At 41.3% G+C, this 57,671-nt stretch carries 55 protein-coding genes and 1 other annotated feature (1 of these 56 running past the window's edge); of the genes, 8 read left to right on the top strand and 47 right to left on the bottom strand.

Features of this window, described 5'->3' with window-relative positions:
• The 27 genes from ACIGG7_RS14615 to ACIGG7_RS14485 form a co-directional block, all read right to left on the bottom strand.
• Positions 1–325 carry the 5' portion of a YdbC family protein gene (locus ACIGG7_RS14615; RefSeq protein ID WP_397550096.1) on the bottom strand. The gene continues 323 nt to the left of window position 1, outside the view, so 325 of the gene's 648 nt are visible here — the first part of the coding sequence; it begins with the start codon at positions 323–325; the stop codon falls past the left edge of the window.
• A 9-nt stretch (positions 326–334) separates the two neighbouring features.
• The gene (locus ACIGG7_RS14610) at positions 335–715 is read right to left on the bottom strand and encodes a VOC family protein (RefSeq protein WP_397550095.1); all 381 of its coding nucleotides are present in this window, start codon (positions 713–715) and stop codon (positions 335–337) included.
• Between the two features lie 15 nt (positions 716–730).
• Positions 731–844 carry a hypothetical protein gene (locus ACIGG7_RS14605; protein ID WP_224940879.1) on the bottom strand — a complete coding sequence of 38 codons (114 nt, stop codon included), beginning with the start codon at positions 842–844 and terminating at the stop codon, positions 731–733.
• A gap of 427 nt (positions 845–1,271) precedes the next feature.
• Entirely contained in the window at positions 1,272–1,454 is a 183-nt protein-coding gene (locus ACIGG7_RS14600; protein ID WP_397550094.1) for a hypothetical protein, read from the bottom strand.
• Positions 1,455–1,676: 222 nt separating this feature from the next.
• The gene (locus ACIGG7_RS14595; RefSeq protein WP_397550093.1) at positions 1,677–2,096 is read right to left on the bottom strand and encodes a GNAT family N-acetyltransferase; all 420 of its coding nucleotides are present in this window, start codon (positions 2,094–2,096) and stop codon (positions 1,677–1,679) included.
• A 131-nt stretch (positions 2,097–2,227) separates the two neighbouring features.
• Positions 2,228–3,157: a sigma-70 family RNA polymerase sigma factor gene (locus ACIGG7_RS14590; protein ID WP_397550092.1), complete on the bottom strand. Its 930-nt coding sequence runs from the start codon at positions 3,155–3,157 to the stop codon at positions 2,228–2,230.
• Between the two features lie 404 nt (positions 3,158–3,561).
• A complete protein-coding gene (locus tag ACIGG7_RS14585; protein ID WP_397550091.1) occupies positions 3,562–3,903 on the bottom strand; it encodes a hypothetical protein in 342 nt (113 codons plus the stop codon).
• 415 nt (positions 3,904–4,318) lie between these two features.
• Entirely contained in the window at positions 4,319–4,735 is a 417-nt protein-coding gene (locus ACIGG7_RS14580; RefSeq protein ID WP_397550090.1) for an NUDIX domain-containing protein, read from the bottom strand.
• A gap of 107 nt (positions 4,736–4,842) precedes the next feature.
• Entirely contained in the window at positions 4,843–5,313 is a 471-nt protein-coding gene (locus ACIGG7_RS14575) for a hypothetical protein (protein WP_397550089.1), read from the bottom strand.
• 4 nt (positions 5,314–5,317) lie between these two features.
• Positions 5,318–5,773 carry a GNAT family N-acetyltransferase gene (locus ACIGG7_RS14570; RefSeq protein ID WP_397550088.1) on the bottom strand — a complete coding sequence of 152 codons (456 nt, stop codon included), beginning with the start codon at positions 5,771–5,773 and terminating at the stop codon, positions 5,318–5,320.
• Between the two features lie 24 nt (positions 5,774–5,797).
• Complete coding sequence (locus tag ACIGG7_RS14565) at positions 5,798–6,394, bottom strand: AAA family ATPase (RefSeq protein ID WP_224940887.1); 597 nt, start codon at positions 6,392–6,394, stop codon at positions 5,798–5,800.
• A gap of 1 nt (position 6,395) precedes the next feature.
• Positions 6,396–6,971, bottom strand: a complete 576-nt coding sequence (locus tag ACIGG7_RS14560) for a GNAT family N-acetyltransferase (protein WP_397550087.1) — start codon at positions 6,969–6,971, stop codon at positions 6,396–6,398.
• A 6-nt stretch (positions 6,972–6,977) separates the two neighbouring features.
• Positions 6,978–7,793: an alpha/beta fold hydrolase gene (locus ACIGG7_RS14555; RefSeq protein ID WP_397550356.1), complete on the bottom strand. Its 816-nt coding sequence runs from the start codon at positions 7,791–7,793 to the stop codon at positions 6,978–6,980.
• Positions 7,794–7,964: 171 nt separating this feature from the next.
• Positions 7,965–9,098 (bottom strand): metallophosphoesterase, encoded by a 1,134-nt coding sequence (locus tag ACIGG7_RS14550; RefSeq protein ID WP_224940889.1) that lies wholly within the window; start codon positions 9,096–9,098, stop codon positions 7,965–7,967.
• Positions 9,099–9,140: 42 nt separating this feature from the next.
• A complete protein-coding gene (locus ACIGG7_RS14545; protein ID WP_224940890.1) occupies positions 9,141–9,527 on the bottom strand; it encodes a nucleoside 2-deoxyribosyltransferase in 387 nt (128 codons plus the stop codon).
• A gap of 22 nt (positions 9,528–9,549) precedes the next feature.
• Positions 9,550–9,834: a hypothetical protein gene (locus tag ACIGG7_RS14540; RefSeq protein ID WP_224941342.1), complete on the bottom strand. Its 285-nt coding sequence runs from the start codon at positions 9,832–9,834 to the stop codon at positions 9,550–9,552.
• A gap of 411 nt (positions 9,835–10,245) precedes the next feature.
• Positions 10,246–10,947, bottom strand: a complete 702-nt coding sequence (locus ACIGG7_RS14535; RefSeq protein ID WP_224940891.1) for a DUF421 domain-containing protein — start codon at positions 10,945–10,947, stop codon at positions 10,246–10,248.
• Positions 10,948–11,050: 103 nt separating this feature from the next.
• Positions 11,051–11,644 carry a kinase gene (locus tag ACIGG7_RS14530; RefSeq protein ID WP_397550355.1) on the bottom strand — a complete coding sequence of 198 codons (594 nt, stop codon included), beginning with the start codon at positions 11,642–11,644 and terminating at the stop codon, positions 11,051–11,053.
• Between the two features lie 109 nt (positions 11,645–11,753).
• Positions 11,754–14,048 carry an RNA polymerase recycling motor HelD gene (gene helD, locus ACIGG7_RS14525; RefSeq protein WP_397550086.1) on the bottom strand — a complete coding sequence of 765 codons (2,295 nt, stop codon included), beginning with the start codon at positions 14,046–14,048 and terminating at the stop codon, positions 11,754–11,756.
• Between the two features lie 245 nt (positions 14,049–14,293).
• A complete protein-coding gene (locus ACIGG7_RS14520; protein ID WP_397550354.1) occupies positions 14,294–14,662 on the bottom strand; it encodes a nuclear transport factor 2 family protein in 369 nt (122 codons plus the stop codon).
• Between the two features lie 107 nt (positions 14,663–14,769).
• Entirely contained in the window at positions 14,770–15,477 is a 708-nt protein-coding gene (locus ACIGG7_RS14515; RefSeq protein WP_224940894.1) for a M48 family metallopeptidase, read from the bottom strand.
• Positions 15,478–15,480: 3 nt separating this feature from the next.
• Positions 15,481–15,978 carry a YehS family protein gene (locus ACIGG7_RS14510; protein ID WP_397550085.1) on the bottom strand — a complete coding sequence of 166 codons (498 nt, stop codon included), beginning with the start codon at positions 15,976–15,978 and terminating at the stop codon, positions 15,481–15,483.
• Positions 15,979–16,118: 140 nt separating this feature from the next.
• Positions 16,119–17,315 (bottom strand): ATP-binding protein, encoded by a 1,197-nt coding sequence (locus ACIGG7_RS14505; protein ID WP_397550084.1) that lies wholly within the window; start codon positions 17,313–17,315, stop codon positions 16,119–16,121.
• A 203-nt stretch (positions 17,316–17,518) separates the two neighbouring features.
• Positions 17,519–18,130, bottom strand: a complete 612-nt coding sequence (locus ACIGG7_RS14500) for an HAD family hydrolase (protein WP_397550083.1) — start codon at positions 18,128–18,130, stop codon at positions 17,519–17,521.
• Between the two features lie 53 nt (positions 18,131–18,183).
• Positions 18,184–18,726: a signal peptidase I gene (lepB, locus tag ACIGG7_RS14495; protein WP_397550082.1), complete on the bottom strand. Its 543-nt coding sequence runs from the start codon at positions 18,724–18,726 to the stop codon at positions 18,184–18,186.
• 184 nt (positions 18,727–18,910) lie between these two features.
• A complete protein-coding gene (locus tag ACIGG7_RS14490) occupies positions 18,911–19,813 on the bottom strand; it encodes a cupin domain-containing protein (protein ID WP_397550081.1) in 903 nt (300 codons plus the stop codon).
• Positions 19,814–19,905: 92 nt separating this feature from the next.
• On the bottom strand, positions 19,906–21,204 hold the full coding sequence (locus tag ACIGG7_RS14485; RefSeq protein WP_397550080.1) for a D-serine ammonia-lyase: 1,299 nt from the start codon (positions 21,202–21,204) through the stop codon (positions 19,906–19,908).
• 125 nt (positions 21,205–21,329) lie between these two features.
• Here ACIGG7_RS14485 and ACIGG7_RS14480 point away from each other — a divergent pair, with 125 nt between their 5' ends.
• Positions 21,330–22,103 (top strand): putative hydro-lyase, encoded by a 774-nt coding sequence (locus tag ACIGG7_RS14480; RefSeq protein WP_397550079.1) that lies wholly within the window; start codon positions 21,330–21,332, stop codon positions 22,101–22,103.
• Between the two features lie 99 nt (positions 22,104–22,202).
• Here the strand turns inward: ACIGG7_RS14480 and ACIGG7_RS14475 are convergent, their stop codons facing one another.
• Together ACIGG7_RS14475 and ACIGG7_RS14470 are read right to left on the bottom strand one after the other, a co-directional pair.
• Positions 22,203–29,750 (bottom strand): carboxypeptidase regulatory-like domain-containing protein, encoded by a 7,548-nt coding sequence (locus ACIGG7_RS14475; RefSeq protein ID WP_397550078.1) that lies wholly within the window; start codon positions 29,748–29,750, stop codon positions 22,203–22,205.
• A gap of 140 nt (positions 29,751–29,890) precedes the next feature.
• On the bottom strand, positions 29,891–30,772 hold the full coding sequence (locus ACIGG7_RS14470) for a TetR/AcrR family transcriptional regulator (protein WP_397550077.1): 882 nt from the start codon (positions 30,770–30,772) through the stop codon (positions 29,891–29,893).
• A 215-nt stretch (positions 30,773–30,987) separates the two neighbouring features.
• On the opposite strand from ACIGG7_RS14470, the gene ACIGG7_RS14465 reads away from it, so the two are divergent.
• The 3 genes from ACIGG7_RS14465 to ACIGG7_RS14455 all read left to right on the top strand — a co-directional run bounded on the left by ACIGG7_RS14465 (position 30,988) and on the right by ACIGG7_RS14455 (position 36,348).
• Complete coding sequence (locus ACIGG7_RS14465) at positions 30,988–34,047, top strand: efflux RND transporter permease subunit (RefSeq protein WP_397550076.1); 3,060 nt, start codon at positions 30,988–30,990, stop codon at positions 34,045–34,047.
• A 222-nt stretch (positions 34,048–34,269) separates the two neighbouring features.
• Complete coding sequence (locus ACIGG7_RS14460; protein WP_397550075.1) at positions 34,270–35,709, top strand: MDR family MFS transporter; 1,440 nt, start codon at positions 34,270–34,272, stop codon at positions 35,707–35,709.
• Between the two features lie 144 nt (positions 35,710–35,853).
• Positions 35,854–36,348: a DinB family protein gene (locus ACIGG7_RS14455; RefSeq protein ID WP_397550074.1), complete on the top strand. Its 495-nt coding sequence runs from the start codon at positions 35,854–35,856 to the stop codon at positions 36,346–36,348.
• A 130-nt stretch (positions 36,349–36,478) separates the two neighbouring features.
• Here ACIGG7_RS14455 and ACIGG7_RS14450 read toward each other — a convergent pair whose 3' ends face one another.
• The 4 genes from ACIGG7_RS14450 to ACIGG7_RS14435 are packed head-to-tail and all read right to left on the bottom strand — an operon-like array spanning position 36,479 to position 39,616.
• Positions 36,479–37,273, bottom strand: a complete 795-nt coding sequence (locus ACIGG7_RS14450) for an ABC transporter permease subunit (RefSeq protein ID WP_397550073.1) — start codon at positions 37,271–37,273, stop codon at positions 36,479–36,481.
• A 14-nt stretch (positions 37,274–37,287) separates the two neighbouring features.
• Entirely contained in the window at positions 37,288–38,079 is a 792-nt protein-coding gene (locus ACIGG7_RS14445) for an ABC transporter permease subunit (RefSeq protein ID WP_397550072.1), read from the bottom strand.
• Positions 38,080–38,085: 6 nt separating this feature from the next.
• Complete coding sequence (locus ACIGG7_RS14440) at positions 38,086–38,970, bottom strand: ABC transporter ATP-binding protein (protein WP_397550071.1); 885 nt, start codon at positions 38,968–38,970, stop codon at positions 38,086–38,088.
• A 25-nt stretch (positions 38,971–38,995) separates the two neighbouring features.
• Entirely contained in the window at positions 38,996–39,616 is a 621-nt protein-coding gene (locus ACIGG7_RS14435; protein ID WP_397550070.1) for a TetR/AcrR family transcriptional regulator, read from the bottom strand.
• A gap of 221 nt (positions 39,617–39,837) precedes the next feature.
• Between ACIGG7_RS14435 and ACIGG7_RS14430 the strand changes: the two genes are divergently transcribed.
• Both ACIGG7_RS14430 and ACIGG7_RS14425 read left to right on the top strand, forming a co-directional pair.
• Positions 39,838–40,164, top strand: a complete 327-nt coding sequence (locus ACIGG7_RS14430) for an NIPSNAP family protein (RefSeq protein ID WP_397550069.1) — start codon at positions 39,838–39,840, stop codon at positions 40,162–40,164.
• Positions 40,164–40,799, top strand: coding sequence for a YdcF family protein (locus ACIGG7_RS14425; protein ID WP_397550068.1), 636 nt, complete (start codon positions 40,164–40,166; stop codon positions 40,797–40,799). Before ACIGG7_RS14430 ends, ACIGG7_RS14425 begins: the two co-directional genes overlap by 1 nt.
• 59 nt (positions 40,800–40,858) lie before the next feature.
• Here the strand turns inward: ACIGG7_RS14425 and crcB (ACIGG7_RS14420) are convergent, their stop codons facing one another.
• From crcB (ACIGG7_RS14420) to ACIGG7_RS14400, 5 genes are all read right to left on the bottom strand, one after another.
• Positions 40,859–41,215, bottom strand: coding sequence for a fluoride efflux transporter CrcB (crcB, locus tag ACIGG7_RS14420; RefSeq protein ID WP_224941344.1), 357 nt, complete (start codon positions 41,213–41,215; stop codon positions 40,859–40,861).
• On the bottom strand, positions 41,215–41,616 hold the full coding sequence (gene crcB, locus ACIGG7_RS14415; protein WP_397550067.1) for a fluoride efflux transporter CrcB: 402 nt from the start codon (positions 41,614–41,616) through the stop codon (positions 41,215–41,217). Before crcB (ACIGG7_RS14415) ends, crcB (ACIGG7_RS14420) begins: the two co-directional genes overlap by 1 nt.
• A gap of 268 nt (positions 41,617–41,884) precedes the next feature.
• Positions 41,885–45,049 (bottom strand): SNF2 helicase associated domain-containing protein, encoded by a 3,165-nt coding sequence (locus ACIGG7_RS14410; protein ID WP_397550066.1) that lies wholly within the window; start codon positions 45,047–45,049, stop codon positions 41,885–41,887.
• Between the two features lie 202 nt (positions 45,050–45,251).
• Positions 45,252–45,332 carry a putative holin-like toxin gene (locus ACIGG7_RS14405; RefSeq protein ID WP_224941345.1) on the bottom strand — a complete coding sequence of 27 codons (81 nt, stop codon included), beginning with the start codon at positions 45,330–45,332 and terminating at the stop codon, positions 45,252–45,254.
• Positions 45,333–45,852: 520 nt separating this feature from the next.
• Positions 45,853–47,013, bottom strand: a complete 1,161-nt coding sequence (locus ACIGG7_RS14400; RefSeq protein WP_397550065.1) for an IS256 family transposase — start codon at positions 47,011–47,013, stop codon at positions 45,853–45,855.
• Positions 47,014–47,228: 215 nt separating this feature from the next.
• Here ACIGG7_RS14400 and ACIGG7_RS14395 point away from each other — a divergent pair, with 215 nt between their 5' ends.
• Positions 47,229–47,846 carry an acetate uptake transporter gene (locus tag ACIGG7_RS14395; RefSeq protein ID WP_397550064.1) on the top strand — a complete coding sequence of 206 codons (618 nt, stop codon included), beginning with the start codon at positions 47,229–47,231 and terminating at the stop codon, positions 47,844–47,846.
• A 187-nt stretch (positions 47,847–48,033) separates the two neighbouring features.
• Positions 48,034–48,741, top strand: coding sequence for a DUF421 domain-containing protein (locus tag ACIGG7_RS14390; protein WP_397550063.1), 708 nt, complete (start codon positions 48,034–48,036; stop codon positions 48,739–48,741).
• Between the two features lie 52 nt (positions 48,742–48,793).
• On the opposite strand, the gene ACIGG7_RS14385 is transcribed toward ACIGG7_RS14390, so the two are convergent.
• The 9 genes from ACIGG7_RS14385 to ACIGG7_RS14345 form a co-directional block, all read right to left on the bottom strand.
• Positions 48,794–49,711, bottom strand: a complete 918-nt coding sequence (locus tag ACIGG7_RS14385) for a ferritin family protein (RefSeq protein ID WP_397550062.1) — start codon at positions 49,709–49,711, stop codon at positions 48,794–48,796.
• 74 nt (positions 49,712–49,785) lie between these two features.
• Positions 49,786–50,745 carry a GNAT family N-acetyltransferase gene (locus ACIGG7_RS14380; RefSeq protein ID WP_397550061.1) on the bottom strand — a complete coding sequence of 320 codons (960 nt, stop codon included), beginning with the start codon at positions 50,743–50,745 and terminating at the stop codon, positions 49,786–49,788.
• Positions 50,746–50,748: 3 nt separating this feature from the next.
• The gene (locus ACIGG7_RS14375; RefSeq protein WP_397550060.1) at positions 50,749–51,765 is read right to left on the bottom strand and encodes a serine hydrolase domain-containing protein; all 1,017 of its coding nucleotides are present in this window, start codon (positions 51,763–51,765) and stop codon (positions 50,749–50,751) included.
• A gap of 64 nt (positions 51,766–51,829) precedes the next feature.
• Positions 51,830–53,083 carry a tyrosine--tRNA ligase gene (gene tyrS, locus ACIGG7_RS14370; RefSeq protein WP_397550353.1) on the bottom strand — a complete coding sequence of 418 codons (1,254 nt, stop codon included), beginning with the start codon at positions 53,081–53,083 and terminating at the stop codon, positions 51,830–51,832.
• 537 nt (positions 53,084–53,620) lie between these two features.
• Positions 53,621–53,830: a binding site (T-box leader), on the bottom strand.
• A gap of 58 nt (positions 53,831–53,888) precedes the next feature.
• Entirely contained in the window at positions 53,889–54,545 is a 657-nt protein-coding gene (locus tag ACIGG7_RS14365; RefSeq protein ID WP_397550059.1) for an O-methyltransferase, read from the bottom strand.
• 44 nt (positions 54,546–54,589) lie between these two features.
• Positions 54,590–55,474 (bottom strand): SMP-30/gluconolactonase/LRE family protein, encoded by an 885-nt coding sequence (locus tag ACIGG7_RS14360; protein ID WP_397550058.1) that lies wholly within the window; start codon positions 55,472–55,474, stop codon positions 54,590–54,592.
• A 194-nt stretch (positions 55,475–55,668) separates the two neighbouring features.
• On the bottom strand, positions 55,669–55,965 hold the full coding sequence (locus ACIGG7_RS14355; RefSeq protein ID WP_397550057.1) for a putative quinol monooxygenase: 297 nt from the start codon (positions 55,963–55,965) through the stop codon (positions 55,669–55,671).
• A 24-nt stretch (positions 55,966–55,989) separates the two neighbouring features.
• Positions 55,990–56,625, bottom strand: a complete 636-nt coding sequence (locus tag ACIGG7_RS14350; protein WP_224940923.1) for a nitroreductase family protein — start codon at positions 56,623–56,625, stop codon at positions 55,990–55,992.
• A gap of 30 nt (positions 56,626–56,655) precedes the next feature.
• Entirely contained in the window at positions 56,656–57,090 is a 435-nt protein-coding gene (locus ACIGG7_RS14345; protein WP_224940924.1) for a MarR family winged helix-turn-helix transcriptional regulator, read from the bottom strand.
• Positions 57,091–57,671 lie beyond the last annotated feature (581 nt).

Here is a 57,671-nt window from a genome sequence, read left to right as displayed (position 1 = left end):
GTCTCATTACAGCTCTCATCTCAATAACCGATTTTAACACTGAACCGACTTCCTCGTATAAGTCTACATCAATAGAAGAATAGGTGCTTCCTTGACCGAAAGTAGAAAAAATCACATCATGTACTTCTTCCATAAAGATCTCATAGGCCTTACGTGTTTCCCAAAATGCATACACACAAGCCACAAACGGCTGCTTGTTTTTCCAGCCTCCCAATTGTCCCATGAATCCCTTCACTGAACTGAGTCGACTCCATTGCTGCTGATATTCAGAGAAAGAATCCCTTTGGCCGTCTTTCACTTTACAAATGATTCTCTTGATTAACATGTCATCACCTTACAAATTTTCATAGATTTCTAAAAGAGTACCTTCAGGGTCCCGAAAATGAGCAACCTTCATGCCCCATTCAACTTTTTCCAAGGGTATTGTTAGAAAATCAACTTTATCTTTCAGTTGTTCATATGTTGCTTCCACACTCTCAACTTCAAAAATTATGACTGTTTGGTCAAATTGGTATGATTCCGTAGTGTTATTTGCACCAATTGCCTCCATCATCTGTTTACGTTCAAATATGCCTAAATGCGTATGTCCAACTTTAAATTGTCCATATAAGGAGTTTTCATCCCCCCACGAAACCTCAAAACCCATAATGTCTCTGTAAAATAAAAAACATCTTTTGTAATCATTCACCAGTATCCTTGTATGTGTTAATTCCAAGTAAATATCCTCCTCTCACGACGTAATTAATACCTCAATGATCACAGAAGAACCCTGGATGATTCGACCTCCACCCGCCGGGAGGTCGATGGCTAAAGAACCAGCCCGGGTCGCACCAGGTGGGTACATATAAATCCCTTCCATTTGAAAGGCGCCATTGATATATACGTTCACATAACTGTACTGGCAGCCATTGCAGGAAGAGCTGTTACAGCTGCTTCGGTATCCTAAAAGAAAACAATAGCATCAATGGTCAAGGTGGCACCTGCCTCCGCAACTGCAGTAGTGACATTAATAAACCTTGCTGCTTCTGGTCCTACAAAAATCGTGGACGTAGAAGTTGCTTGAATTTTCATTCGTTGTAGGGCAAAAATAATCCCTCCTTTCATAAATGAAATTCTATTACTCTATTATTTTATATGTTCGTTTTAGTAGATTGATAAGGATTTTACTGGATTGGATAGAAGTGACCAGACTTAAAGCTATTATTCTAATTTAGCTTATTAATAATAGAACACCAACTGAGCACATTTATAAAGTTCCTGTTGTCACAGTATCATTGTCCCGTGCCTCCTCCAGAATCCCGACCTCCACCCATCGTGTAATTCCGGTCTTCTCCCGGCCTAGCACCTGGATCTATCCCTGGGGTGTGCCGATCATTGCCTCTCCGTTTACGCCTAATATCGATGGTTATTGCAAATAGTAATATTCCAACAATCATAACCACAAACCAAGTCATTTCAATCCCTCCCTTCTTGATCTTATGAAAAATCAGGCATTTACATGCAATCCGAATAGAAGCTCCCACTAATCAATTCCAATTATTTCAAATCCAACACCGAAACTCAATAATGGAAAACACACCTCGTAAATGGATACAAGGTGTGTTTTTACAGGATGAAAAATAATCAAAAAACTGAATTATGTTCAACTTAATATTAATTAATTGTGAACCACACATTTAGTTCTCCTGAAATGACTTTCTGTATCCATAAAATGAGCGGTATCCTTTTTGTTCGTAATAAGTATGTGAAGAAGTGTTTGCCAGCATCTCAATCCTAGTATCGGGATAGATATTGTGAACATATTGAAGCAAGGTATCACCTACACCCATTCCCCGAAACTCTTTTTTAACCAATAGTTCACAAATATAAAGGCTGATTGATTGATCTGTAAGTCCTCTGACATACGCGATGATTTCATCTTTATGCATGGCTACAAAGGCTACATTGGAGTTGTTCCAGGCGTTCTTTGTGCTTTCATTCTTCTCTACGAGGGTATTCCATTGTTCGTCAACGTTCAGTTTATGTATATAGATGTAATCTTCGGTTGTATATTTTCTGATCATAATATCCTGATCGTTTGTAAGCCTGATTCGCATTAGATCCCTCCCTTACTGAATACCTATAAATAATGTACACCTCTTTACTTTAACATAATTATCCAAAGATTCTTTATATCTTTTAATAAAAGAAGCTAATTCTCTGAATTAGCTTCTTGAACAATTGCAGATTAACCCCATTCCACAACAGGCTTGTTTGTTTGTGCCGGAATTCCCAATTCTTCAGCAGCAGCAAAAATAAATTCTTTTCTGAAATAGTAGCTTACATGGTGCACGATCTTTCCATTCTCCACTTCCTGGTACTGGATATCATGGATTTCAGGTCCGTTCACGCCCTCTGAAAGCAGTACGATGACGCTTCGTCCCCATAAGTTGTATTCTAAAGCCCTCATACCAGGGAGACCAAATTTCATCGATCCGGAACGCATCTCGTCCTTGCTGAATTCCTGGAAACCGAGGGCGGCCTCATTGTTGGCTTCTTCACTAAACAATGCCATAACAGCTTCTATATCCCCCTCATTTATCGCCTTGAGATAGGCTTTAACAATTGGATCAGTATCATGTACAGGGGTTATGGTGCTACTCTCAAGTACATCTACAGATTGCAGTTTCTCTTTCATACGCCGAACCGTTGCATAAATCGCTCCAGGTGTCGTCCTTACCATACCAGCCACTTCCTTCGCATCGAACCTGAACACTTCTTTTAACAAAAAGACTGCGACCTGTCGGGGGGAAAATAGATCAAATAGGAAGTGTAAGGCTTCCTCTACCTCCAGTCCATTTGATAATTCTTCATAGTGGAGAACGTTTTCTTCCAGAATACCGACATTTCTTTTTTCTCTACGGCACTGGTCAATCCATGTGGTTGTCGCCATTCGATACAAATATGCTTTCGGGTTGGTAGGGTGCCACCTCTGATAGTAACCTCCAAAAGCCTTTAGGATGGTATCTTGAAATAAATCCTCCCCATCCCACGGAGAACCTGTTAAATACCGGCAATACCTCCACAACCCGTTTTTGAAACCTTCGATCATTCGATTAAATTCCTTTGCCAAACCCCTATTATTTTCTGAAAAGGATTCTTTTGTCTTTTCCTGCATGTTTTTCCTCCTTTAAAATTTTTCGTTCGTATGTAAAACGTTTAGGCTATGCTAAATTATACTCAATCTGCAAAAATGTAATGAAAAATTTTAGACATTTCATTTTTTTATTACCCTAATATTCTATTTATTAGCATGATAGAAAGGGAGGACCCACCTTAGGAAATACTTTTATTACTTCAAATTAAGAGTATAATATCAATTCTTCCAATCACTTCTCTGAAGAAGGTTTTCTAGCATTATGCATAAAGAAAAAGAATTCACTGTGAAAATCAAGAATCGAGAAAAACAAAGGAAATATAGAAGAAAGCTCAGAGATACTCTCTGAGCTTTCAAACAATCCTATAGATTCACATATGATGTTTAGAGATGAGTTGATTTTATCTATTTATTGAAACGCTACATTATTTATCAATCTTCATAGGTTCATTCTGAAACTGAAGGCCTTTCTCGATACTATCGATATCGCAAAGCGGTACAAAACTAGTTGTACCTGGAACAAGAAGGTCGTCGATTTCCAGTACACTATGCTTCAAACTTCTAAATCTACCAATGAAGATTCCTGCTGATGCGTCTCCAATTCGAGTTATCCCAATGGTATCCCCACAACGAAATTGCTCCATAATAGTCTTCTCTAATCCAATGACACAACAATTACACGTATCCACTTGTTGATGATCACTATGATCATCCTGCTTGTAAGGATTGTATTTGTTGCAATTACAGTCACTATATTTTCTATTCATATTTCCCCTCCTTTCTATTCAGAGGATACTCTAGTATATGAAATATATAGTAGGAATGTATGGGCATGACTATCAAGTCTACGAAAATGTGTTCAACATTTATGAATTCACAACCGATTCTCTAGCAATCGTAGTGCATGTTTATTATATGTATTAAACACATCCAAACGTTTTCTGGCAATAACAAGTGGGGAATATGATTGTGAACGATTAGAGAGGAGGAACTTCAATGATTGGAGCATCTGGAGTTGTACTGTTTATTATTATTCCACTAATCATTATTGCAGGCATTATTGGAATTACAGTCGGTTACTTTAGAAAAAAAGCGAGGAAAAATAGAAACTTCTAGTATTGAATAGGGCTCAGTATTTATTCTGAGCCTGTTTAATTTTAACTTTCCAGACCAACCATCTTTTTAGAGCTTCTGATGAGCTAATTCTATATTTCTCTTTAAATAATCTGGCAGATCTTGGTGTGATAATATGTCATCTGTAGACAGCCAATGCACATCCTCTACTTCATCCGGACTTTTGGCAAATGGTTCACCTGAATCCGGATAACATAAAAACACGATATCAATGACATAGACTCCAGCATCTGTGACAAATGAAGAACTGTTTACATAAGATATCACGTTCACTTTTAATCCTACCTCTTCAAACACTTCACGTTGTAATGTTCTTTCGAGAATATTCGTAGAGTTGCCTTCAAGTTCACACTTTCCTCCAACAAGAGACAGCGTTCCACTTGCATGTTCTTCTTTTTCACTTCGGCGAATCAATAACCAGTAACCATTTCTGTGAATAGCTCCTTCGACATTGACGATGTACATGTTATTCCTCCTTTAACAAGGTAATATCTCTAAATATCCAGCTTCATAGTTTCAAGTTATGCATGTCATCAGTAGGATAAACATTATACCTCTAGTGAGACGTCTGATTAAAAGTCAATTCCCAATATTCCTTTCAATTTCTTCAACAATTTTCCATGAACTTCCGTCGAAACAAGAGGAGTATTCAATGAAGAAATCTTCCCTTGATGGATGATCATAACCTCTCCGTCTCCCACTATATTGAAGGCAAACAAAATATTTTTCTGATTCATGTCTTCAGCGGCTTCTTTGCTTTCGTAGTAACAAAACATATACGTGTCCTTATTTTTCATAGAATCCATTAATTTATCGCCGTTCATTTCTTTTACTTCTATCCCTTGAAGTAATTTCAGTGTTTCTCTAATGTTTCCTTCATCCGTCACTACTTTTGTTAATTCTTCTTTAGAAGCATTGTGCTCTACTTTTTGAATATATAAATACTTAGCAGGTGGTAATTTTCCCATTTCCAAATGTTTTACGGAAGAAGAACAAGCATTCAAGAGAACGCATACGAACATGATGCATAAGATCTTTTTCATCCTTTTACCGATGCCCTTCCTTACGTGCCTGAATGTAACCATAATAAGCGCAAGTGCCATTTTCAGTTATATTTTTCACTTCGAAACCACACGTTTCATAGAACTTGAAATTGTTTGCCGATGTGTGTGCGAACCAGTCTCCATGGGGCAACTTCTCGATACAGAGTTGTACGAGTTTCTTTCCTATTCCCCTGCCTCTGTATTCAGATAGGACAACGAGATCCATAATGTTGGCTGCCATGATTTTGTCTGAGATCACCCTGACCATCCCGATCATCTTTTCGTTATCCCAAACTGTGAAGGCCCACGCAGAATTCATGAATATCAGGGAAAACTTCTCTTTTTGCCAGGTTGGGGTATTCCTTGCCCAACCGGCATCTTCAAACAATGCTTCTACATAAGGAGCTGGAACACCTTCCGTTCCTTCCCTGATGACCAAGCCATTGAAATATTGATACAATTTCATCGCCTCCTCTGCCTCAATTTAATTGAAAACCCTCAGTTGTTTGATTTGCGTTTTGATTCTACTTAATTTCTTCCTTACTATACTCCTGTCATCTGGCAGTAAGGGAATATCAAATAGTTCGGAGATGGATTCTGCCACCTTTTCAATAGACAATGTGTTTGTTATGATTCGATTTTCAAAGATTTCATCCGATAATCCTTTCAAACATCGATCGGTCTGTCGGTGGGCCCATGAATGCTTTCGTTCTCCCCTACTTCTCAACCTTTTTTCAATAATGTGTTTATCTGCCCATAGGACAACATGCTTCACTTCCACTTTTTCATTTCTTAATTCATGTACAATCTCTTTGAAGTATTGTGCATCAACGACCGTCATAGGTACAATCAAGACGCCATTATAATGTGACTCAATATATTTCAAGATGGAACGGTTGCATTCCCGCCAAGGAGGATAACCTTGAAAATCTGCTTTCGAAGCTTCTTTCGGGATCATTTTCCTCAATAAGTATCCAACTTGTTCAGGATCATATACAAATGAGTCCGGTATTCTTCTATTTAATTCATACGCCGTTTGGGACTTCCCGGAACCAAACGCGCCATTAATCCATAGGATCATTTCATCCACCCCAATCCTTTAAGCCAATGAATGTAATGGGAACATCCTTTATATTTCTTTTCCAGATCATATGACCTGAGCCTTCCCCCCAGTAATCCTTCAGACAATAATCCGGATCCCCTAACTTTCTTGTCCAAACTTTTTGAGACGTCGAGTACCCACTATCCAGGCAAAACTCGTCAATACCTTTGCTTTGAAAAGTAAGGAGCATGATGTTAAACAGCAGCGTACCAATTCCACGCCTTTGATATTCCGGATGGACAAATACCGTTCCGATTTCGAATAGCTCTTTTAATGAGCCGTTTGTTACCGTATTGATCAGGACACTTGACGGCCCATATTCAACCGTCCCGACAATCGTTCCACCAACTTTTGCAATCAAGAAATATCGTTCTCCTCCATTGCTGTCATAGTCAGATTGTAAGTATTGGATCTTGGTTTTGATTTCAGTCTGGATATCTTCTTGAAGAGTAGATAAACCCTCTTTGTCAAAGGTATCTCTGATGACAAGATCGAAAAATAGAATAAGTTCATCTTTATCGACGTCCATGGGTCTACTGATTTCAATCCTGGTCACATAATTTCACTCCCCAATTACTTTTTGAATAGAATCAATGACTATGTCCGGTCGGTCAAGGAATATTGAGTGACCGGACCCCTTTGCAAAGCGTAATTCACCCTTAGTTGAAAGGGTTGCCTGCTGACCGATTAATTCTTCCCATTTTTCTTCAAACTTTTTTGACTCCCACTTTGGAATTCCTACTTCGGTTTCGGAAATGATGGTATATTCTTTATCCCGACCGATCACCACCAGAGGTACATTAGGAAAACCCTTCAATCTTTTAATGATTGAAGCATCCTTCTTCCAGTTCTTAATCTCCGATGCCATCGCTTCATAGAGGGAAGGAGTCGTTTGAAACTCCAGCAGACGTCGCTGAACGGAAGCAGGGAATTGCTTATGTTTTTCCAGTAGGAAAGGTTGGATGATGCTTGTTAGTTGCTCACGATCTTTTGAAGCATATTCCAAACATTTATTTATCCATGTTTCATCCGTTTCTTTATTTATGGTGGGAAGATCCAGTTCGTCCAAATCTTTCAAGTCAACCGAAGTGGAATCAACAAGGACCATTCCAGCCACCCTTTCGGGGTGAACTTTCGCGAAGTGTTGTGCACACAATCCACCATAAGAATGAGCGACTATATAAATTGGCTTTTTTACTTTTAACGAGTTGAGCAGTTCAAACAAGTCCTTGACTGTCGCATATGTATTTCTCACTTCATCTCCCAGTTCACTGCGGCCAAGGCCTGGGCGGTGGAACATAAGGATTTGATTAGTCCTACTTAATTCATTTGTGACTTCATGCCATTCATCAAAGGAGCATCCCATCCCTGTGAGGATAACGATTAACGAACCGGCATGACCTTTTTGGAGTATCTCCAGTTTGTGATGATTGATGATTTGTAACGTGCAAATAGTAGATCACCTTTTCCGTGTTCAATGTTGATGTTGTCTATATTAAGAGGAAAGCAGTCTTCTCGTCATTCGGTTTTGTCTCCAATGATATATCTGTTATATTTTTAAACCTACGGAAGTCAAATGGTGTTCTTTTATTGGAAGAAGAACTTCTTTAGGCACCCATCCCTCTTCCCCATTTTTCTTAATTAAGTCGAACCCTGTGCAGGTATCGTCTACAACAGAAATGACCTCTCCGGTCTTAACGGATATTTGTGCACAGGAAAGGTCAGTCTTTGCCCAAAACGTTCCATCAGCACTTCGGTGAAGATATTCATTTTTCACATATAATTGTTCGTTTGTCTCGACTTGTTTACACAATGTGAAATGCTCAAAATGTTGAAGGGGAACCAATTCATAGTTGGGATAAGAAATGTTCCCCAACATATGGCCAGGTTTAAAGTCTTTCTTCACTTCACAGGTTCCATGATAATCTATATGGGTATGGGAAAAAGTGTCACCGCTTGCTGCTCTATGTATAATAAAAGCATTTAACTGACCTGATGATTTGATGACGTTTCCTCCATCGATGGAAATGATTTTTTTATCCTCACCCACGATTGGATTATTCGATGGGACGTTCTTTGAATAGTTGACGACTGGCCAATGTCCGACAATAACATACTTACCAGAGCAATGAGATTTCTCCAGGAATGCAGGCATCGTGATGGCGGCGAGGCGGTCCGTTTCCCTCCAGTTTTCCTTATCTTCCAAACCAGCATGAACAAAAATATAGTCATCGGTTTCGATCGCAGTCGGTAAATCCAACAGCCACCTAATTTCAGCTGGAACATGGCGGGTAAGAACACGCTTTAGTTCTTGAACCGAGGTATCTTCTTTGATTTCAAACCCCGCTTCATCAGCCCACTCTTTTAGAATGGAATGTTTTCTTGAGCTTAGATAATTCATCAATTTTGGGTTTTCTCCAACCAGATCCTCTACCAGTGTGTCGCAATTCCCTTCCGTTACATAAACGTTATGGTTACACCCACAAAGCTCCATGATATGACGGACAACACCTTTACTATTTTCTCCTTTTTCACAAAGGTCTCCGTTTATTATTAAATAATCCTCTGAATTGAAATTTACTTTTTTCAATAGCTTTGTAAACAAGTTTAGCTCTCCATGGATATCCGAAATTACAATGATTCGTCCTGAAGGGGGTAATTTCAATCTTGTTATTTTATTCAATGGTGATCTCCTTCTACTAGAATTGAGTCTATTTTTTGTGGCTTAATAGAGTGCCAAAACATAGTCAACTAATTTTTCAATATCGCCTGAGCATTTTTCAACTTCAGGCAGGTGATAAAACGTAGTGGTTTCAGCTATGTCATTTAATACATCATCCTGAGAATATAAAATAATTCTCTTCCTAAGACCAAGGGCGATACCCAACTCCACGTGACTCCCTTTTCCGCCGGGCAGTAATATAATGACTACATCGGAGTTGATAATGGCATCCTTTTCGCATTTTCCAATGTGCTGAAGGTCTTCCACTGTCAATGCCCGCTCGTTACGTGTCCAATCATAGGTATGAAGATGACCTAGTCGCTTTAACTTGTCACTTACCGAACGTACAAGATCTTTATTTGCAAAACCTGAAGCAAGATAAAATTTCATGGTTTTCCTCATCGTCAATAAACTACTTTTGAAACAGCTTACGTTGTTTCATGTAGTCGATTGCTTTCGTTTTGTTTTTTTGGTTCGAGACATAGGTTGATTCATTTTTGATTCTCTTATAGGTAGAAAGCCTTTCTGAGGAAAGCAAATCTTTTTCGATGGCTGCCTTCACTGCACAGTTCGGCTCCGTATTGTGGGTGCAGTTTGAGAATTTACACGTCGAGGCTAGTTCTAAAATGTCTTCGAATGTGTCAGGAGAATATTCTCCAGGATTCATTATTTCGGTTATTTTTTGATTGAATGTCATCATAACTCCTTCCTTTACGTTATATACAATAGTTGTATAATCTGTATTACTTCCTTTCATTAAGGTTTATTTCATAGGGTCTGTTTATAAGAAAATTCGTTTCACTACCCCATAGTTAAAAAAACGATTAAGACAAGACCTGTGAACATATACGTTGAATATTTCTTTCTGTCCGTACCGATCCGAAGCTCCCAAAGACCAACGGTAACTAGATATACTCCCAACAAACCCATAACAAAGGGTAAAATGATGAGAATCCCCAATTCTTCTTCCTCCATCCCGAACTACCTTTGAAAATTCACAGGCTGAGTTAACATATATTCCAATTATTCCAAATTATCTCATCTAATACAATCCCTTTTCCTATAGAAAAAAGGTGCCAAACCTTCTATCGCGATTTGGACACCTTCTTTATTCTTTTAACCCATCATTCCTTTGATCGATGTAAAGTGTACCATCCTCCTGCAGTTCAACGTAGAAGGAATCTTGAACCTTAACTTGAAAATGATTTAGCTGAAATTGCAGCCACTCTTCCGATATGCCAGCTTCCTTTAAGTTTTGATATAATATGTTCCCATCGACAATTAATTCCGTTGGTATGTATTTAGGCTGTCCAGTAATGATGTTCTGGTCTCTTTTTGTAAACGGTCGATATGCCGATTTTAAAGATACCGTTAGTTTTCCGTCCGGTTCAAGAATGGCCGTATCAACTTCATTTACAGAAAATACGTTTTTTTCTCTAAGGAGCATGCTTAGGTCATCCATATTCAGATGATGTTTGCCTAACGTGTCCTCGAGTATTTTCCCCTCCTTAATGACAATCACAGGCTGTCCGTCAATGACTACACGAGCTTTAGATGATTTGAGTCCGATATATCCTAATAGGAACGTCAGGAAACTCCACCAAACGAGACTTGTTAGCCCTTCAAAAAAAGGAGTCTTGGATTCCCCAGCAATGTCTGCTGCGATGGAGCCAATGGTAATCCCTGTAATATAGTGAAAAAAAGTCAATTGACTCAGCTGTATTCGCCCCAGTAATCGTGCGAGTAGCAGGAGGACCAGGAAACTCGCTGTGGAACGTATGATCATTTCTAAGTAATCTACATGAAACAAAGGATTCGACCCCTAAACGTTATTTAGTATAGTTCTGTGCGCTTCTATACTATTTTATGCGGGGGTTAAACTAAAAAAAGATCTAGTACTTTGTTTTTCTTCGCTATGAACGAATGACATGATCAGCCATAACTTCAGGGTTGTATTGGTTGATATAATAATCTTCTGCTTTCCAATATCTGTTCTTGAATTTTGTTATATTTTGTTGAGTTTTAAGTGATTCCCGATCAAATCTGGTGGTTCTCGGGCAATCGAGATAAAGGACTTTATCGAAAAAGTTCCTCCACTCCTTCCGCTGGATGAAAACCCCTTCTATAATAATCAACCCATTCTTTGGTAACTGAATCGTCCTGTTTTCATGTGTATCGAGTTGACCTTGGTAAAATGGAAGTAAAATGTGTTCACTATCATTTAAATTCCGAAAGAAATGTTCCGCCAGCCATTCCACATCCCACTGCAATTGAAAGTATTCATACCACTCTTCAAAGCCCGTGTCATATCTTCGTTTACGTTCAACAATATGATCATCGAGATGGAAAATATGATATGGGCGATTTTCTTTGTTTAAGTGATGACTTAAATTCCGGACAATAGTCGTCTTCCCTGAACGGCTCAAACCGTCTATTCCAAGAATGAACCTTTTCCTTCCATACTCATCATCAACATCCCTCAACAAATCCAGATGCTCCATCTCCATCAATTTCTTCACTCCTTAATGATTGAGAGGGACGGACCTCAAATTTTAGATCTAACCCCCTCTAAATCTGGTTTTCTTCCCGAAAACAGAGGTCCGTCCCTCACAGTGATTATATGTGTTCTATAAAGGGCGTTGGCTTTCCGATGCTGTAGAGTTGGAGTTCGTGCATAGCTCTTGTGCATGCGGTGTAGAATAGCCTGCGCAGGTTTTCGTCAGCGTACGATTTTTCTGATGCGTCATAGATGATGACGGCGTCGAATTCGATTCCTTTTGCCAGGTATGCAGGAATGATGACCACTCCCTGCTCATATTCAAGTGATACACTCGTCATAAGTTTCACCTTTTCAACGGTTCTTAGGGAATCGTATACCCATTTGCTTTCGGATGCCGTTTTACAGATGATAGCGATGGAAGAATAGTGCTTCTCCCTCCATTTCGTTATCGTTTCCATTATATGGTGATGAAGCTCGGCAACGTCTGTCACCTGTTTAAGGGTTGGTTTATCTCCGTCCCGTTCAAAAGCGGAGATTTGATCACCACCCGGCACCAAACTTCTTGTGAATTCAATGATCGGCTTGGTGGATCGATAGCTCTGAGTGAGATGAATCCATTCCGTCTTACCTGGACCATATAGATCGGTAAGATTACTGAAATCAGCATATTGATTGGCATGGGCAAAGATGGCCTGGTTAAAATCACCGAGGACGGTCATTTTGGCTGCAGGAAAAAGTCTTTTGATGAATTCAAATTGAAAGGGTGAGTAATCCTGGGCTTCGTCAATGAGTACATGTTTAATGGATGAATTGGTCTGGAAACCGAGAATCAACTCTTTTAATAATAAATAAGGTGTCGCATCTTCGTAAAACAAACGTCCCTCATTTAACATGTTGATCGTCAATCTGCATACATCATCCCATTTATGGGGTCTATTCGCCTTCATGACTGACCCTAATTCCAATGAATCAGCAAACAATTGTTGATAAATCCCCTTTACATCTATATAACAGAACGAGTTGATCCGATTCCTTAGCCTTTTAAATTTTCTTCGTACAATCAACCTTCTCAACGCTTCATACTCCGCTTCATAATCATCAGAAATATTTTTCTTCCGGAAATACTTCCGAGCCTTATGATATTCATCATTGCTCATCAACTCGATGGCTTCTTCCACCCATGGCTCCAACCGTTCACTTTTTTCTGCTTGATCGACTCGGGTGCTGAGCCATTCTGTCAACTTCTCTAGTCTATTATGAAAGCGGAGCGAGCAATCAATACTATAAAACCGTTCAGTGATTTCCTCTCCTTTAACGATCGGTTTCCCCCTGAACTTTATATCTTTGAATTTCATCCCCGAATTCTCTAGTGATTCCCTATAAGACTTCAACGCATGAAAAAAATCGGTTGAGGCCTTGAATTGTATACTTTCAATGCGGATCCCATACATGTGATTACCAGTTTGATCCAATACATATTCCAGCTGTTCATAAGGACCTTCAACCTGGAATTCATTGCTCAAACGGTGGTCCAGATATTCCTGAAAGGTCACCTGTTCCATATTTTCCTCCCCGAGTTCAGGAAGAACATGTGATACATAACTGTTGAACATAGAGTTAGGCGAAAATAGAACGATTTGGTCTGCTTTCAACGTTTCTCGATATTTATATAGCAGATACGCAATCCTCTGCAAAGCAGCAGAGGTCTTTCCGCTTCCGGCAGCTCCCTGGACGATGAGTAATCTTCCGCTGTCATGCCTGATGATTTGGTTCTGCTTCTGTTGAATCGTGGCTACGATGCTGTGCATGTAGTTGTCTGATCGATTGCCGAGGACCTGCTGTAAAACTTCGTCCCCAATCGTCAGACTAGTATCGAACAAGGACTCGATCACACCTTCACGAATGAGGTATTGCCATTTTTTCTCTACTGATCCATGAATGACTCCCCCAGGAGTGGTGTATTCGGCTGGACCAGGAGGATAATCATAATACACGCTTGAAATCGGTGCCCGCCAATCGTAAACCAAGAAATTTTCTCCACTTTGATCTGTCAGTGTCGAAATGCCAATATAGACCTTTTCAGTTGGTGCTCCTTCTTCGCTGAAGTCGATACGCCCGAAATACGGTTTCCCGATCATTTTCCGAAGAGCGGATAATTTTTTTAAAGCTTGCCTGTGGGTACTCTCGGAAACGGTCAAGGTTTGAGCTTGCTGCCTTAATGCAAGAACGGTTTCCAGGAAATCATCGAAGGTATCTGTATTAACCTTAACCTCATCCCAGAAATGATTACGAATCTCATTCACTTCATCTTTACGTCTTCCAGTTTCGTTTTCCAGCTTTACGATCATGTCAGATATGCTTCCTATGACTGAGTCTACACGTTTTTGCTCAAGTTTGATATCTGGATTCATCCAAGCACTCCTTCACAATAAAATTCAGGGTTGACTGATAAACGGTTTATGTTGTATAATTAAAATTGAGGAAATATGTTTTATTTTTAATTTATTAAACATATCTTTATTAATATACCAAAATATCATGATAAATTCAATCACAATATTAAACCTTCCCCTCTTATTCTTTCAGAGGGGAAGGTTTTTTTGTAAATATTATTCCTAAGCAAAAAGCTCTAATAGAGTTTTATAGGGACACCCGGCTAAAAAACTCCATTTTCATTAATGGTATCTTCAGGCATCGGTTGCCCTATGTCCCATAATTCAGCAATTTTATCTTCCTCGAAGCGAAAAATATGCACAACGATCGCACCCAAATCATCTTGATGCTGTCTGACATGTGAATGAACCGCTACTTCGTCTTTTTCTTCAATGGCCCGTTTCACTTCAAAAATCTTACGAGGATTCTTTACAGCATTGTCTTCCATTGCGAGCATGAGCGATTCTCCATCCCCACGAAAATAAGGGTTGTGATGGTGAAAACCATTTCCTATGTAGTCTTTAAATGCTTTACGAACATCGCCAGACGCAACGGTTTCCAGAAACGAAACGGCTATTTCTTTTTTAGACATTCCTTGTTTTTCAGTCACTTCCGTCATCCCCTTAATGAAAAATTGTATGTCCTTCTCATTATATATGAAAGGGGGATGTTTCAAAAGATTCTTACATTATTCGATCATCAGACTGTCATCTTCCAGCTCGAATCCGCAAGCCACCGTTCTTTTTCTTTATAATCCGGTACGATCTTTCCCACAAGCCTCCAAAAGGAACGATCATGGTTAAGATGAACCATATGGCACATTTCATGGACGACAACATAATCAATGACCTCAAGCGGCGACATGGCCAATTTCCAGTTAAAGGTCAGCTGCCGTCTTCCATCGCAAGTTCCCCAAGTCGTACGACTATCCGAAATGCGTACAGAGCGAGGCTTGGTTTTAAAATGTTGCTGATGAGAGGAAATACTTTTCTCAACGATCGACTTACATTGCTTGTAGTAAAATCGTTTTAACGCCTGTTTAATCCTCTCATCTTCGATTACTTTCACTTGGATATTCAGTATCTCATTGTTAAATGTCACATAGTCCTGAGTGATTTCAGGACTGTGATGAACTTCTATGGGAAAGCTCTTCCCAAGATACAAGAAAGGCTCACCATGTTGGTAGGACTTTATTTGTGGACCATTCAAACGACCTTTTACTTCCTTTGATTTCTGAATGATCTTATCCCAATGCCCTTCAAGAAACTCAAAGACAGATTCTTCCTGAGTTCCCTTTGGAGCGTGCACTTCTAAATTTCCATAACCATCAACATATACTCCTATGGATTTTCGGTTTTTATATTTTAATTCAAAATGGATCGTCTCACCTGAATACGAATGTTTCATTTCTTAACCCCTATATCTGATTGCCAGCCCCTTCAAAAAATTCCGGGCGTAACGATCACCACAGATCCTATAATTTTTATGCCCTTCTCTTCTTAAAATCGCACCTAACTCACTCTTTGTCATTACGACATCCGCTAATTCCAAGATTTCAATCATATCCTCACTTGTTAGGGAAAGGGCGATTTTCACTTTCTTCAGCAGAAGATTATTCACATGTTCATATGTGATCGCAGGTTTTTCGGGCTGTCCGGGCTTTGGTTCCTGCTTTCCTCTTTTAAAAGTTATAAAGCCATTCAAAAAAGACTCGAACATCTCATCGTCACAAGGTATTTGATCTTCTATTTCCAATTCGTCCATGTCCATCGACTTTGTAAGGACCTTCAACACTTCGTCTTTTGATAATTCTATTCCACCAAGCTTGAAGATTTCTACCATTTCTGTATTTTTAATATCGAGTGCGTACCTCAATCGAATCAAGATATCATTATTATCAATATTCATTGTTTGCCTCCTGGAAATTTGCTTTTCACTAAATCATAAGCTTATCATGTTAAAGTTAGAAAAAGAAGCGTGTAATGATCCTTTTAATACTTATTAGATATAATGAAAGGTCCGTCCCTCATAGGACAGACCTTTTAACATTAAACGAGTACTAATGGAAATTGAAGGGTTACAGTTGTGCCTTTGCCGGGTGCACTTTGGAACGTGATATTCCCGTTATATTTCTCTACAATGTTATAACAAATCATTAGACCCAGACCTGTTCCTTTACTCTTCAAGGAGTAGAAAGGGGTGCCGAGGCTTTTTAATTCTTCATTTGTCATTCCTCTTCCGGTATCTGTGATTCGGATAATGACATTCCTTTTTTCTTTATTCGCCGTCACCCATACAGCTCCACCTTCTGAAGATGCTTCAATAGCGTTTTTGATCAGATTCATGAAAAGTTGTTTCAGTTCGATGGAATTAGCTGATACATGACATTCCTTTTCAACGTGAAGTTGTATACTGTTATCATTTAGCAACCCATACATAATCAATAGCTCTGTAACATCTTTAAGCACAAGATCTACATTGATAATATGTATTTTCCCTGCTAAATCTGGCTTTGAAATCGACAAAAATTGAGAAATAACATGCTCTGCGGTGTCCAGCTCGTTGATCATCATGGGAAAATTTTGCTTCTCCCTGAGTATCTCATCCTCTGCGTAGTATTGCAAAAAACCCTTGACGACAGTCAGAGGATTCCTAATTTCATGTGCGACAGCTGCTGCCAGTTGACCTGTCACCTTCATCCGTTCTGCCTGCTGCATCTGTTCATAATACATGCGTTGTTTCTGGATTCGAAGGTTGGTTAGATGAAAAATAAAGTACAATAGAACTTGGCTCGCAATGAAGTTCACAACATTACCCACCATGTCTTCATAAATATATGGGTAGATTTCCCCTTTATCAATCATTCCAATATAACTAAATGTACAAACGATGAAAACCACATTCAAAAGCATAGAGAAATAAAAAAGCTTTTTATCAAAAAACATGATCGAAAGGGCGGGTATGAAACAAAGCAATACGAAATTCGACCAGGTTTCTGGATAAAGAAAAAACAAAGTATAAAAATATCCTGCCGATGATAATACAGTTAAATACCTTACCCATGTATTCTCATAGAAGGGATATATTAGTAGGCAAGCAGATATAATGGTGACGATCACGCTATGGATGACAAATCTCGAATTAATCGGATTATCGATGACTAGTCCAGCTATCATCAACAAGATAATAAACGAAACAATGTAATAATAATATTTTTTATTTAGCCAATCATGGAATTCTTTCATTTCTAAACTCCTACTAGTATTCTACATTTCTCCAAATCATTGTCATAATATTGTAACTATCTTACAAAAACAAGAAAAAGTCAACGTTAACTAAGTTCCGTCCATATGTATTGCCTCAACTGAATTGTTTCATGCATTAATAAAGAAATCGAGCAAAAAAGCCAAAGGATCCCCTCAGGATCCTTTGGCTTTTATCATAAATGTTAAAATACTTTCAACAAGTCATCAAATGATTCGATCATATGATGGTAGGAAGTTGCGCTTCCAAAACCGTATGATACATAAACAAAAGGGATACCTGCCTCTTCGGCTGCTTTTTGGTCTCCCAGTGTATCTCCTACATATACCGGTTCCTTTAAATCGTTACGCTCGATAATAAGTCGGATATTCTCCCCTTTGGTCAATCCAGTTCTACCCGGATTCTCAAAGTCGATAAAATGCTCATCCAGCCCGTGATAATCATAGAACGCCTCAATATATCCATCCTGACAGTTACTGACGATGAACAATCTATACTTCTTAGACAATTCCTCCAGAACAGGTTCTACATGGGGATATATATGTCCACCATGGTTTCGTAAGTGGGGGATCTCTTGGCGGGAAAGGTCTTTCAATAACTGTTCACGTTCTTCTTCATCCAAATCAGGAAATAATATCTTTCCAATTTCCTTCATTTGAAGTCCCATAGTCCCTTCCAGATGCTTTCTTGTAATACTACTTTTATTTTTCTCCACGATTACTTTATTCCACGCTTCAAGTACAGACTCGATTGGATCCCACAATGTTCCGTCAAGGTCAAAGATGATGCTGTCCATTTTTCTCCACCAATCTATTAAAGTTTCTCTATTATCAAAATGGGTATTCAACTCTATTTCTTAATAATTTTCATTTCTTTAACAGGCCAATAAACTATATTGGTCGTCCCCACTACCATATCAATCGGGATCGAACCGATTTGACGACTGTCTTTGCTGTATCTTCTATTATCCCCCATAACAAATAGTTCACCATCAGGAACCGTTAGCTGCTTTACCGGTGTATCCTCCAAGGTGAAGTTAGGGGTCAGGGCACCAATCACGGATTCTTTTTGTTTGTCCAGGTAAGGTTCAGCATACGCTTTGCCGTTTATGTATAATGTATCATTCTTATACTCAACCTTATCTCCCGGCAGACCGATGACACGTTTAATATAATCTTCCGTATTGGTCGCATGAAAAACAATGATATCAAAGCGCTCAGGTTTATCCATCTTATTGACAATCATACGGTCCTGGTCCAGTAAGGTCGCATTCATCGAAGCCCCTTCAACCACAATAGGGATAATGATAAAGGATCGAATGATAAATGCTAGCACTACTCCAATAATTAAGGGCTGAGCCCACCCCCAGATTTTTCTTTTTTCGGTCACCATGTACTTCATCCTCTCTTAAAAGCTCTCCCTACTCTACATTTTAGCATAAAATTCCTAATCTTTCGTTTTCATCTGTAGCGGATACGTGAAAAAGTATGTCTTAACGATAAATCAATAGATTGAGAGACACACAAAAACGTTGCAGAAAACAATTCTGCAACGTTTAGATGCGAGTTAAAGAGAGTCAGTGCTCTCCCTCAGCTGCCATTGCATCAGCCTTGGTTACATGTACCGTCCCTTTTGGATGTTGCGGTGGCGCATAAATGGAATACAACTTGATCGGAGTATTGCCGGTATTGATAAGATTATGCCAGGTGCCGGCGGGAATCATGATGGCAAAGTCTTGCTGCACTTGTTTCTCATAGGTTAAATGATCTTGGCGATCACCCATCCGAACAATCCCTTCGCCTTGTTCAAGACGGAGAAATTGATCCAGATTCGGATGGATCTCAAGCCCTATATCTTCACCTGGATTAATGCTCATCAAAGTTACCTGTAAATGTTCTCCCGTCCATAAGGCGGTGCGGAATGTGTCATTCGCCACAGTGGCTTCATCGATATTCACCGCATATGGAGCAGGGCCAACATCTTTTGACATCATCCGTATTTCTTCAGCTGATCCCAACTCACATAACGTTCGTGCGTGCTCCCACTCATCCCTGCACGTATTTACCAGTACTTCATATACCACTGAGTGCTGTGCCTGCATGCTGCAAACCCGGAACTGCTCATAATCTGCAAGTTCCGCTTTATATGCCCGTTTAAGCCCCTCCCGATACGAATGAAACGGAATGCTCTCCACATGATAGACGGGGTGTGAGTCTGTTAATGAAGTATACACATTCGTTAACTCCCACCAATGCCTTTGCTCATCTTCCATCATGCGCATTATGAATTGTCGCTCTTCATCATTAGGTGCAATCTTTGCAAGGCGATGATAGAAATCAACACTCGATGCCTTTTTTTGGATCCCACTCAGCAGGGTGTTCACCAAGTGGCCAGTGCTCCCTTCCGTTCCGGTTACGGTCATAGGATAGGTATGAGCGTGATAGGAATACCCGTTCGGTACATTATACACTCTGATCATTCCCTTCAGTCTTTTACCACGATATCATATGCGTGGATTCGGAAGGTGTGCTTATGCCTAAATGAACACAGCACAGGGCTCTCTCATAAACATCATCCCAGATACCCTTTTCCTTTTTTAACATACTCATCCATGATGGAAGCTGGTACAAGGTTTCCACCCGTGGCCCATACTAAATGAGTGGCATGGGTCACATCGACTTGAAGCGATGTAAGATGCTCCTGTACCGGCGGCAGGACAGGGCCAATCATACCCGCTAGTGCGGAGGGCTCCAAGGCGATGGATTCTGATGAATGTAAGAGCGCAAGCAATTTGAAGAGGGTTTCATCAGTGACGGTAAACACCCCGTTCAGCAGTCTCTCAATCATTTTCCCCGCCAGTGCAGATGATCTTCCAACTGCAAGTCCATCCGCTTCTGTACGGTTGCTTAATCCAATTTCCTGAACGGATATCTCTTCATGTCTCCCTGTCGAAAGCCCCAATAGCATGCAGGGCGAGTGCACAGGTTCTGCAAAGTAACAATGCACATGTTCACCGAATACATGTTTCAATCCATATGTCACACCACCTGGACCACCACCTACCCCGCACGGTAAGTAAACGATCAACGGGTGATTTTCATCTACGATTATCCCTTTTTTTCTGAACTGTTCCCTTAACCTCATTGCAGCAACCGAATATCCCATAAACAGATCCTTGGAATTCTCATCATCTATAAAGAAACAATTCGGATCAGATAAACTCTGCTTCCTGCCTTCAGCGACGGCGTGGGAGAAATCTTGTTCATGCTCCACTACCTTGACGCCCTTCCCCCTCAAGAGGTCTTTTTTCCAACGCTTTGCATCCCGGGACATATGAACCGTAACCTGAAAACCAATCGCAGCCCCCATTATACCGATACTCAACCCCAGATTCCCCGTTGAGCCGACAGCAATGGAGTAACGGGAATAGCACTCTCGGATCCGTTTTGACTCAAGTTTTGAATAATCGTCCTTTTCATCGATCCAGTTTTGTTTGATCGCGATACGCTCTGCGATCTTGAGCACCTCATATATACCTCCCCTGGCTTTAATCGACCCAGCAATTGGAAGCTCATGGTCGCATTTCAGTATGATCTGACCCTGTATCTTCGATTTATTATAATCTTCGAGCGTTCTCTGCATGTTCCCGATGTATTTAATGGGTGACTCAATGATGCCGTCGACTGTTTCCGGGAATACCTTTTTCAGGTAAGGAGCAAACCGCTCGAGCCGTCGCTCTGCATCCACGATTTCCTGAATGCCTGACATTGTACTCTTAGGGTCCAATGAAGGGTTCCCCCAGAATACTTCTTTAGCCGATTGCAAATCCATGAATAATTCCGAATTCATTTGATGCATATTACCCGTCATTTTTGATTCCCCCTCATTGACATGACCATCCAATTTAAACCCTCTTCACAAATGCCTAACCAAAATATGATAAGATTGATATGATTCTTCTGAAAATTATAACAGAAAAAGGAGAGCCTGATTTCATGTTACCTTCCAAACTTAGAGCGGATATTAGATCCGGAAAGCACCAAACCCACACTTCTGGATTTTGTCAGAATTATGTACAGGCAAATCTGGTCGTCCTTCCAAAAGAATACGCTTTCGACTTTTTATTGTTTACTACTCGCAACCCGAAATCGTGTCCTATCGTCGAAGTGCTGGAACCAGGACAATATCAATCCAAATATGCCAAAGAATCAGATATTCGCAGGGACATCCCTTTATACCACATCTATGAACATGGTAAATTGATTGACACCAAAAAGAGCATTGAAGATGTATGGAAAGATGATTTTGTCAGCTTTCTCATTGGGTGCAGCTTTACTTTCGAGAGCCAGCTGATCAAAGGGGACATCCCACTGCGACATATCGAAGAAAATAAAAATGTAGCTATGTACACAACAAATATCCAAACAGAGAAAGCCGGAGTATTTGATGGTCCTATGGTCGTATCCATGAGGCCCGTTCCAAACTCTCTGGTGCAAAAAGCAGCGGATATCACCTCGTTATTTCCTAAAATGCACGGTTCCCCCGTGCATATCGGTGATCCAACTGAAATCGGCATCCAGGATATTACCAAGCCTGATTTCGGAGATTTCGTGGAAATCAGGGAGGATGAAACACCGATGTTCTGGGCATGTGGGGTGACACCTCAAGCAGTGGCCCAGCACGCAAAGATCCCATATATGATCACCCACTCTCCAGGTTGCATGTTCGTAACGGATTGGAAAAACGAAGACTATTTGCACGAAACTTAATCAGAGAGGGACGGACCTTCATAAGCAAGGTCCGTCCCTCCTGCGCTATAATTAATTAGAAAAAGAGGTGCTTTCCGAAGGAAAGTACCTCTCTTCAACTCAACACATATCTTCTTCCTCATCCACATGCTCCACCGTTGTTCTAGGAGTGCAAAATGTTCCTAACACTTCAAGAATGACAGGATATAGTATGTTGATTTCCAGGCATGCAATGAGTTGGATTTGGAGCTGATCACGGGTCAGACTTCCAACTTTTTCGCGGCATTTAATATCGATGATGGAACAGTTGATATTGCCTGCATCCATCCCCTCCGGTAAACAAACTGCCACTTTCTTGTCAAAGTAGACTGGTACTTCCATGGTACAGGTTTCACCTTCATTAAGGAGAGATCCAATCGTTACACCAAGAATCGCTTCACCACGAATTTCAGCATACCCCGGGGTTCCTCTTTCAAATGAAATGAGAGAGCATCCTACAGAGCTAATCTGACAGTCAACATTGATCCCCTCTCCACTTGCAAGAAGTTCATCCACCAGTTCTCTGCATGCTCCGGATAAGCCTACGGAGAGTGTTGTATGATCGGTGGCAATGACCCAATCATATACTTTTTCAACTGCGATACATTCCGGCCTCAGGTTGGATGGCGGTGGAGGAATTATGGTTCCAAGCTGGACATCCAGCTGCCTGTTTTCCCCTTCCTGAAGAACGATCGTCACCTCTTTGACCGGGTAGCCCGATGCAGTAAAACGGATGACGTATGTCCCAGGAGGCAAGCCCGTCAAGATATAAAAGCCATTGGGATCGGTTAGCGTAGAACGGATCGGAACAAGTGAACCGACAGGGAATATTTGTACGAGGACCTGGGAGATGGGTTCCCCTGTTTGAATATCCGTCACTGTACCACTGACACTTGAAGGATTTCCTTCTAATAAGAAGTTGAGCGTAGTCGTAGTCCCCCTTATGAGCGCAATCACTTGTATCTGGCTTTGGTAACCTAATGCTCTTACGATGACAACGACATTTCCTCCCGGCAATCCTGAAATCGTGTAATTCCCATCCATATCTGTTAGTGTCGTTCCCAATAATCTTCCATCAGGCGTAAACACTTGGATGAGGGCATTTTCAATTGCCGCAAACGTAATAGCATCCCGAACATTTCCAGTAATCGTTGCAGGGTTCGGTTCCAATGCTGCATTAAGAATCGCTGTTTCATTCGGGCTCAAGGTAATCATGGACGTCTGACTGACATAGCCTTCGGCAGAGAAGATAACGTTATAGTCCCCAGACGCAAGACCTGTTAGAATATAATTTCCATCCTGGTCGGTTAATGTTGAGGCAACCACTATTCCGCTTCCACTTATGACTGTTATGACACCCGCACTTTGGATAGGGTCTCCTGTATTTGCATCGGTCACCTGACCTCTAATGGAGGCCGGCTGACGACCGAGCTCGGCATTTAAAATCTGGACTTCCCCGTTTGTCAGAAATATTCTAAATACCTCACTTGCATACCCATCTGCCGAGAAGACCACCCGGTATTCCCTTGGGGCAAGTCCGGTAATTTCATACTCACCTGATCCATTGGTGAGGACAGAAGCAATTGGGATCGATGTACCGATCCTAAAGACTTGAACGAGAGCGGATTGGATCGGTTGATGATTGACTGCATCCTGCACTGTTCCTCTTAGTGTTGCAGTTTGATTTGATAAGCTTATATTAAGGTTTTCTGTTTCTCCTGGCGTTAACGTGACAATGGCCATTCCGTCCCCAAAGCCGTCTGCGCTTGCAATGACCGTATACTGACCTTGAGCCAGACCGGAAATCGTATAAAAACCGCTTTCATCCGTCAACGTACTGGCAATAAATACTCCGTCTGAGTTAAAAACTCTCACTAGTGCCCCTGGAATGCCGACGCCTGTTTGTGCATTAAATACAGTTCCTGTAATTCCTGCTGGATTTGGATCAAGATCCGCATTTACCGTTTCTGTTCCATTAGGAACAAGTATGACAGGTACGATTGCGGTTGCATAACCATCAGAGGAAATCACTACATTATAGCTGCCTGCTGGTAAATTACCTATTGAATACGTTCCATCGCTTGATGTAATGATGCTGCCAACGACAATGTCTGTATTAGGTATGACTACTTTTACAAGCGCACCGCTGATCGGGTCTTGTATAACGGCATCCCTTATTGTCCCTTGAACTGTTGCAGGGAATGGAATAAGGGCAATGTTGAGCTCCTCACTCTCACCCGGAGATAAGAACACGGAATTGACACTGATTGCATAGTCTTGAAGTTGAGCCTTCACGTCAAACGTTCCTTGTGGAAGTCCTTCGATCAAGTACTCTCCGTTTTCATCTGTGAGGACGCGCCTTACCAATATATCCGTTCCACTTACGTAAACCTCTATGATGACACCCGTTAATGGAGACCCTGTATTGGCGTCCACAACCGTTCCACTGAGGGTGGCTGGATTAGCCAAAAGATTGAAATCGAGCACCGTGGCACTGTTGGGCTGAATATTTACTTGTTGGATCAATGACTGATATCCAGTATTGATGGCTGAAACGGTATAGCTTCCTTCCGTTAAGCCTGAGATAATGTACGTTCCATCAACCGTAGTTTGTACAGTAGCAACAACTGTTCCCTGATTGTCAATGAACCTGACTAATGTGTCAGTTAGCGGTTGTAATGTCTCTGCATCCCTCACTGTTCCTGTTAGAGATCCCGGATTCGGGGTAAGGAGGATTTCAACATTTGTCACTCCCCCACTCGTTACTTCTGCCGATACAGAGTTTGAACCAAAGTCAGCACTGCTTCCCACTAACACATATACTCGTGGAGACAGGGTCGTTGTTTGGAAGAATCCATCTGAATCTGTCACGGTAGTGGAGATCACCGGACCCGATCCAGAAAGCTCCCGAATGACCACTGTCGCTCCAGCTATTGGCCCCAGGGTGACAGAATCTCTTACAAACCCTTGAATGATTCCAGGATTTGGACTTAAGGCAAAGCTCAATAAGCTCGTTTGATTGGAAGTGACAATGGCTCCAGCCGCCTCCGGACCGAAGTCAGCTGCATTAGCAACGACAGTATACACTCCAGGTGTTACACCAGAAAATGTATATTCACCGTTTTGATTCGAAAGAGTGGTTTGGACAAGTACATTTGTAATATCGTAGAGCTGTATAACTGCATTAGGAATCGCTTCTCCATTTGCAAGATTTGAAATGAACCCCTGTATTTGTCCAGGGTTGGGAGCAAGGCTTAGTTCGGCAAACAGGATATCTCCTGGGTTACCGATAACCGTTTTTGTATCGGTTCCAAACGAGACGGCATCAGCAGTGATATTCAGTGTTCCTGTCGGTAAAGATGAAAAGGTTACATACCCGTTTTCATCCGTAATCCCTGTTGCAATCGGGATGTTATTGGCGTGACGGATCGTGACTGTCGAGCCTTCTATCGGAGTTGAAGTATTTTGAATAACGACCTGGACCGTCAACGTTACGGGATTTGCAGCAAGGACATTTGTTACCGCTGTGGTTTGATTCGATTGAACCATGGCTGATACAGTTGAAGATGAATAATTCGGGGCGGCTGCGGTTACAAAATATGTGCCGGGTGCGAGTGAAGGAATGGAATAGGTACCATCCGAGTTGGCTAAGAAACTTACAACTAATACATTGTTTTCATTAAACACCGAGATTTGGATGCCATTACCCGTTATCGGGTTACCATTTGTATCTTCAACGTTACCCGAAATAGATCCAGGGTTTTCTCCTAGTGCCAGATCGGCTCTTGTGCCGGAATCACTTATGACAATGGCACCTGTTTGCTCTGTCGTGAAATTCAGTTTTGAAGCTGAGACAATATAGGAACCTGGTGCCAATCCGCTGACAGAATAGTTTCCTGAAATAGAAGTCGTTGTGCTTGCAACCTGGATCTGAGAAATGCCGTCAATAATGACTACGGTGGCTCCTGAAATAGGATCTCCTGTCGTAAGGTTAGTGACTTGACCGTTGATGATTCCCGGATTTGGAATCAGCGATACATTCACTCCTGTTAAATCCTGTCCTACACCAAGGTTTATCCCAGTAATCACCTGGCCGAAACCTGGTGAGTTAACTACCACATTGAATGAACCACTTGGAAGATTCCCCACAATATACTGACCTGATGAATCAGTGAACCCAGAGCCGATCAGAATATTATTTTGATCAAAAATCTGTACGATTGCGTTCCCAATCGGATTCCCCATATTATCTGTAACGATACCGGATACTGAACCAGGATTAGGGACGAGGATCAAATCAACGGTTGACGACTGGTTTGCAAGAACAGAAACCCCAGCCTGTACCGTTGAATAATTCGGTGCAGATGCCAACACCGTATAGGTACCAGGTGTCAGATTATTAAATGAGAACGTTCCATCCTGATTCACCACAACAGAATCAATCAGTACATTATTCACATCCCTTAATTGGACGATCGTGTTGGGCACAATAGGACTGACCGATCCTGTGATGAACCCGGGATCAGGGTTTAACACAACTGATACAGGTGTCGTTTGACCAGAAGATACAAGAGCACCGACCATTCCGTTTTGAAAATCATTCGCCATCACATTCACAGTATAATTATCAGGTGCAAGCCCTTCTACCATGAAGACTCCATCCATATCTGTGAGCACGGACGTAATTAAATTTCCTGAACTGTTCACAATACTGACGACCGCACCTGAAATAGGATTGCTTCCAATACTGTCGACCACAGTCCCTGTAATCTGTCCTGGATCAGGCTGAAGTGCGATGCTGCCATCTGCTGTTTGATTGGACGATACCTGAACGGTTACCGCATTCGTCTGAAAATCAGGTGCTGATACGACAACGGTATAGACCGCTGGGGCTAATCCATTTACAACATATTGACCATTCTCATCGGTTAGTACAGTAGAAATGACCGCCCCGCTTGAATCCACGATCCTTACCTGTACATTTACGCTAGTAATCGGCGTTCCCGTTTGTGCATTCGTCACAATTCCGGAAATCGAACCGGGATCTGAAGCCAAGTTAAAATTCACGATCGACGTAGCGTTTGATGATATCGTCACACCTTGGGTGGCTGCTTGATAATTCGAAGCCGCTGCGACTACCGTATAATTCCCGGGAGCAAGATTCGGCACCGCATACGATCCGTCTGGTGCTGTTACAGTGGTAGCGACAATAATTCCTGAACCGGTACTGATTTGAACGGTCACGCTCCCCCCTGCAATTGGATCATTATTTGTGTCCCTCACAAATCCAGCCAAAGTTCCAGGATCTTCATTCAGGGTAATATTTAAGGTGGTTGTTTGACCATCCTCAATCATGGCTGCAACGGCTTCAGTGGTGTAATTAGGTGCACTGACGACAACGGTATAACTTCCAGGAGACAGACCAGCTACCATGTAGTCCCCATTAGAGTCGGTGATCACTGATCCGATTTGAATATTATTCTGAAAGATTGTTACCGTTGCTCCAGCAATGGCGACAGCATTGGGATCCTGTACGGTACCGACCAGGGCACCAGCCTGTCTGGTTAACGATGCATCTACTGTTGTAGTAGCATTGGACGTCACAACTCCACCAAGGGTTTGAGTAGCATAGCCAATAGCTGTAAAAATAAGCGAATACGATCCAGGTAATAGACTGTCAAAGGAATATTGACCGCTACCATTCGTCATCGTGCTCGCTACAATCACATTTTGGCTATTTACTGCTTGGACGGATACACCTGCAATAGCCAGCATGGTTTCGCTGTCTATTACGGTCCCTTGAATAGACCCTGGATTCGGCTCGAGGAAAATGTTCGTAATGGTGTTATTTCCAGCGGTGACGGTTGAAGTTACGGTCGTTGTGCTATAGTTGGTGGCAAATGACCTAACGTGATAATTTCCAGGGGCTAGATTATTGAAGCTGTATTGACCGCTTCCATTGGCAGTTGTACTGGCAATGAGTACCCCATTTGAATCCAATAATTCAACATCCGCAAGTGGGATGGCCGCATTATTGGTGGAATCACGTACCGTACCTGAAATCGAGCCGGGATTTGCGACCAGTGTGAAATTGACAACAGATGCCTGATTTGGCTCAGTCATGACGGATTGGGTTTGCGATTGAAAACCTGATGCAATAACAGTCACATTGTAAAGACCAGGAGTTACATTAACGAATGAATAATTTCCTGCTACATTTGTGGTTGTAGTCGCTACTACAGCACCAGAATTATTTAGTAGTTGTACGGAAGCATTGTTTATCGCGCCTCCATTTGATACATTACCAGAAATGGTACTGGGCTGAGGAACGAGTGCAATATTCGAAGTAGTGGATGTCCCAGCTACAGCTGCTACATTAGCTGTTCCAGTTACATAATTCGTTCTGGCAGCCTCTACAGTATAGTTGCCTGGAACGACATTCGTAAACGTATAAAATCCACTTGCATTGGATTGGGTAGTTGCAATCAAGCTCATGCCCTGGAAGAGTGACACCGTTGTATTCGGGAGGACCAACCCGGTGGATTGATCGGTTATGGTCCCATTGATTGTGGCGGTTTGTTGAACGTTGATGGTGACGACGGAAGTATTGGACTGGATGGCATTACCTGAAGATGAATCAAATCCTGTAGCTTGTACCCTATCTAAATTTCTTGTTCCACTAGTGGTGAATGCACCATTCAATGTAAAAGTCAAAGTCGCGGTGGCACCAGGATTTAGATTTCCAATGTTCCAGGTAAGCAATTTAGACGCAGGATTATACGTTGTGATTCCCTGAGAAGTAGTATTCACAACAAATGAGTTTACTTGATCAGGACCGATGATGTCATCAAGAAAGACTGAGGTAGCCTGAGAAAGTCCGGTATTTGTTACGGTTACGGTACCAGTCCAAGTGGCCTGCTGACCAAGTACAACTGTTTGAGGTCCCGAATTCCGTACTTTGTTCGTTGTGAGCTTCGCCCTGATGTCCACCTGGTCAGGAGTGACAGGATCTGTAAAGGCATTTGTGAAAGAAAACCCTTCGCTCGTCCGAAGTGAATCCTTATTATAGTTATTGGCATTCGCTGATGAAAAATAAACTGCGCGGATGGCTGATGATGCATTAATACCTAAAAATGAAAATACTGTACTTGCCGGAAGGAACCAATCTAGAAAAAAATCTTGATCTCCACCGATGCTGGAATCGGCTGGCGTCACCCTGGCGTAATCAAAGTTGGTAATCGGCTGGGCAAAGTTTGGATTCCCCCCACCCGTCCCTTCTGCAGGATCATTCCATGAATTGACCAATTTCACTGTATTTTGAATCAGGCTCACCCGATTGTTCAAGCCATCGACGTTAAAGAGCCAGTCGTATGTTCCGGCTACTCCGGTTGTATTAATTAAAACCCCCCATGCAAAATTTCTAAAGCCTGTTAATTGTGTATTCCGGGGATCCCCGTTTAGCCTTAAGCGAAAATACACATTAGTCCCGTCGTATGCAAAAAAACCTGCAGGGAAAGTTGAGTTCCCCACGATATCTGTTGATACGGGACTTTCATCGCCTAAGACGTCAAATAAGGGTGCCCCCCCTACTAAGACCGGGGTATACTGCGCATTACTGGGAAATGCCACAGAAAAAACCTCCTTTAAATGATATTATCTTTATTATGATATTTTGAGGGAAAGAATGTTGTCTTACCAAACGTCTAGTAAACTTCTAATATAGTAATTTTTTCAACAGAATTTATATGAAACAGAAAACAGCTCCTTCCCTATTTTAAGGGAAGGAGCTGTTTTTCCAACTCTTCAGCTGCAATCTTTAAACCTTCTTCATCTCTTAACAACCGGAATAGCCCTGTAATGATCAACTCGTCGGGATTTGATTTTCGACATTCCTCGGAAATCCGATTTGCTATGTTCATAAAATAAGTTGAGGTAGTATCGCTCAACCCCTTGATACTGTCATAAAGTGACTTCCATGCCTCTTCCCTTTTTTCAAATGAGATGAAAGCTCCTTCTTTGTCCATACTGACAGCAAAGGGTTTCATCATCTCATCATCCAATAATGGAGCACTTTCCCCATTGAGAAAATCACCAGCGAGCAGGGAAATCTGTCTCACTAAATGAGCGCCCAGTATAGCAGGATCGATGGAGTCATCCTGTGAAATCATTAACATCATGTAAGACGAATAGATTGATTGAGTCATCCACATCAGATCCCATTTGTATGGCCGAATCTCCTCACCGTATACATGCAGCAGATTATGTTCGAGCCAGCTGAATAGCCTTCCCCTCATCCGATGCTCCATAGCCGCTAATTTCTGACTATTTTTTGCGGAATCACCTCTCATGTGCATCTTCATGTATGACTTATATTCCATAATCCCTTCAAACTGTACCTGAAACTGTTTGGCGAACCGCTCCATGGGAGGTACATTTTCATCTAGTCCGACAATGAATGCCCGTTCAAATACGAGCTGCTGATAATGTTCATAAATCGATATGATCAGATCTTCTTTTGATTGAAAATATGAGTAAAGTGAACCTTTTGAGATTCCGACATTTTCGGCAATTTGCTGCATGGATGTCTGATTATATCCCTGTGCTCCAAAGAGTTCCACTGCTGATTCTAAAATTGCGTTCCGTTTGTCCATTTTCTACACCTCTATTTCCAAGAAAAACATTTACTCTCCCATTTTAACCATACTCATTAAAAAATAGAAGAGCATTATTTCTTGACTACCCATTATTTTTAGGTAAAATGACTATTGAGTCAACCAATATAATGATTGTTATATCAGTGTTTAATCCACCAAAAATTATTATTATTGACCCACAAGTCAAAAACTCATTAAAGGAGGCAATATCCTTGCTAAAAGCTATTTTGAACCGTTCGAAAATCGTCTTGATATTCATTTTGCTTTTTGTAATCATCGGGGTTTTCACCTTTTTTCAATTACCACAGAGAGAAATCCCGGAAACCAGCATTAATATTGGTACGGTAACAACCGTTTACCCCGGAGCAACGGTTGATTCCGTTGAAAGGACCATCACTAATCCAATTGAGTCATCTCTTCAATCGATTGATGGTATTAAAGAAATCAATTCTTCCTCGGCAGCCGGTTTTTCTACTATTATTGTAGAGGTTGAAGACAGCGAAGACAAAAAAGAAGTATTCGGTGATGTGCGCCAAGCCGTCTCGGATGCTTCAACCTCGTTTCCTGAGGAAGCGTTCGACCCTGAAGTCAATGAATCCACTGTAAAAATGCCGATTGTCTCCTACCACTTGACCAGTGATAAGAAGGAAACACTTCTTGAAATGGATGATGAAGTAAACAGGTGGAAGGAAGCGGTTGAAGATCTACCTGGTGTATCGAGCGTCATAGTAAAGGGGCTCCCTGAGAAAGAGATCGTTGTTGAATTAAAGAAGGATGAATTAAAGGATTCAGGACTTAACCCATCATCCGTCATGAGTGCCATCAACGACGAATATTATCCAACTCCCCTTGGCAAGCAGGAAGTGGATAAAGAAGTGGTTCAACTGACCGTTGATCACTTTACCACCCTGGACGAAATGGAGAAGCTTTTTGTAGGGAAAAATCCTCAAGGAGAATCGGTCTTCCTTAACGATATCGCGAATGTAAAGATCTCCCCGCAAGAGTTCAAGGACATTGTAACTTTTGAAGGACAGCCTTCAATCTCCTTCACGGCATTTGTTCAACCAGGTGAAGATATCCCATCGGTCGACAAAAGAGTTAGTGATAAAGTGGATGATCTTGCAGACTCACTGCCATCAGGTGTAAAACTGGTTCCTTATTATTCACAGGCTGACACTGTAAACACCATTTTTAATGGTTTATTTATGTCTCTTGCTATTTCCGTTGTAGCCGTGGTACTAACTACAGCACTCGGACTGACGGTTTCCGGTGCCTTCGTAGTGGCACTCGCCGTACCAATTTCAGTGCTTATGGGATTGATACCACTCCCATTTGCAGAAGTGGATCTGAATCAGATTTCCGTTATTGGAGCCATCATCGCTCTCGGAATCCTCGTGGATGACTCCATCGTGGTGAATGACAATATCCAACGCCGTTATAAGCTTGGTGACGGTGCTCTCACCGGAGCGATTACCGGAGTGAAAGAGATATGGGTGTCGATTGTGACCTCTTCTCTTGCCATCGTATTCACGTTCCTCCCACTCATTTTCCTATCAGGTGGAAACGGAGCCTTTATTCGGGCGTTACCGACGGTATTGATCACCACTATCATCGCTTCCACACTGGTTGCCTTGATATTCGTACCGATCATGAGATATTTACTTTATAGTAAAACCAAGAAAAAGGTATCCGATGCCCCAGGTTTATTAGGGAAACCATTAAATAGGATCGCTGATTTTTATGCTGATACGCTCCTGAAGAATTTTTCAAAAAGACCCTTCGTCGTTTCAGCCATCGGGCTCGTATTTACCACAGCCATCTTTGGCCTGATTGCCTTGACACCTTTCGAATTCTTCCCGTCTGCAGACCGTGAAGAAGTGACAATCGATGTCACCCTGCCAATCGGCACAACAATTGAAGAAACATCTGACACCCTTCATGAAATGGAACAACGTTTAAAATCTGACGAAGGGGTCTATGAAACTTCTGCATTTGCAGGTTCGGGACTGCCGAATCTGTTCAACAGTTCTTTGTCGAATTCAGGACAAAATACAGGACAGTTGGTTGCCAGAGTCGATCGAACGAACCAAACTGCACAAGGATTGATCGATGAATGGACAGATAAATTACGTAAAGCATACCCTGATGCGAAAATCTTCATGGAGACCATCCAGCAGGGTCCACCTGCTGGAGCACCAGTAACGGTAACCGTTTCAGGTACGGAAATCGATAAAATAATAGAGCTTCGAGATGAAATCACCTCTGAAATCGAAACATTGGACACCGACTTAGTCGTTGATAATGTAGGAGAAATGGAACCTACGATAGAATATGTTCCAAACCGTGAAAAACTCGAGGAAAATGGAATCACCATTAATGCTGTCAGTCAACAGCTCCGCTTAGCTACAGAAGGCATCCCGTTGAAATCATTTGACAATGGGGTAACCAAACGGGATATGACCCTCTTATTAGAAGGCAATGATCGAGAGGTGGACCTGGCTTCCCTGGAAATCCCGGCCACAACCCAAAATCCTGTTGGGCCTCCTCAGCTGATCTCCCTGGATGAACTCGTTACTCCGGAGAAGAAAGAAGAACTTCAGCTCATCCCACACAAGAATGGAGAACGCGCTATAACGATACGCGCTTTCCCAGGGGAAGACGATAACTATAAAGAAAATGTACAGGAAATCGTAAAAAATGTTCGTGAAGATCTTGATGACAACGATTACTCCATCACCTTGGGTGGGGAAAATGAAGCGCAAAATGATTTCTTTGCTGAGATCACCATTCTCTTCATCATCGTGATATTCCTTGTGTATCTATTAATTGCTGTTCAGTTCAATTCTTTATCTCTGCCTTTCCTTGTCCTGGTTGCAGTTTATCTCGCGATCGCGGGTGCGATTCTTGGATTGTTTGTCACTCAAACACCAATCAGCTTCCTGGCGGTAATGGGAATGGTTTCTCTGACCGGAATCGTCGTGAGGAATTCAGTAGTATTGATCGAATTTATTGAACAGGGTATCAAAAATGGAATGAGCGTGAAAGAAGCCGTCATTGAATCAGGTCGAACAAGATTGCGACCGATCCTTCTGACTGCCCTCACCTCTATCGTAGCGTTGATTCCAGTGGCAGTGAGCGGTGACGCGCTATTTACTCCCCTCGCTGTGACAATCATCTCAGGCATTATGTTTTCAGCTGTCTTAACACTGATTATCGTACCGATGATGTATCTTGTCTTTAACCGCTTTAGAAGAAGAAATCGAGAAGCATAATTTAAAGACTTTCCGAGGGGAGACATTGTCTCCCCTCTTTACGTTGTTTAAACAAAAATGAAAAATGGAATGATAGTAAAAGTCACACTTATGTATTCGGAATGTAGGAATGGGTTCCGAAGTAAGGACATTCTTTTCGAAACGAACTTTCCACTTGAGATATTCCCCGTCATCAAGCATGATAGATAAGTGTTCTAGTATATACTTTGTTGGAGGAACTATATGACTACTAAAATCAATTCAAAAGCCATCCTGATCACGTTCATGATTGGTGCATTTTTCGCTATTTTGAATGAAACTTTATTAAATATCGCATTAACAGAATTAATGGACGTATTTAAGGTGGATGCCCCTACGGTTCAATGGCTTGCCACTGGATTCATGCTCGTCATGGGTGTTTTGATGCCTATTTCCGCCCTGCTCATTCAATGGTTTACCACAAGGCAGATGTTCATAGGCGTCATGAGTGTCTTCCTTTTGGGAACAGTGATTGCAGCCTGCGCCTTGAATTTCCCTATGCTCCTCGCAGGTAGGATGATTCAAGCAGTTGGGACAGGATTACTGATTCCGATCATTATGAACGCCCTGCTACTGATATACCGTCCGGAAGTCCGCGGAAAGATAATGGGTACATTCGGGTTGGTGATTATGTTCGCACCCGCCATTGGCCCGACGCTGTCCGGTGTGATCGTTGATTTTCTTGGATGGAGGTGGTTGTTCATCACGGTCATTCCATTCGCTGTATTTTCAATTCTATTCGCCTTCAGGTACTTGCAAAATGTTGGCGAAGTGACAAGACCAGGAGTCGATATCTATTCAATCATCCTCTCTTCCATCGGGATTGGCGGGATTGTCTACGGATTCAGCGCAGCAGGTGAAGAAGAGGCAGGATTCTCATCGGTCAAAATCATCGCTATCCTAGCGATATCAGTGATAAGTGCAATTATCTTTGTGCTGCGTCAATTAAAGCTAAAGGAACCGCTCCTAGATGTCCGCGTCTTCCGGTTCAAAAGCTATACAAGGGGTGTCACGATTTTCGTCATCGTCATCATGGCTATGTTTGCTTCCGAAATCGTCATGCCGATGTACCTGCAGGGCCCACTCGGATATTCAGCAAAAACTGCCGGTTTATTGCTACTGCCGGGAGCACTGCTTAATGGTCTAATGTCTCCTACCATGGGCACCCTATTCGATAAATACGGACCAAGAAAGCTTATTATTCCAGGAACATTCATATTGCTTGGTGTCATGATTTTCTTTAGTACCATTAATCCATCCACACCCATCTGGCTATTTGTGATCGTGTATATGGTTCTAATGTTGTCAATCTCAGCTATCATGATGCCCGCCCAGACAAATGGGTTAAATGAGCTGCCGAAGCACCTCTACCCACATGGGACGGCCATCGCAAATACATTACAACCCGTAGCAGGGGCACTTGGGGTTTCCATTTTTGTCAGCATCATGACTCAAAGTCAAACCGGATATATTGAAAACCATTCCGGTACAGTAACCGAAAAGGTCGCCTTTGATGCGATGACCTATGGCGTTCATCACGCCTATTGGTTCGCACTGGGCCTGGCTGCACTTGCATTTACCATTTCATTGTTTATCAGAAAAGCAGTCGCCCCAGATTTTGATGAAAAAGGATCTGAAGGATAATACGATACCTTTCTATAAAACGAAAAGCTCTATACAAATTAGAGCTTTTCGTTTTTTTAGCATCTATTAATGAAGTGCTTTCACTGTACGACCTAGTTTCTCAAGAGTAAAATAGTTTGATAGATAACAGGAGGAGGATATACTATGGAAAAAGAAATTCAAATGATAGAAGATATTCGTTCCGAGCTACTGAACAGTGTGAAGGATTTAAGCGAAGAGCAACTAAATAAGAAAGTCGAAAAAGACCGATGGACCATCATGCAGGTGCTCGATCATTTGTATCTAATGGAAAAATCCTTAACAAAAGCAATTCAAATGACTTTGGAAAATGGAGAAGAACAATTGGTTGAGTCGAAGCCAATCCACTTTACTGTAGATCGAACGACTAAAGTGGACGCTCCGCCTTTCGTCACCCCTACTGACGAAAAACAGAGCCTGGAGCAGATGAAGGATAAATTGAAATCATCACGAAAAGATCTTCTTTCCTTCCTGGAATCCACAAATAAAGAAGCCTTAATGAAAAAGGCATATCCTCACCCCATCTTCGGTCAAATCCGATTAGATGAGTGGATTCCTTTTATCGGCTTTCATGAGAAGAGGCATATAGAGCAAATAGACGAGTTGAAAGCAAAAAGATAAATCCAATGAAAAGGATCTGTTCATCCAGTGAAACAGATCCTTTTCATTTATGATTCTTCTATTAACGTCGAGATGATTTCATCCTAAACAGATGTACGAAGGTTAAGCTTACATTATTCATAGTTATTCCTTACACCCTCAAATCCCGTTTATCATAAAGCACAAACGTTCCAAACACCAAAGCCCCTATCAACACAATGGATATCCCTACGAACACGGTGTCCAATCCTCCACCGTACATGACATCTTTGGCCTCGAAATACTTAAATGGCGTAAAATATTTCATTCCCTCTATTTTTTCACTTAAGTCGATGGCAAATGAGAGAATAAACGTCAGTAACAAGATGCCCGTTGAGAATGACGCTGCTTTTGCAGGCTGTTTTGAGAGGGAGGCAATAGCCGTTCCGATTACTAAAAAAAGCATCTGTAAAATGAACATTCCCAACATGGTGATCCCGATATCATCTGCGATGGAAACGTCACTGTAATGCCCTACTATGACCAATGAAGAAATCCAGGTGATTAACGCGAGTATCGAAATTTGTGTCAGAGCAGCCAGCAGCTTGATCCCTATGATTTTCTTTCTCGGAACGGGTTTGACGAATAGAAACTCGACGGTTTTATCTCTTTCTTCCTTCGAAATGATGGTTGCTCCCGACATGGCTGCATGTATGGTTGCCAGCAACAGAATATAAACAAAGAGCACACCATAATATCCGCTTGCCGTTGACAAATCCAGCGTACCAAATCCTAAAAATGCTTGCAGGGATTTCGGCATACCAGCCATTAGGTCATTCATGGATTGGCCAGAAGAAGAATAGCCTGCATACTTCCCCATTCCGGATCCAATCAATGCAATCATCCCAATGCACCAAATGATAAGGGACTTGCGATGAGCCTTCATTTCTCTCAAGTATACGTTCATAATATTCCCTCCTTTTATAGCGTATGGATATCCTTCTTATTGTAAATGATGAAACTCGCGATCAGCGAGCCTGCAGTCAAGAGGATGGCCACGATGACGAATGACCACTCGTAACGGTGGTGGTTCATGATATACGTGTAGTCAAAATATTTAAACGGTGTAAAGTATCGACCAGTCTCTTCCGTCGCGGCTACCATCCCAATGAAAAAGAAGGCGAACACCACAGCCAGAGAGAGCGCAATGACTGACTTCACCCTTGAGAAAATAACTGCAATGATCATTCCGACGGCAAACATAATGACTTGAGTGAACAAGAGTGTAAGCGAAATCAAGAAGAATACGTTCAAGCTGAATTCTTCGACTTTTACCACATTAGCAACAATGATGGCCGATATCCCATACGCAATGTTCGTCATAAGTAACGATGCGAGTGCTGCCAGAACTTTTGACGATAGAATCTTCGTGCGTGTGACAGGTTTAGTTAGAAGAAAATCAGCTGTCTTTTCCCTCATTTCCTTTGAGCTTATCGAGATTCCCAGATTCATCGCTTGAATGGCGCCGCATAAAGATATATATAGAAAGATATAAGAATAATAACCGTTAAGGGATCCGATGGTTTCAACCTGTATTCCCAGTGCTTTTCGAACTCCCTCAGGGAACCCTTCCAAAAGCTTTTGGAATTCATCGATTTCTTTAGAAATGGACGGAAACATGGACAAAAATAACATGACCAATCCGATGAGTACCATTGTCCAGATAAGAGTTGACTTCCGGTAAGCCCTTAGTTCATAAAGAAAGATATTCATAGAGGATCAGGCCTCCTTTTCATAATAATGCATAAATATTTCTTCCAAATCAGGCTCATCGATCCATAGATTAGTTATTTCTATGTCGGCGATCTTCTTCATAATCGTATTGATATCCCCTCTAAATAAGAAGCTGACATGATGGTCAATCATTTCCAGGTTTGTCACGCCATCCAGATCAAAGTAAGAGGCATCTATATCGCTCTTGATTTCCATCTTGAACTTTTTATGATTGTTCTCTTTTAATGTACTGATCTTCTCAACCTGAACGATCTTTCCTTCCTTGATGATGGCCACGCGATCACACAGACGTTGAACCTCACTTAAAATATGAGATGAGAAAAGGATGGTCGCTCCTTTCTCATTTTCAGCCTGAAGAAGTTCAAAGAATTTTTGCTGCATGAGTGGATCCAATCCCGAGGTAGGTTCATCTAAAATGATCAGCTTTGGTTGATGAAGCAATCCCTGAATGATTCCTACCTTCTTTTTGTTTCCGAGGGAGAGATCATCAATCTTCTTCGATAAATCCAGATTTAATATCTCTGCCAGCTCTTTGATTCTTTTTGTACAATCCTTTTTATAGAAGCTGGCAGAATACTTTAGAAGATCCTTCACCTTCATATTGTCATAATAGAAGACTTCAGATGGCAGGTATCCCACTTCCTTTGCAATTTCAGGGGCTGATTCGATACAGTCCTTACCGAAAATGGTCGCACTCCCGCTCGTGGGACGGATCAGTGAGAGAAGTGTTCGGATGGTCGTCGATTTGCCCGCTCCATTCGGTCCGATAAATCCAAAGATTTCTCCTTCTTCTACATGAAAACTGATATCGGTGATCCCCCTGTACTTTCCATAGGTTTTTGTCAGCGAATGAATTTCGATTACATTCATCTTTTATCCTCCCTTTTCCTCTATTCTATTTGTAAAATGAGTTCTTCAATAAAGCGATATAGGCGTCGATTTCCTTCAACACTTCTTCCTGGTTGATATCTTTAACAGAACGTGTCTTCACTTTCTGTTGTTGTTGATTAGCAATGCCTTCAAAGGTCCAATAGATGATTTGAATCGATCTTTTCACGTCGATACCATCTTTGAATTTCGTTGTGTCGATTTTTGAAAATAACGTAGTAAAACTACTTTCAACCATTTTGGTTTTATATTTTTCAATATCATCTTTCACCTCAAGAGCTTCTTCCGAAAAGGCACTGTTAAGAAAATTGATCAGATCAGGATACACAGAGAAAAGTTCAAATTTGATCAATGTAACGGAACGTATTGTGTTGAAAATGTCACGCTCATTCCAGTCGACCTTTTCGTAAATTTTTTCTGTTAATAGCCCCGTAAGATATTCATAAAGAGAGATGTACAGCTCTTTTTTACTATTAAAATAATGAAATAGGATCCCCTTAGATATTTTTGCTTCCTTCACAATGGCATTTGTCGATGCTTTCTCATACCCATTCTCTGAAAATATCCTGGTTGCGGCCTTGATAATACGATCTTCTTTTTCTGACTCAATGTTTAACGTTCTAAACAAACATTGTCTACCTCCTTTATAAAGACAAGGTATTGACCGGAGTGGTCAATTTTATTTTATTCCTTTTTGACCACTATGGTCAACATTATTTTTCTATAATGGTTTACGTCATCTTCCTTGTTTAATTCACGAAATAAAATGCATAAAAACGAAGTGTAATGAATTTAAATATTGAACAAACGCGAACAAACGTGTACAATTATCACCAAAGGAGGAATATTATGGTATACAGAGTCCGGACGTACGAGATCATTCCGAATGTTGTACCGCAATTCAATCATTTCTTTCATGAATACTTACTACCTAACCAATTACTTCATGGAGCTGAATTAATTGGACGTTGGGTAAACGAAAAAAGGACTAAAATTACAGCGATCTGGAAATATGAATCTATGGAGCACTATAAACAAATTGAAGAGTGTATTAAAAGGACCTCTCTTCACCAATTGGCCCAGACTCACAGAAGTACCATCGAGCCTTTGTATATATCTACTAATGAAGAATACTGGTCTATGACAGGGAATTATGATTTTAAGGGGTTGGAATAATGAAACCGATCATACCGAGAGAGCCAATTGTTCCGGAATTAAATAAAGAAGAAGTTGAATTCTTAACGGATCTAACCTTTGGAAAAGACATTCAGGCAAAAGCTTGTGACGCCCTTTTTGTCTTCAGTGGAACCCATAGTGGCCATTGGGAAAAAGCCATTGAAGCTTACGAAAAAAAATACATACAAAAAATCGTGGTCACTGGAGGTCGAAGTCTGACTGGGGTTCCACACCCAGAGTGGGAAGGAAACCATCATGAAGAATATTCAGAGGCTGATGTGATCATCTCACAGTTGAAACATGCAGGAATTCCTTCTCAAGCAATCGTTTATGAAGATAAATCGACCAATTCTCTTGAAAATGTTCTCTTTGCAAAAGAAGTGTTTGACTTTTCTACCGTGAAGTCCCTTATGGTGATATGTAAAAGTCATGTCACGGGGAGGCAGCTTCGTACGTTAATGAAGCATCTGCCTGAAAAGCTCGAATACATCCCGTATACATTTCCCACAACATATCGTGGAATCGAAGTTAAAAGAAACAACTGGATGGATTCGGAAATCGGTAGAAAAAGAGTTTGGGGCGAATATCTGAGGATTGAGAAATATGGGAGATTGGGGCATTTACAACCTATGTAATAGATAATTGAATACTTAAACAAATAGAAAGAGCTCAGGGTGACCTGAGCTCTGATAACTTACAATTTACCCAATGTCATCCCAACAAAGGCGAATAATATGCCACATGTGTAACTGAGTAGAAGATAAGAAATGAGGGGTTTCCATTTTTTATGAAGGTAAAGTTGAATATTTTCCAGTTTGAAAGTAGAAAAAGTTGTAAAAGAACCAAGGAATCCAGTTCCTATTAGAAGCACGCCTGTTTCGTCGATCCCCATTCCGATCACATATCCCAGAAAAAAAGATCCTATCAGATTGACACATAATGTGCCGTATGGAAAATCAGACAAACAGTACTTTTTAAATAATCGGCTGACTCCAAAGCGGCACATGGCTCCAAAGAAGCCACCGATTGCCACCATCAAACCATGAACAATCAAGGTGTGGCCCCCTTCTGTTTATTTCTGTATGTATTCATACCTACCGTATACCCCGCCCATGACATCATAAGACCTCCGGATGCACTTCCCACTACATAAACCAGCGCAAGAAGAACATGTGAATGAGATAGGAGATTCACGGTTTCCACACTGAATGTGGAGAATGTGGTGAATGATCCAATCAGTCCTGTTCCAATCGCAGTCGCCGCCTTCGGAGATACCTTTTTCGTTTGAATAAAATACGTTGTAAAGAGACCCAGCATAAAGCTGCCTATCATATTAGCCAGAAATGTACCCAATGGAAACGTAAAGTCCCACAGACCTTCAGAAAAAATACCAAGACAGTATCGAAATAGAGCTCCCGCCATTCCAGCTGCTCCTACGAAAATGTATACCATTTTCACACCTCAAATTATCTTTTTCTTCATGAAAGAAACCCCTACCGATTCAGATCGATCAGTAGGAGTAATCATCATCATAATAGATCAGGAAAACTCTCTTACCTTTTCACTATTCATTTTACCAACAAGAGGATATTATGCCAAATTCATTTTGTCAGCTTCAAAAACCGGTCTAAAGCAAACAAAAGTGAGGAACCATCCTTGGATCAAATTGATCAAGGTTATTTGTTTTTTGTATCTCCTAAATCATGTAGAATCTGTTCTTCTATTGACTTGTTTGGTGATGAATGGATAAAATCTCCATTAACTCATTCTCGGTTAAGGTTTGTACAAGCTTTTCATCCGGGTTCATGACTTCCTGTATCATGTGCCTCTTTTTATCCTGAAGTTCGTTCATCTTCTCTTCGATCGTTCCTTTGGCAACGAGCCTGATTACCTGAACCGTATTTTTCTGGCCCATCCGGTGGGCACGGTCGGCTGCCTGATCTTCAACTGCAGGATTCCACCATGTATCATAGAGAATGACCGTATCTGCACTGGTAAGATTCAGCCCCGTTCCACCTGCCTTCAAAGAAATAAGAAAAAGATTTCGTTCTCCTTCATTAAATCGATCGCACATCTTAACTCTCTCCTCTGATGGAGTTGCTCCATTCAAGTAAAAGTATGGCTGTCCTTTTCCAGAAAGTTCCCCTCCAATCATCTCAAGCATTTTCGTAAACTGGGAGAAAATCAATACCCGTCTTCCTGACAATCTGGCTTCCTCCAACATCTCCATGAGCTGAAGGAATTTTGCCGATGAGCCGTGATAGTCCTCAACAAATAATCCCGGATGGCAGCATATTTGCCTCAGTCTGGTCAGCCCAGCGAGAATTTTGATCTTATTCTTCCTTAAGGTGTTCCTATCCAAATGCTTCATGGTGTCATGTCTCAGTTTAGCAAGGTAGGCTGCATACAACTCTTTCTGCCCTGGAAGAAGTTCTACGGATTCAATGATTTCTTCTTTGTCTGGAATCTCAGATAATACATCCTCTTTCAATCTGCGAAGAACAAAGGGTCTGATCCTTTTCGCGATCTCTTTTCTTGTGAGGCGGCTATAATCCTTTAATCCACGGAATAACTGAGGAAATACAACATGAAAGATGGACCATAGCTCTTCAAGGGAATTTTCCACAGGTGTTCCGGTCAATGCGAATCGATTCGAGGCCTGTATCTTCTTGACACTTCTTGCCGTTTGCGTAAGAGGATTTTTAAATGCCTGTGCCTCATCATAAAACACTGTATGGAATTCCTTATCCTCATACCATTTAGTGTCGCTGCGAAGTAAAGGATAGGTTGTGATGATCACATCGACATCCTTCCATTTCGTTTGTTTTTTCATTCGTTGTGCCTTGTCCCCATCTATGATAAGCGTACGGATATTCGGAGCAAATTTCACACATTCATTTTGCCAGTTATACGTAAGGGAGGAGGGACACACAATCAGAACCGGGAGTTTCCTTGACCTGATCGATTCGAGTTCCGACGCGATGAACGAAATACTTTGAATCGTTTTCCCTAGTCCCATATCATCCGCCAGTATCCCGCCCATTCCATTTTGAGATAGCGTCTTCATCCAGCGATACCCTGTTTTCTGGTAATCCCTCAGTAGAGAATTCATTGTAGAAGGAACTGAACATTCAACACTGTCTGGGTCCATGAGTTGCCGGAAGAATTCTTTAAATGAATCCTCCAGTATGAACGTTTTCTTGGCATCTACTGAATCAAGAAGATCCATGCTTTGATAAAAAGGAAGCTCAAGTCCTTTCACCAGATCATTCTTCTCGGCTTGTGAAGTATAGAGGAACCGCTGAATATCTTGAAATTCCTTTGACTCCAGTGACAGCAGTGATCCGTTTCTCATCCGATAATACTTCCGTTTTTCTTCCAGCGCCCCGAGGATTTCCATCACCTGTCTATCAGGGATTCCATCCATTTCAAATGTGAATTCAAGCCAGTTCATTCGTTCCTTTTTCACTTTAATCCGGATTTTCGGGGTATGGCTCCCTTTGGATACCCTATTTCTTACTGCCGTTGTCGCATAGATTTGAACATGTTTCTGAATCTTCGTCACACCGTAGGTTAAGAACTCATATTCTAATTCTTCGTTATGTAAAAAATAGCCGCCTTCCGTCTTTCCGAACGAAAATTCATCCATCCATTCGAGGATGCGGTCTTCTTTCTCCACATTACGGATAAGAAGAGAACCAGATGGAGGTTCCCTGTTTTCAAGGGGGTGAATGACGACATGATCATAATGAAATTCAAGTCCAGCCAAAAGGCGATTTTTGACTCGGTCGAGATATAATTTCGCCACCAGTGGCGCTGATCCCAACTTTTGTCCTAAGCTTTCTGAAATCTTCACTTCACCCAGTTTTTTCAACCCGACAGCCACTTTATCAAGAAAGAAACCAATCTGGGATTCAGGAATCGAAATAAGGTTCGTTCCTGAACGGTCGAGGAGTCGCTTTATTTCAGACAGTCGTCTGCAGTCCATGTTGTCGAGTTGGGTGATCTTTCCTTCATGAAAGACAGTTTGATACTCATTCAAAACTGTCATATTCCGTAATCCGGAAACATCTAATGAAAAATGGCCGTGAATATCTTGTTCAAATTGGAATGTCAACGGAAGGGGAAGTTCCGTTTCCTTCATTCCCTTATAGAGCTGGTTATTTTGCTGTATCTTCACAAGGTTATTTTTCATCAATACTGGTAGTAGCTGCTTCCAGGAAGATGGAGGAATAGTCATGTAATCACTATGTTCCTTTGAGAATCCTTTCGAAAATGCCACCAACTGTTGAAGTACAGCATCCGTTTCATTTTCAAAGCAATGAAACTCCTGATTGAAGATAAAGGAATCTGACAGGTGGATCGGTTTTCCTTCGTTCAAACTGGCTAGAAACGATCGGAGCCCGTGTACCTTTATATCCTGTATCGTGAGCTCGATTACAATTTCCTCTTCGCCGTTCTTGTGTGAAATCGGTTTAATGAGGAATTCACTCTTCAAGGTCTGTCTGTTTTCAAAATGACGAAGCTTTCCCGTTTTACGGAAGGAATCTTCTTGGAACAGGGTGAAAAAATCCTCTGACACACTACCTTCAGAATTCACCATGTATCTCTGATGATGCTGAACGGCAAACAGGACAGCTGCAATATGCTGACAATCTTTATTAAATGATGCAAGCTTCGGACAGGTACAGTGGGCTTCTATTCCGCCGACGCCATTTTCATGAACGGAAACATGGAACTCTTCCTCCCCGATAACTGTCGCTTCATAATGATTGCCAGTCGATACTTCTATCTTCACTTTATGGGATTGGTAATACGCCTCTCCCCGCTTGTAAGAAACGGTACCGCATCGATCTTTTATAAGTTTTTCATGTATGATCTTCAAGAGACTGATTCCTTCCGTGAGTATTGTTTAATTCTTATGATAACAACAAAGAGAGGATTTAGAAACAATGAGATGGAATTACTATTTTCATAGAAACGTATAATATCGGGAATCTTGACATACCTTATAGGGAAAGGAATCCTTCAGAAAAAAATCCGAACTATGAGGCCAGTCATAGTCCGGAAAAGATTCTTGGAGCTTTCTACTTTTCAATATGGTTCAATAACGAAATGATAAAGCTTCCCGCTTGGAACATGAGCATGAAAATATAGTATTGCTCCATCCATCTCACCTCCTTTTAGAGGAAATATTTGTCCCCATTTGATATGTATGTAGGATTCACTCACTTCATGCGTTTTTTTGTTGTGAATTGAATGTTCTGGTGGGTAGAAACAGAAATCCTGGATGATCTTGTGCGAGATCTTCCAGGATTTCTGTTTTTCATGTGGGTTCAGAGAAGCGATGAACGGACGATGAGAGCCTTTATCAGCGAAATTTTCATTTTATCAGCGGAAATTAAAATATATCAGCGAAATTTTCCATTTAACAGCGAAATATCCAATTTATCAGCGAATTAGAAGATACGACCTGAGTCAAGTCCTTAATATTGTGTAAATTCCTTACTTGTCTTTTTCAACTATTAATCAGCTATAACTATTCAATTCAACATTTTTTTGCGAAACTTCCCTGAAGATATTCCTTCATATCCAGGTCAGGCTGTCAAAGGCTCTTCACTTTGACAGCCTGACCTGGATATGAAACCATTTGAATGGGAAGTTTCATTCAAAAATGCTTAGAACTTACTAAAAGGATTTTCTCTTTGAATAATTAGTTTGTTGATAATGGAACAAAACGGCTCCGACTAATCGAAAGGCTGACTGCGTGTTAGGGAAAATCCGTATGACCTTTTCTCTTCTTCGAACCTCTTGGTTCAAACGTTCTAAGCAGTTGGTGCTGCGGATATGCGGCCGAATTTCATCAGGGTGGTCCATGTACTGAATGGTATCTTCAAAGCCTTCATCAAAAATGGCCAGCGCTTTTTCATATTTGGTATCCTCGCTATATTGACTCATCAGCTCTTCTTTAAAGTTCCTCATATCTTCAATTTTGACAGCTTCAAACACCCTCTTTATCATGGTTCTAATTTCTTTAGAATCTTTCTTTGGGAGGTGTTGGATGATGTTTCGTTTAAAATGTACATTACACCTCTGCCAACTGGTCCCAATAAACTCACGTAGGACCGCCTTTTGAAGGCCCTTATGGGCATCTGAAATCACGAGCTTAGGGGATTGTAGACCGCGGGATTTCAGCTGTTGAAAGAATCTACTCCAACTCTCGTAGCTCTCGGCATGATCGACCATTAAGCCTAAAATCTCACGATTATTTTTTTCTGATAAAGCTGTCGCAATGTAGACGGCTTTTGAAACGACACGATGGTGTTCGCGGACTTTTACATACATGGCATCTACAAATATATATGGAAAATAATTTCCGTTCAAAGGTCGCTTAGCCCAATCATTAATGATAGGATCTAACTTTTGAGTCAGGGAAGAAACGAATGATTTAGAAACTGTTTCTCCACAAAGCTGTTCTACAATATGAGTAACCTTTCGAGTTGAAACACCGTTGATCACCATTTCAATCATAGAAAGGACAAACGCTTGATCACACCGTGAGTATTTTTCAAATACGGAAGGCGAAAAATCTCCATTACGGGTTCGTGGCACCTTCAATTTGACTTTTCCAACACTCATTGTAAAGTCTCGTTCATAGTAGCCATTACGATAATCTATACGATCAGTAGATCGTTCGTAAGAGGCTGCTTTAAGGTATTGGTCTCTCTCCCTTTCCATGTATTCATTTAAAACAAGAACGATGGCAGACCTTACAACGGTTTCGATATTAGAGTTAATCACTGCTTCTTTTAAAGAATCCAAATCTAGGTTAAACTGTAATTGAGTCATTTTATTCCTCTTCTCATTGTTTATCGTGGTTGAAAACAGTGTTGACAAGAAGGAATAAAATGACTCTTTCTTTTTACACAATTATATGGACTTAATCTACGACCTGTCTCTCACTGCAATCCATTTATGAAAGTTTCGCTTACATCATTTTTTCTATTGCATACAGTGACTTTTCCATGTAAATTAGTCAAGTATGTTTAATAGGAGGTATCATCATGAATCACACACAAAACACTCAGCGGGTACAAATGGCAACGGCCGATCCTTCTGCTCTCGGGCTTTTCGGTCTGGCTATGGTCACCCTTGTAGCCTCTTCGGCAAAACTCGGATGGACAGACGGCGTTTCGTTCATTTTACCTTGGGCGATATTCCTTGGAGGAATTGCTCAACTGATGGCAAGCTTCGGGGATGCCAAGCACAATAACACATTTGGAATGACGGCCTTCGGGGCATTTGGCTTATTCTGGCTTGGAGTCGGAACGTCCTGGTTGATTTCATTTGGAGTATTCGGAGAAAAAGCAGCGGCTGCAATCGATCCAGAGCAGTTGGGAATTGCATATATCGGGTATCTGATATTCAGTATTTTCATGACGGTTGGCGCCATGGAAACGCATAAGGTCTTATTCATCATTTTTGTCCTTATTGATTTCTTATTTATTGGACTCTCCCTTTCTACGTTAGGAATTGCACCTGAAGCCATGCACAAATTGGCGGCCATCTCAGAATTATTTATCTCTCTGTTCAGTTTTTATGGTTCAGCTGCAAGTGTCTTAAATACCCACTTCGGGAAAGAAACGCTTCCGGTTGGTAAACCATTCGGCGTGTTCAAATAAGAAAAGAGATAGACGATGCATCGTCTATCTCTTTTTTGTGACAAATTTTTAAATAGATCATAGCTGGAACGCGGATTTCATGAGTTGATTTTTATTCTTCACTCACTTCATAATCAAGAGATGCGTAAATACATACCACATTTTGGTTCATACTATGAAAAACAAAAGGACATAAAGGATGTTATGTATGGACGGGATACTATTCTCTATCATCAGAACAATCATCAGCTTTATGTTATTAATTCTGGTGACGCTGGTGATTGGCAAGCATATTAACTCTCATAAAACTCATTTTAGTTTTGCCTTATCCATTACGATCGGTTCTTTAATTGCGAATATGGGTTTCAATACCCACCTTGATTTCACTGAAATTCTCGGTTCCTTTTTCTCATTGTTTACTTTATATTACATACTGCTATTAATGACATCTCACAGTAGAACATTAAGACAATGGATATCCGGATGCCCAACAGTCATCATTGAGAAAGGGAAAGTGCTAGAAGACAATATGAAGAAAATAAAATTTACGTTAGATGACTTGAATCAACACTTGAGGGAAAAGGGTGTGTTTGACATCTCTGAAGTTGATTATGCACTATTGGAAGTCAGTGGTGAACTTTCCATTAAAAAGAAAGACCAATTTCAGAATGTAACGAAATTGGACCTTCATCTTCCAACTCACACCTCAAATTCACTCCCTGTAGAACTGATCATGGATGGAAGAATTATAGACAAAAACCTGACCCCACATTACAGTAAAGATTGGCTGGATAAGGAACTCCGCACTAGAGGACTAGCACTCAGGGAAATATATTATGCAGTCATTAGCAGTAATGGCTCATTGTTTATAGACAAAGTTCAAGACCACCTACACTACCCAACGGATATCGAATAAAGAGAGATAGGCGACTGCCCAAGGAATCAGCCAGCCGCCTATTATTTCTATTCTATACTCTTGCTAATCCCCTCTCAAATGCTGCAAGGTGATTCTGCGAAGCATTCCTCAGCTGTGTGAAGACGACCCGCACATCCTGAGGAAGCGGGTAGGCAAGAAAAGTATCATACATCGAAATATTATCGACTTCTCCCTCCACCCCAGCGCTATAGGCACTTTTTATTGATTCCGGTGTGGTCACATACGATTGTGACTGATCTTCCGGTAAAGGGAGTCCATATTGCTGGAATAATGTCTGCAATGCATAAATATGACGGAGCTCTGCTTCTTTAATTCTCATAAAAGTAGGGACATTGCCGAAATTCTGAATGATCCGATCGTATCTTGCCTGTGCCAGATATTCATCCTGCATGGCATATATAAGCATTTGAGGAACCGTAAGCGACGGGGCAGCAAGAGCCCCTTTTGCTCCATAATCGGCTTGTCGGAGAGTATTTCTCCTTCCTTTATTCATCGTCAAATAATACAAAAACCAGACAGCGTGATTCTGTTCATCTGCTGCAGCTCGAAGAAATGTTTCCTTTATATAGACATCCTGTGCCCCATTTGAAATCTCATGATAAAAATCAACCGTTTCCTGTTCATCCTTAAAGGCAAATCGGAGTCCATCGTAATATCGATCCGGACAACCTTCCTGCAATTGAGGACGCGGCTCGACTCCGGTTAAGTTCATATAGATATCACTGAATGCTTTAAAATGACGTTTTTCATCTTTTCGAATTTCAAGGATTCGAAGTCTTTCTTCCTCAGTAGGAGCAAGAGCCGAAAGCTTTTTATAGCAGGCAATCGCACTGTATTCGCCATTGATGGCTTTTTGGAGATCATCCACCAGGAAATGAGTTTCTGGCACCCGGTAGTTGCCATTCAGGTTGAAAGGCTTGAATTGACGGTAATAATGATATGGATTCATTTTAATTCTCACCTCTTTTATCCAGTCAATACTTATAATATGACTAGAAGAAAAAATGGGTGTTTGTACCTGTACTACTTTTTCATTCTATGTGCGTGAGCTTCCAACAAGTCCTCCACCAAAATCCCATCAATTTTCATCCCCGATATTTCACAGTCAGAAATGTCAACATTCTTTAAACTGCAGTTTTCAAACTTGGATCCTTCAAGAACACATCGTTCAAACGTTATCGGCTCTCCTTCATCACCAAGATTAGTATCATGAACATGTAAGCCTCCTATAGAGACGTGAGCGAATTCACTATACGAAAGATTGAGATCAGCGATTAGTGCTTTTTTGAAGTTGATATTTTGAAAACGGGATCCTTCCAGGTTACAATTGCTAAACTGTACTCCCGTCATACTACTGTTGCTAAATGTGGCATAACTCCCGTTGATCCCGTAGAAGTCGGCTCTCTCCACGCTGCAATGTTCCAACTGATGTCCGGAAAGATCCACGTCTTTCATAATGTCACCAAAGATTGTCAGTTCTCTTGGTTTACCTCCCGAACCGTTCGCATCATTCATTTTTTTCTCATAGCAGTATTCATCAGGAGATTCGAATAATTTTTGGTATCCCATTTTTTCATAGAATCGGTGATTGTTCAGCTGTAAGCTCGAAGTTTCAAGTTCCCAGGACACCACATGTGCATATTCACGTTCCATAAGCTTAATCACTGTTGATCCGATTCCTTTCCCTTGATATGCAGGATCAATAAATATCCGATCGACCCGTCCATGGCGTCTGCCAATGACCGTAAGAATCAGCCCACCAACGATGCCCCCTTCAAAAACGACCTTAAAATAATCCAATTCCTTTAACATATAAGTATTCATTTCTATTGAATCATAGCCCGGTGGCTGAATGTTAGTATCCACGATTCCAGTCCGATCTGGAAACCATTTCATTTTTTCAGCATCGAACACTTTCGTTTGAACAGCGGTAAGGACAGAAACGTCCTCGATATGTGCTTTCTCGATTCTAACTGAACTCACAGTCTATACCCCTTTATTACTATTGAAATAGGATTCTATCAATTGTAAAACACCATAAGCTCCGGAACTTTTATTTGATAATACAACTGCTTTGGTATCGGTTTCCGGGTAAAACGCAGAATGAAAGCTTACTCCTGGATCGTATCCCATAATGTGATGTTTATCAGGTAGATTCAGCCACATTCCATAGCCGTAGTCCACCCCTACCTTCACGTTGACATGGGGTTCGGTTATCCGCACAGTATTTTCTGTTGTCAGAAGCTTATTTGCCAATAAAGCTTCCCAAAACGAGATCATATCGGGACCCGTCACGAAGGCTCCTCCGTCTGCCCCACCCTGGATGGGAATCGAATAGGAATTGGTTCTCCAGGTGTTGTCTTTTTCTTCAATATAGCCGATGGCCGTATTCCTAGGTAAGCGATCAAGAAGGAAATATCCCGAACCATTCATATTCGCTGGAATGAAGATATGTTTCTCGATGTATTCCTGCACACTCATTCCAGAGAGCCTCTCGATTATCAACCCCAGAATGATATATCCTGCATTGTTATAATGGAAGCTCTCACCAGGAGGAAACTTCATAGGTAAGTCCTGAAATAATGGAAGAAAATCTTCTCCACTTCGAACATGGTACATGGGAATCTTCTTCCATAAATCCTCGAAATCATCCATCTCATCCTCGTCAAAATAATCCGGAATTCCAGGCGAGTGTGTCAATAATTGCTGAATGGTCACATTTTCATTAAAATGTGGAAAATGGTTGGGCAGGCAATCCTTCAACTTCGTTTGAAATGACAACAATTTCTTTTCAACAAGCTGACAGATGGCCACAGCCGTAAATAATTTACATCCTGAAGCAATTCCATATCTCGTATGGACCGTATTTTCACGTTCATTACTGCGGTCGGCATACCCAAATGCAGATTCCACCAGAGATATTCCTTTATTGTTCACGATCACAGTCCCTGAAAAATCATTTTTCTCTGCATAGTCTTTGATCCTAGTAGATAGTTCTTTCATGTAAGCATCCATCCCTCTCCTGTAAAATAGCTTTAGCGAAAAGACTCCAAATGATCAAGAAGTGTTACTCATTGTCCCATCTCAGTCGTATAAATTTCCTTTTCCCCACCTGTACGACCATTCCATCTGCAACATCCACTTCTGTCTGAACATCCAACACCTTCTTACCATTGATCCTGATGCCTCCATTTTGGATCATCCGGCGCGCTTCACTCTTTGAACTTTGCATGTTTAAAGCCACTAGTAAATCGATAATGGAAACCTTCTCTTCACCAGGCCAATCCTGCTCAGGTATATCATCAGGGATTGCCCCTTTTTGAAAGATCTCCTTGAACTGGTTTTCTGCCTGATCGGCTGCGTCTTTTCCGTGGTACATTCTCACAATCGTTTTTCCTAAAAGAATTTTGGCATCTCTCGGGTGAATTGATCCATCACGAATTTCACCAGCGATCTTCACCTTCTCTTCCAATGAAAAATCTGTTATGAGATGAAAGTATTTTGCAATCAATTCATCAGGTATCGACATCGTCTTCCCAAACATTTGATTGGGATCTTCATCAATTCCGATGTAGTTATGCTTTGATTTGGACATCTTCTCGACCCCATCAAGACCTTCGAGTAATGGAAGTAGTATGACCACTTGTTTCTCCTGATTGTAATGTTCCTGTAGATGTCTCCCCATCAGGACATTGAACTGCTGATCCGTTCCACCAAGCTCTACATCACTTTCCAATGCAACGGAATCATAACCCTGCATCAATGGGTAAAAAAATTCATGAAGTGAGATTGGCTTCCCTTCTGACAGCCGGTTCGAGAAATCATTTCGTTCAATCAATCGCGCGACGGTGATCTTTGAAGATAAGTGAATGACATCTTCCAAATCAAGTGACGACAGCCATTTTGAATTGTAATGAAGCTCCACCTTCTCCTTGTCCAGGACTTTGCCAAATTGCTCAAAGTAAGTCCGGGCATTCCTCTTCACTTCTTCATTTGTGAGCTGCTTCCTCGCAACTGACTTCCCGGTGGGGTCTCCGATTTTCCCGGTGAAATCACCGATAATGAGCTGCACGATATGACCGTTTTCCTGAAACTTCCTCAATTTATTCAGTACAACAGTATGGCCGATATGAACATCGGGTGCCGTCGGATCCAGACCCAGCTTGATTTTTAACGGAGTGCCCGTTGAAATTGACTTTATCAGTTTTTGCTTTAATTCTGCTTCTGGAATGATTTCATGCACGCCATTCTGATATTGTGCCAGCTGCCTTTCGACTTCGAGCTGCTGAACTTTTGATAGTGATTCCCATTTATGATCCATCATCTTTCCTCCTAGTTGTTAATGGGTGAATTTGTTGACTCAAAGAAGAGATTTTGAGTTGTTATTATGTTGTGGCGGTTCGCTGATATATTGACATTTTCGCCGATAAATTGGAGATTTCGCCGATAAATTGGAGATTTCGCCGATATAATTACGATTTCGCTGATATATTCTCGATTTCGCCGTTAAAATTAGGATTTCGCTGATATATTCTCGATTTCGCCGTTAAAATTACGATTCCGCTGATATATTCTCGATTTCGCCGTTAAAATTAGGATTTCGCTGATATATTCTCGATTTCGCCGTTAAATTAAAGATTTCGCTGATATATTCTCGATTTCGCCGTTAAAATTACGATTTCGCCGATATATTCTCGATTTCGCCGTTAAATTAAAGATTTCGCTGATATATTCTCGATTTCGCCGTTAAATAAAATTTTCCGCCGATATATTCCAAATTTCGCCGTTAAAACTATTTGAGCTACTCTCCACCACTACCTTCTCGGTTCCTTAACACCAAAAAACCACGCCCCTATAAAAAAGGGACGTGGTTAACGCGGTACCACCCTAATTGAAGATCTCTCTTCCACTCTATTCGGATAACGGACCGGCCGTTCTCTGCTACTCATTCGTTCACAAAGAAAGTTCAAGGAGGTAATTCGTGCTCATCTGTGTACTGATTTTCACCCGGCATCAGCTCTCTAAGACAGGGAGATAAGTCACTACTGATTCCCATCAAAACATGTATAATTTGAAATTTTTATCCATTTTACAGGATAATTCAGGAAAGTACAATAGGGATTTTTCTATTCTTTCACTATTCCCATTACAAATCCATCGTACCCCTTCGATCCAACTGTCTGCACGACCGTCGAATCGATTCGGTCTTCTTGCGATAACATTTCTACAAATGCTCGTACTCCTTGAACGCTTTCATCCTCACTATCTTTATCTATCACTCTTCCACCGCGAACCACATTATCGGTAATGATGACCGCCCCTGGTTGAGACAATTGAAGTGCCCATTTTAAATAGTTGGCATTGTTTTGTTTGTCTGCGTCTATGAAGATGAAATCAAATGTGCCTTGAAGTGTAGGCAGGGTGTCGAGTGCAGCGCCAACTTTGATTTCCACTTTTTCTTCTACACCGGCTTTTAGAATGTTTTGTTCTGCGACTTTTGCATGTTTTTCACTATACTCGAGTGTCACAAGCCGGCCGTCCTCCGGTAATGCCCTGGCAAGCCAAATCGTACTGTAGCCTCCGAGTGTCCCGATTTCCAGAATTCGTTTCGCCCCTTTTAACTGGGCAAGCAATGAAAGGAATTTTCCCTGATTCGGGGATACATCGATTGCAGGCAGGTCTGCTTCACTATTTGCATGTAGCACCGACTCCATGATTACATCTTTTTTTTGCAGTTTAGTAGAATAATATTGATCGACTTTTGCCCAAATATCTGCTGGCATTAAAAAATCACTCCTATTAGTTTACATAATATTATTATGTATATTTATTTTAATGAATTATCATTAAACACAAAATTCCTTATACCTTTAATATTCGTTTTGAATGTAAAGACCCCTCCAGAATGTGGATAGTCAGTCAACTGTTCATCTGTCATTCTCGTTCTCGCAGAGGAAATATAAAGTTCATCGAGATCCGCACCACCGAACGCACAAGACGTCACATTCACTGCGGGAACCGGAATAAATTCCAGCTGCTTGCCGTTATGTGGATTCCACCTGGATATCCCCTTCCCTCCCCAATGGGCAATCCACAGCATTCCTTCTTCATCGATTGTCATTCCGTCAGGCAATCCTGCACCAACAGGGAATTGGATCACCACTTCAGGGTTTTCAATATGACCGGTGTCTAGAAAATATCGATATCGGACCACTTGTTTCGTAGGAGTATCGATAAAGTACATAAAGCGGTGATCCGGTGACCACGCAAGACCGTTTGAAGTGCCCACGTTATCGACCTTTTTGGTAATTTGAAGGGTTGAGTCTACAACATATAAAGCCCCATTCCCATCTACCCCTGTATTATCGGTCGTTCCAGCCCAAAAGCGGCCGGCTGGATCACATTTACCATCATTGAAGCGGTTTTCTTCTATGTGACTTTCCGGATCCACGACCTTTTCTAGATTACCCGTTTCCCAATCGTAAAAATGGATGCCGTGTTGAAGTCCAAGGATCATGCGTCCACTGTTGGTCTGAGAAAGACAGCCTACGGATTGATTCAAGCGGACTTCATCCAACTCATCTTTCAGAGTATGTAAGCGGAAGATCTTCTTTTCTATAATGTCCACCCATAAGAACATATTTCTTTCAGGATCCCAACAAGGGCTTTCCCCCAGAGTATTTTGTGCGTCTACTCGCAACCTGACTGACATTAAAAAACTCCTTTCAATGAATAATTCTCGTTAATTCCTGTAAATTCCTTTTTATTCTTCAAAATCCTCCCTGCTTCACCAAGACCGGAAAGAAAATCACAAGCATAGAGGAGGACTGAACTTTTTGAATCGCTCTGAATCATTTTTCATTAATAAAAAAAGCACCCAGCCAATGCCGGATGCTTCTGTAAAATTTATTTCTCGATTTTATTTCCATCATACATTTTCACATTTAGTGGTGCGGTTAAATATTCGGGAGCCCTTCCTACGAATGATGTGAAATGGTCACTCCCATTATGACTCTCTACGGCTGCTGAGTCTTTCCATACTTCAACCATAGTATAGACATGATCTCTTTCGGTATCTTTCATTAAATCGTATGAGATATTCCCTTCCTCGTCTCTGGAGGAAGAGACAAGGGGACGGATTTCTTCTAAAAATGCCTGTTCTTTAATAGGGTTTATCTGAAATTCAGCGTGAATGATAATCATTTTAATTCTCCTCTATTCGTATTATTATTTCCATTCTGTGATGGAGTCAACTGGTAATCGGACGGATTTATATCCTGCATCTGCCGCTTTCCCAATTGAAATTAGCATGACTGGGTAGTAGCGGTTTTTATCCATGCCATAAGCATCGGCAATCTGATCTTTTTCATAGCCGCCAATCGGATTTGTGTCATATCCGTGGGCTCGAGCAGCAAGCATCAGCTGCATTGAAACCAAGCCAGCATCGATAAGATTCATTTCCCTGAACATTTCGACGGGAACTGATTTAAGTAAATCCTTAATAGCAGGGAGCTGTCTGTCTCTTACTTCTGCTGGCATATATCCTTCCTCGACGGCCTTATTATAAATTTCGTCTGCATAATCCAAGCTGTTCATATCTACAAATACTGCAATAACGGCTGAAGATGTCTTGACTTGCGTTTGATTGAACTTTGCAAGTGGAGCAAGGGTTGCCTTTCCTTCTTCGCTGTCAATGACAACAAAACGCCACGGCTGAAGATTAAGGGATGATGGAGCAAGAGTAGCCTCCGTGAGAATTTCTGTCATTTCTTCTTTGCTGATTTTCACTGATGGGTCATAGTTTCGGATGGAGCGGCGCCCCGTGATAATTTCATTGAAGTCATTGATTTTTGTTTGGTTCATGATGCATTCTCCTTTTTGTTTCACTATTATTTACGATTCAATGTCTTTCACATTGACTTGAATACGATTAAGCATATTTGATAAAACGGAACGTTCCTCTTTTGTGAACGTCTTAAATACTTTAGAGATGAAGATTTCTTTTTCTTCCCGATAGGCATTTATCTTCATTCGTCCCTCTTCCGTCAGGCGAACGAATGTAAACCGGTTGTCGTCAGGGTTTTTCCGACGCACTACCATCCCTTTACCTTCAAGCTGTTTTAAATGCCTGGTTACCGCCGCACTGTCAATATTCACTTCGCGTTGAAGGGCTGTCTGACTGATTTCTTCCACTTCGAACAACCTGTGCAACAGTTCCAGTCGAGATTGACTGATTCCAGTGCAGCGTTCAAATTTCGGACTCATTTGCTTATATATATCATTGAGTTGAACAATGATCTTCTCTTCTTGTCTACACGAATTGGACATAGCATCCTCCTCCTTTTTATTAATTGATAGGTCAATCATTGACCCGTCAATTAATATAATACAAATGAATTTTATAGTCAATCAATCCGTTTTTATTAAAGGCTGTTTTCGTAAACATTGTTGCTTTTGGATGTAGCGAGTGGCGGTTGATTTCCGCTACAGGTGCTCGCTTTCCGCGGGGCTGGCGGTGAGCCTCCTCGGCTACGCCTGCGGGGTCTCACCTGTCCAGCGTTTCCCGCAGGAGTCGAGCACCTTCCGCTCCAATCAACTGACGAAAACTTTGACTATCATAAAGGAAATGTGGAGGTTGCTTATGCCACTGCTTTTTCATTCGTTGCAGTGACTGATTTTATTTAATAATCCTTTACTCTTTTTAAACTGATGGTCACAAATCATTATGCCCTGTCAACCACTTACTACTCTAGAGGGTGAAGGGAACTGCGTAGACTCCTACGGAAAACGGGCGTGTCGAGACCCCGGAAGCGTTTTTGAGCTGCACCCCTATTGTTGGACACCCCAATCAACAATAGGAGGTGCCCGCACCAATGGCCAAGTTTACACAGGAACATAAACTTTACGTT

The organism is Rossellomorea sp. NPDC077527, assembly GCF_044542955.1.
Classification (GTDB): domain Bacteria; phylum Bacillota; class Bacilli; order Bacillales; family Bacillaceae_B; genus Rossellomorea; species Rossellomorea aquimaris_E.
The sequence above is the reverse complement of the archived record's forward strand: the minus strand, read 5'-3'. Positions and strand labels throughout refer to the sequence as shown.

What these genes read in the sequence shown, in the direction of transcription:
- ACIGG7_RS14605 (WP_224940879.1), bottom strand. Translation starts at nt 844, where the DNA reads ATGTACCCACCTGGTGCGACCCGGGCTGGTTCTTTAGCCATCGACCTC.
- ACIGG7_RS14600 (WP_397550094.1), bottom strand. Translation starts at nt 1,454, where the DNA reads ATGACTTGGTTTGTGGTTATGATTGTTGGAATATTACTATTTGCAATA.
- ACIGG7_RS14595 (WP_397550093.1), bottom strand. Translation starts at nt 2,096, where the DNA reads ATGCGAATCAGGCTTACAAACGATCAGGATATTATGATCAGAAAATAT.
- ACIGG7_RS14590 (WP_397550092.1), bottom strand. Translation starts at nt 3,157, where the DNA reads ATGCAGGAAAAGACAAAAGAATCCTTTTCAGAAAATAATAGGGGTTTG.
- ACIGG7_RS14585 (WP_397550091.1), bottom strand. Translation starts at nt 3,903, where the DNA reads ATGAATAGAAAATATAGTGACTGTAATTGCAACAAATACAATCCTTAC.
- ACIGG7_RS14580 (WP_397550090.1), bottom strand. Translation starts at nt 4,735, where the DNA reads ATGTACATCGTCAATGTCGAAGGAGCTATTCACAGAAATGGTTACTGG.
- ACIGG7_RS14575 (WP_397550089.1), bottom strand. Translation starts at nt 5,313, where the DNA reads ATGAAAAAGATCTTATGCATCATGTTCGTATGCGTTCTCTTGAATGCT.
- ACIGG7_RS14565 (WP_224940887.1), bottom strand. Translation starts at nt 6,394, where the DNA reads ATGATCCTATGGATTAATGGCGCGTTTGGTTCCGGGAAGTCCCAAACG.
- ACIGG7_RS14545 (WP_224940890.1), bottom strand. Translation starts at nt 9,527, where the DNA reads ATGAAATTTTATCTTGCTTCAGGTTTTGCAAATAAAGATCTTGTACGT.
- ACIGG7_RS14540 (WP_224941342.1), bottom strand. Translation starts at nt 9,834, where the DNA reads ATGACATTCAATCAAAAAATAACCGAAATAATGAATCCTGGAGAATAT.
- ACIGG7_RS14530 (WP_397550355.1), bottom strand. Translation starts at nt 11,644, where the DNA reads ATGGAGATGGAGCATCTGGATTTGTTGAGGGATGTTGATGATGAGTAT.
- helD (WP_397550086.1), bottom strand. Translation starts at nt 14,048, where the DNA reads ATGAATCCAGATATCAAACTTGAGCAAAAACGTGTAGACTCAGTCATA.
- ACIGG7_RS14520 (WP_397550354.1), bottom strand. Translation starts at nt 14,662, where the DNA reads ATGTCTAAAAAAGAAATAGCCGTTTCGTTTCTGGAAACCGTTGCGTCT.
- ACIGG7_RS14515 (WP_224940894.1), bottom strand. Translation starts at nt 15,477, where the DNA reads ATGAAACATTCGTATTCAGGTGAGACGATCCATTTTGAATTAAAATAT.
- ACIGG7_RS14510 (WP_397550085.1), bottom strand. Translation starts at nt 15,978, where the DNA reads ATGAATATTGATAATAATGATATCTTGATTCGATTGAGGTACGCACTC.
- ACIGG7_RS14505 (WP_397550084.1), bottom strand. Translation starts at nt 17,315, where the DNA reads ATGAAAGAATTCCATGATTGGCTAAATAAAAAATATTATTATTACATT.
- ACIGG7_RS14500 (WP_397550083.1), bottom strand. Translation starts at nt 18,130, where the DNA reads ATGGACAGCATCATCTTTGACCTTGACGGAACATTGTGGGATCCAATC.
- lepB (WP_397550082.1), bottom strand. Translation starts at nt 18,726, where the DNA reads ATGGTGACCGAAAAAAGAAAAATCTGGGGGTGGGCTCAGCCCTTAATT.
- ACIGG7_RS14490 (WP_397550081.1), bottom strand. Translation starts at nt 19,813, where the DNA reads ATGATCAGAGTGTATAATGTACCGAACGGGTATTCCTATCACGCTCAT.
- ACIGG7_RS14485 (WP_397550080.1), bottom strand. Translation starts at nt 21,204, where the DNA reads ATGACGGGTAATATGCATCAAATGAATTCGGAATTATTCATGGATTTG.
- ACIGG7_RS14480 (WP_397550079.1), top strand. Translation starts at nt 21,330, where the DNA reads ATGTTACCTTCCAAACTTAGAGCGGATATTAGATCCGGAAAGCACCAA.
- ACIGG7_RS14470 (WP_397550077.1), bottom strand. Translation starts at nt 30,772, where the DNA reads ATGGACAAACGGAACGCAATTTTAGAATCAGCAGTGGAACTCTTTGGA.
- ACIGG7_RS14460 (WP_397550075.1), top strand. Translation starts at nt 34,270, where the DNA reads ATGACTACTAAAATCAATTCAAAAGCCATCCTGATCACGTTCATGATT.
- ACIGG7_RS14455 (WP_397550074.1), top strand. Translation starts at nt 35,854, where the DNA reads ATGGAAAAAGAAATTCAAATGATAGAAGATATTCGTTCCGAGCTACTG.
- ACIGG7_RS14450 (WP_397550073.1), bottom strand. Translation starts at nt 37,273, where the DNA reads ATGAACGTATACTTGAGAGAAATGAAGGCTCATCGCAAGTCCCTTATC.
- ACIGG7_RS14445 (WP_397550072.1), bottom strand. Translation starts at nt 38,079, where the DNA reads ATGAATATCTTTCTTTATGAACTAAGGGCTTACCGGAAGTCAACTCTT.
- ACIGG7_RS14440 (WP_397550071.1), bottom strand. Translation starts at nt 38,970, where the DNA reads ATGAATGTAATCGAAATTCATTCGCTGACAAAAACCTATGGAAAGTAC.
- ACIGG7_RS14430 (WP_397550069.1), top strand. Translation starts at nt 39,838, where the DNA reads ATGGTATACAGAGTCCGGACGTACGAGATCATTCCGAATGTTGTACCG.
- ACIGG7_RS14425 (WP_397550068.1), top strand. Translation starts at nt 40,164, where the DNA reads ATGAAACCGATCATACCGAGAGAGCCAATTGTTCCGGAATTAAATAAA.
- crcB (WP_397550067.1), bottom strand. Translation starts at nt 41,616, where the DNA reads ATGGTATACATTTTCGTAGGAGCAGCTGGAATGGCGGGAGCTCTATTT.
- ACIGG7_RS14405 (WP_224941345.1), bottom strand. Translation starts at nt 45,332, where the DNA reads ATGGAGCAATACTATATTTTCATGCTCATGTTCCAAGCGGGAAGCTTT.
- ACIGG7_RS14400 (WP_397550065.1), bottom strand. Translation starts at nt 47,013, where the DNA reads ATGACTCAATTACAGTTTAACCTAGATTTGGATTCTTTAAAAGAAGCA.
- ACIGG7_RS14395 (WP_397550064.1), top strand. Translation starts at nt 47,229, where the DNA reads ATGAATCACACACAAAACACTCAGCGGGTACAAATGGCAACGGCCGAT.
- ACIGG7_RS14390 (WP_397550063.1), top strand. Translation starts at nt 48,034, where the DNA reads ATGGACGGGATACTATTCTCTATCATCAGAACAATCATCAGCTTTATG.
- ACIGG7_RS14385 (WP_397550062.1), bottom strand. Translation starts at nt 49,711, where the DNA reads ATGAATCCATATCATTATTACCGTCAATTCAAGCCTTTCAACCTGAAT.
- ACIGG7_RS14375 (WP_397550060.1), bottom strand. Translation starts at nt 51,765, where the DNA reads ATGAAAGAACTATCTACTAGGATCAAAGACTATGCAGAGAAAAATGAT.
- tyrS (WP_397550353.1), bottom strand. Translation starts at nt 53,083, where the DNA reads ATGGATCATAAATGGGAATCACTATCAAAAGTTCAGCAGCTCGAAGTC.
- ACIGG7_RS14365 (WP_397550059.1), bottom strand. Translation starts at nt 54,545, where the DNA reads ATGCCAGCAGATATTTGGGCAAAAGTCGATCAATATTATTCTACTAAA.
- ACIGG7_RS14360 (WP_397550058.1), bottom strand. Translation starts at nt 55,474, where the DNA reads ATGTCAGTCAGGTTGCGAGTAGACGCACAAAATACTCTGGGGGAAAGC.
- ACIGG7_RS14355 (WP_397550057.1), bottom strand. Translation starts at nt 55,965, where the DNA reads ATGATTATCATTCACGCTGAATTTCAGATAAACCCTATTAAAGAACAG.
- ACIGG7_RS14350 (WP_224940923.1), bottom strand. Translation starts at nt 56,625, where the DNA reads ATGAACCAAACAAAAATCAATGACTTCAATGAAATTATCACGGGGCGC.
- ACIGG7_RS14345 (WP_224940924.1), bottom strand. Translation starts at nt 57,090, where the DNA reads ATGTCCAATTCGTGTAGACAAGAAGAGAAGATCATTGTTCAACTCAAT.